At 32.4% G+C, this 57,671-nt stretch carries 62 protein-coding genes and 1 pseudogene (2 of these 63 cut by a window edge); 19 read left to right on the top strand and 44 right to left on the bottom strand.

Translation table 11 applies throughout. The annotated features are described in order from the left end of the window. The 5 genes in view from mnhD2 to KA824_RS09570 are tightly spaced (at most 23 nt apart) and all read right to left on the bottom strand, a layout consistent with a single transcriptional unit that may run on beyond the window. Nucleotides 1-1,501, bottom strand: partial view of a Na+/H+ antiporter Mnh2 subunit D gene (gene mnhD2, locus KA824_RS09550; RefSeq protein ID WP_107386494.1) — the 5' portion only. Its footprint begins 2 nt before the window's first position; 1,501 of the gene's 1,503 nt are visible here — the first part of the coding sequence; its start codon is at nt 1,499-1,501; the stop codon is cut by the window's left edge — 1 of its three bases falls inside, at nt 1. Continuing rightward, entirely contained in the window at nt 1,491-1,838 is a 348-nt protein-coding gene (gene mnhC2 / locus KA824_RS09555) for a Na+/H+ antiporter Mnh2 subunit C (protein ID WP_019468411.1), read from the bottom strand. The genes mnhD2 and mnhC2 overlap by 11 nt, the downstream gene beginning before the upstream one ends. After that, nucleotides 1,835-2,260: a Na+/H+ antiporter Mnh2 subunit B gene (mnhB2, locus tag KA824_RS09560; RefSeq protein ID WP_107384665.1), complete on the bottom strand. Its 426-nt coding sequence runs from the start codon at nt 2,258-2,260 to the stop codon at nt 1,835-1,837. The genes mnhC2 and mnhB2 overlap by 4 nt, the downstream gene beginning before the upstream one ends. Next, the gene (locus KA824_RS09565) at nt 2,247-4,643 is read right to left on the bottom strand and encodes a DUF4040 family protein (protein ID WP_181187672.1); all 2,397 of its coding nucleotides are present in this window, start codon (nt 4,641-4,643) and stop codon (nt 2,247-2,249) included. The genes mnhB2 and KA824_RS09565 overlap by 14 nt, the downstream gene beginning before the upstream one ends. A 23-nt stretch (nt 4,644-4,666) precedes the next feature. Continuing rightward, nucleotides 4,667-5,218, bottom strand: coding sequence for a tyrosine-type recombinase/integrase (locus KA824_RS09570; RefSeq protein WP_107386496.1), 552 nt, complete (start codon nt 5,216-5,218; stop codon nt 4,667-4,669). A 146-nt stretch (nt 5,219-5,364) separates the two neighbouring features. Here KA824_RS09570 and sroA point away from each other — a divergent pair, with 146 nt between their 5' ends. Both sroA and KA824_RS09580 read left to right on the top strand, forming a co-directional pair. Beyond that, a complete protein-coding gene (gene sroA / locus KA824_RS09575; protein WP_019468415.1) occupies nt 5,365-5,571 on the top strand; it encodes a sigS mRNA-stabilizing protein SroA in 207 nt (68 codons plus the stop codon). A gap of 14 nt (nt 5,572-5,585) precedes the next feature. Continuing rightward, nucleotides 5,586-5,804, top strand: coding sequence for a DUF2922 domain-containing protein (locus KA824_RS09580; RefSeq protein ID WP_019468416.1), 219 nt, complete (start codon nt 5,586-5,588; stop codon nt 5,802-5,804). A gap of 194 nt (nt 5,805-5,998) precedes the next feature. Here KA824_RS09580 and KA824_RS09585 read toward each other — a convergent pair whose 3' ends face one another. Then, nucleotides 5,999-6,247 carry a hypothetical protein gene (locus KA824_RS09585; RefSeq protein WP_107384662.1) on the bottom strand — a complete coding sequence of 83 codons (249 nt, stop codon included), beginning with the start codon at nt 6,245-6,247 and terminating at the stop codon, nt 5,999-6,001. Between the two features lie 249 nt (nt 6,248-6,496). Between KA824_RS09585 and KA824_RS09590 the strand changes: the two genes are divergently transcribed. From KA824_RS09590 to sarA, 3 genes are all read left to right on the top strand, one after another. Next, on the top strand, nt 6,497-7,426 hold the full coding sequence (locus KA824_RS09590) for a DMT family transporter (protein ID WP_181187671.1): 930 nt from the start codon (nt 6,497-6,499) through the stop codon (nt 7,424-7,426). 206 nt (nt 7,427-7,632) lie between these two features. Then, nucleotides 7,633-8,556: an efflux RND transporter periplasmic adaptor subunit gene (locus KA824_RS09595; protein WP_107504942.1), complete on the top strand. Its 924-nt coding sequence runs from the start codon at nt 7,633-7,635 to the stop codon at nt 8,554-8,556. 362 nt (nt 8,557-8,918) lie between these two features. Beyond that, a complete protein-coding gene (sarA, locus tag KA824_RS09600) occupies nt 8,919-9,293 on the top strand; it encodes a global transcriptional regulator SarA (protein ID WP_019468421.1) in 375 nt (124 codons plus the stop codon). A gap of 220 nt (nt 9,294-9,513) precedes the next feature. Here sarA and KA824_RS09605 read toward each other — a convergent pair whose 3' ends face one another. The 16 genes from KA824_RS09605 to KA824_RS09680 all read right to left on the bottom strand — a co-directional run bounded on the left by KA824_RS09605 (nt 9,514) and on the right by KA824_RS09680 (nt 25,235). Beyond that, on the bottom strand, nt 9,514-10,311 hold the full coding sequence (locus KA824_RS09605; protein WP_181187670.1) for an alpha/beta fold hydrolase: 798 nt from the start codon (nt 10,309-10,311) through the stop codon (nt 9,514-9,516). 218 nt (nt 10,312-10,529) lie between these two features. Beyond that, complete coding sequence (locus KA824_RS09610) at nt 10,530-11,240, bottom strand: hypothetical protein (protein ID WP_019468423.1); 711 nt, start codon at nt 11,238-11,240, stop codon at nt 10,530-10,532. A gap of 140 nt (nt 11,241-11,380) precedes the next feature. Further along, nucleotides 11,381-11,887: an SA0570 family protein gene (locus KA824_RS09615; RefSeq protein WP_181187669.1), complete on the bottom strand. Its 507-nt coding sequence runs from the start codon at nt 11,885-11,887 to the stop codon at nt 11,381-11,383. 148 nt (nt 11,888-12,035) lie between these two features. After that, nucleotides 12,036-12,833 carry an alpha/beta fold hydrolase gene (locus KA824_RS09620; RefSeq protein ID WP_181187668.1) on the bottom strand — a complete coding sequence of 266 codons (798 nt, stop codon included), beginning with the start codon at nt 12,831-12,833 and terminating at the stop codon, nt 12,036-12,038. A 3-nt stretch (nt 12,834-12,836) separates the two neighbouring features. Beyond that, nucleotides 12,837-13,535, bottom strand: coding sequence for an HAD family hydrolase (locus KA824_RS09625; protein ID WP_107386216.1), 699 nt, complete (start codon nt 13,533-13,535; stop codon nt 12,837-12,839). Between the two features lie 102 nt (nt 13,536-13,637). Next, on the bottom strand, nt 13,638-14,588 hold the full coding sequence (locus KA824_RS09630; RefSeq protein WP_181187667.1) for a FecCD family ABC transporter permease: 951 nt from the start codon (nt 14,586-14,588) through the stop codon (nt 13,638-13,640). Between the two features lie 224 nt (nt 14,589-14,812). Then, complete coding sequence (locus KA824_RS09635; protein ID WP_107383656.1) at nt 14,813-15,694, bottom strand: ABC transporter substrate-binding protein; 882 nt, start codon at nt 15,692-15,694, stop codon at nt 14,813-14,815. 76 nt (nt 15,695-15,770) lie between these two features. Continuing rightward, on the bottom strand, nt 15,771-16,406 hold the full coding sequence (locus KA824_RS09640) for an endonuclease III domain-containing protein (RefSeq protein ID WP_107383655.1): 636 nt from the start codon (nt 16,404-16,406) through the stop codon (nt 15,771-15,773). A gap of 153 nt (nt 16,407-16,559) precedes the next feature. Then, nucleotides 16,560-18,227, bottom strand: a complete 1,668-nt coding sequence (argS, locus tag KA824_RS09645) for an arginine--tRNA ligase (protein ID WP_181187666.1) — start codon at nt 18,225-18,227, stop codon at nt 16,560-16,562. Continuing rightward, nucleotides 18,228-18,641 carry a YwiB family protein gene (locus tag KA824_RS09650; RefSeq protein WP_019468431.1) on the bottom strand — a complete coding sequence of 138 codons (414 nt, stop codon included), beginning with the start codon at nt 18,639-18,641 and terminating at the stop codon, nt 18,228-18,230. It abuts the gene before it with no gap. Between the two features lie 300 nt (nt 18,642-18,941). Next, nucleotides 18,942-19,454, bottom strand: coding sequence for a YwhD family protein (locus KA824_RS09655; RefSeq protein ID WP_107386218.1), 513 nt, complete (start codon nt 19,452-19,454; stop codon nt 18,942-18,944). Between the two features lie 125 nt (nt 19,455-19,579). Beyond that, nucleotides 19,580-20,896, bottom strand: a complete 1,317-nt coding sequence (locus KA824_RS09660; protein WP_181187665.1) for an HD domain-containing protein — start codon at nt 20,894-20,896, stop codon at nt 19,580-19,582. A gap of 17 nt (nt 20,897-20,913) precedes the next feature. Further along, the gene (locus KA824_RS09665) at nt 20,914-21,393 is read right to left on the bottom strand and encodes a GNAT family N-acetyltransferase (RefSeq protein ID WP_107383651.1); all 480 of its coding nucleotides are present in this window, start codon (nt 21,391-21,393) and stop codon (nt 20,914-20,916) included. A gap of 125 nt (nt 21,394-21,518) precedes the next feature. Continuing rightward, on the bottom strand, nt 21,519-22,061 hold the full coding sequence (locus tag KA824_RS09670; protein ID WP_181187664.1) for a flavodoxin family protein: 543 nt from the start codon (nt 22,059-22,061) through the stop codon (nt 21,519-21,521). Between the two features lie 651 nt (nt 22,062-22,712). Continuing rightward, nucleotides 22,713-23,648 carry an aldo/keto reductase gene (locus KA824_RS09675; RefSeq protein WP_181187663.1) on the bottom strand — a complete coding sequence of 312 codons (936 nt, stop codon included), beginning with the start codon at nt 23,646-23,648 and terminating at the stop codon, nt 22,713-22,715. 606 nt (nt 23,649-24,254) lie between these two features. Next, a complete protein-coding gene (locus KA824_RS09680) occupies nt 24,255-25,235 on the bottom strand; it encodes a ketoacyl-ACP synthase III (RefSeq protein WP_107383648.1) in 981 nt (326 codons plus the stop codon). Nucleotides 25,236-25,510: 275 nt separating this feature from the next. On the opposite strand from KA824_RS09680, the gene KA824_RS09685 reads away from it, so the two are divergent. From KA824_RS09685 to KA824_RS09695, 3 genes are read left to right on the top strand one after another with little or no spacing between them, the layout of a single operon-like run. Then, on the top strand, nt 25,511-27,106 hold the full coding sequence (locus tag KA824_RS09685) for a xylulokinase (RefSeq protein ID WP_181187662.1): 1,596 nt from the start codon (nt 25,511-25,513) through the stop codon (nt 27,104-27,106). Nucleotides 27,107-27,155: 49 nt separating this feature from the next. Continuing rightward, nucleotides 27,156-28,403, top strand: coding sequence for an MFS transporter (locus tag KA824_RS09690; RefSeq protein ID WP_107383646.1), 1,248 nt, complete (start codon nt 27,156-27,158; stop codon nt 28,401-28,403). Nucleotides 28,404-28,422: 19 nt separating this feature from the next. Next, nucleotides 28,423-29,205 (top strand): glucose 1-dehydrogenase, encoded by a 783-nt coding sequence (locus tag KA824_RS09695; RefSeq protein WP_181187661.1) that lies wholly within the window; start codon nt 28,423-28,425, stop codon nt 29,203-29,205. A 171-nt stretch (nt 29,206-29,376) separates the two neighbouring features. Here the strand turns inward: KA824_RS09695 and KA824_RS09700 are convergent, their stop codons facing one another. From KA824_RS09700 to pta, 6 genes are all read right to left on the bottom strand, one after another. Then, nucleotides 29,377-29,715: a YuzB family protein gene (locus KA824_RS09700; RefSeq protein ID WP_119535736.1), complete on the bottom strand. Its 339-nt coding sequence runs from the start codon at nt 29,713-29,715 to the stop codon at nt 29,377-29,379. A gap of 438 nt (nt 29,716-30,153) precedes the next feature. Beyond that, nucleotides 30,154-31,230 carry a phosphomevalonate kinase gene (locus KA824_RS09705; RefSeq protein ID WP_107383643.1) on the bottom strand — a complete coding sequence of 359 codons (1,077 nt, stop codon included), beginning with the start codon at nt 31,228-31,230 and terminating at the stop codon, nt 30,154-30,156. 12 nt (nt 31,231-31,242) lie between these two features. Further along, the gene (mvaD, locus tag KA824_RS09710) at nt 31,243-32,226 is read right to left on the bottom strand and encodes a diphosphomevalonate decarboxylase (RefSeq protein ID WP_107383642.1); all 984 of its coding nucleotides are present in this window, start codon (nt 32,224-32,226) and stop codon (nt 31,243-31,245) included. A 4-nt stretch (nt 32,227-32,230) separates the two neighbouring features. Then, a complete protein-coding gene (mvk, locus tag KA824_RS09715; RefSeq protein WP_107383641.1) occupies nt 32,231-33,154 on the bottom strand; it encodes a mevalonate kinase in 924 nt (307 codons plus the stop codon). Between the two features lie 544 nt (nt 33,155-33,698). Continuing rightward, nucleotides 33,699-34,538 carry a lipoate--protein ligase family protein gene (locus KA824_RS09720; RefSeq protein ID WP_107383640.1) on the bottom strand — a complete coding sequence of 280 codons (840 nt, stop codon included), beginning with the start codon at nt 34,536-34,538 and terminating at the stop codon, nt 33,699-33,701. Further along, complete coding sequence (pta, locus tag KA824_RS09725) at nt 34,538-35,524, bottom strand: phosphate acetyltransferase (protein WP_181187660.1); 987 nt, start codon at nt 35,522-35,524, stop codon at nt 34,538-34,540. Before pta ends, KA824_RS09720 begins: the two co-directional genes overlap by 1 nt. A gap of 172 nt (nt 35,525-35,696) precedes the next feature. On the opposite strand from pta, the gene hemQ reads away from it, so the two are divergent. The 3 genes from hemQ to KA824_RS09740 all read left to right on the top strand — a co-directional run bounded on the left by hemQ (nt 35,697) and on the right by KA824_RS09740 (nt 38,417). After that, entirely contained in the window at nt 35,697-36,446 is a 750-nt protein-coding gene (gene hemQ, locus KA824_RS09730) for a hydrogen peroxide-dependent heme synthase (protein WP_107383639.1), read from the top strand. A 739-nt stretch (nt 36,447-37,185) separates the two neighbouring features. Continuing rightward, the gene (locus KA824_RS09735) at nt 37,186-37,953 is read left to right on the top strand and encodes a threonine/serine exporter family protein (RefSeq protein WP_394862813.1); all 768 of its coding nucleotides are present in this window, start codon (nt 37,186-37,188) and stop codon (nt 37,951-37,953) included. Between the two features lie 11 nt (nt 37,954-37,964). Further along, nucleotides 37,965-38,417, top strand: a complete 453-nt coding sequence (locus KA824_RS09740) for a threonine/serine exporter family protein (protein WP_107383637.1) — start codon at nt 37,965-37,967, stop codon at nt 38,415-38,417. Between the two features lie 202 nt (nt 38,418-38,619). On the opposite strand, the gene KA824_RS09745 is transcribed toward KA824_RS09740, so the two are convergent. From KA824_RS09745 to KA824_RS09760, 4 genes are all read right to left on the bottom strand, one after another. Beyond that, nucleotides 38,620-40,110, bottom strand: coding sequence for an APC family permease (locus tag KA824_RS09745; protein WP_107383636.1), 1,491 nt, complete (start codon nt 40,108-40,110; stop codon nt 38,620-38,622). A 63-nt stretch (nt 40,111-40,173) separates the two neighbouring features. Then, nucleotides 40,174-40,536 (bottom strand): DUF423 domain-containing protein, encoded by a 363-nt coding sequence (locus KA824_RS09750; RefSeq protein WP_181187659.1) that lies wholly within the window; start codon nt 40,534-40,536, stop codon nt 40,174-40,176. Between the two features lie 24 nt (nt 40,537-40,560). Further along, on the bottom strand, nt 40,561-40,932 hold the full coding sequence (locus KA824_RS09755) for a DUF5327 family protein (RefSeq protein WP_107386431.1): 372 nt from the start codon (nt 40,930-40,932) through the stop codon (nt 40,561-40,563). A 5-nt stretch (nt 40,933-40,937) separates the two neighbouring features. Beyond that, nucleotides 40,938-41,594 carry a uracil-DNA glycosylase gene (locus KA824_RS09760; RefSeq protein WP_107386430.1) on the bottom strand — a complete coding sequence of 219 codons (657 nt, stop codon included), beginning with the start codon at nt 41,592-41,594 and terminating at the stop codon, nt 40,938-40,940. A 255-nt stretch (nt 41,595-41,849) separates the two neighbouring features. On the opposite strand from KA824_RS09760, the gene thiD reads away from it, so the two are divergent. Then, nucleotides 41,850-42,680 carry a bifunctional hydroxymethylpyrimidine kinase/phosphomethylpyrimidine kinase gene (gene thiD / locus KA824_RS09765; protein WP_119537813.1) on the top strand — a complete coding sequence of 277 codons (831 nt, stop codon included), beginning with the start codon at nt 41,850-41,852 and terminating at the stop codon, nt 42,678-42,680. 279 nt (nt 42,681-42,959) lie between these two features. Beyond that, nucleotides 42,960-43,130 (top strand): C1q-binding complement inhibitor VraX, encoded by a 171-nt coding sequence (gene vraX, locus KA824_RS09770; protein ID WP_157947957.1) that lies wholly within the window; start codon nt 42,960-42,962, stop codon nt 43,128-43,130. A 247-nt stretch (nt 43,131-43,377) separates the two neighbouring features. Here the strand turns inward: vraX and KA824_RS09775 are convergent, their stop codons facing one another. From KA824_RS09775 to nagB, 9 genes and pseudogenes are all read right to left on the bottom strand, one after another. Beyond that, nucleotides 43,378-43,818 (bottom strand): ASCH domain-containing protein, encoded by a 441-nt coding sequence (locus tag KA824_RS09775; RefSeq protein WP_181187658.1) that lies wholly within the window; start codon nt 43,816-43,818, stop codon nt 43,378-43,380. A gap of 309 nt (nt 43,819-44,127) precedes the next feature. Further along, nucleotides 44,128-45,539 (bottom strand): annotated as a pseudogene (locus tag KA824_RS09780) (MFS transporter). Between the two features lie 190 nt (nt 45,540-45,729). Further along, nucleotides 45,730-45,993, bottom strand: a complete 264-nt coding sequence (locus KA824_RS09785; RefSeq protein ID WP_107386426.1) for a hypothetical protein — start codon at nt 45,991-45,993, stop codon at nt 45,730-45,732. Between the two features lies 1 nt (nt 45,994). Next, nucleotides 45,995-46,357, bottom strand: coding sequence for a hypothetical protein (locus KA824_RS09790; protein WP_181187657.1), 363 nt, complete (start codon nt 46,355-46,357; stop codon nt 45,995-45,997). Further along, a complete protein-coding gene (locus KA824_RS09795) occupies nt 46,329-47,471 on the bottom strand; it encodes a thiolase family protein (protein ID WP_181187656.1) in 1,143 nt (380 codons plus the stop codon). Before KA824_RS09795 ends, KA824_RS09790 begins: the two co-directional genes overlap by 29 nt. Further along, on the bottom strand, nt 47,472-48,830 hold the full coding sequence (locus KA824_RS09800) for an AMP-binding protein (RefSeq protein ID WP_181187655.1): 1,359 nt from the start codon (nt 48,828-48,830) through the stop codon (nt 47,472-47,474). A gap of 625 nt (nt 48,831-49,455) precedes the next feature. After that, complete coding sequence (gene hxlB, locus KA824_RS09805) at nt 49,456-50,004, bottom strand: 6-phospho-3-hexuloisomerase (RefSeq protein WP_107386570.1); 549 nt, start codon at nt 50,002-50,004, stop codon at nt 49,456-49,458. Between the two features lies 1 nt (nt 50,005). Beyond that, nucleotides 50,006-50,638 carry a 3-hexulose-6-phosphate synthase gene (gene hxlA / locus KA824_RS09810; protein WP_107386569.1) on the bottom strand — a complete coding sequence of 211 codons (633 nt, stop codon included), beginning with the start codon at nt 50,636-50,638 and terminating at the stop codon, nt 50,006-50,008. A 115-nt stretch (nt 50,639-50,753) separates the two neighbouring features. Then, complete coding sequence (gene nagB, locus KA824_RS09815; protein ID WP_107504836.1) at nt 50,754-51,482, bottom strand: glucosamine-6-phosphate deaminase; 729 nt, start codon at nt 51,480-51,482, stop codon at nt 50,754-50,756. Nucleotides 51,483-51,840: 358 nt separating this feature from the next. Here nagB and KA824_RS09820 point away from each other — a divergent pair, with 358 nt between their 5' ends. The 5 genes from KA824_RS09820 to KA824_RS09840 all read left to right on the top strand — a co-directional run bounded on the left by KA824_RS09820 (nt 51,841) and on the right by KA824_RS09840 (nt 55,339). Continuing rightward, nucleotides 51,841-52,200: a YojF family protein gene (locus KA824_RS09820; protein WP_107386567.1), complete on the top strand. Its 360-nt coding sequence runs from the start codon at nt 51,841-51,843 to the stop codon at nt 52,198-52,200. A 12-nt stretch (nt 52,201-52,212) separates the two neighbouring features. Continuing rightward, nucleotides 52,213-52,878, top strand: a complete 666-nt coding sequence (gene bshB2 / locus KA824_RS09825; protein WP_019468220.1) for a bacillithiol biosynthesis deacetylase BshB2 — start codon at nt 52,213-52,215, stop codon at nt 52,876-52,878. A 14-nt stretch (nt 52,879-52,892) separates the two neighbouring features. Then, nucleotides 52,893-53,771: a GTP cyclohydrolase FolE2 gene (gene folE2 / locus KA824_RS09830; protein WP_107386566.1), complete on the top strand. Its 879-nt coding sequence runs from the start codon at nt 52,893-52,895 to the stop codon at nt 53,769-53,771. A gap of 492 nt (nt 53,772-54,263) precedes the next feature. Beyond that, nucleotides 54,264-54,971, top strand: a complete 708-nt coding sequence (locus tag KA824_RS09835; RefSeq protein ID WP_133171196.1) for a helix-turn-helix transcriptional regulator — start codon at nt 54,264-54,266, stop codon at nt 54,969-54,971. 29 nt (nt 54,972-55,000) lie between these two features. Further along, nucleotides 55,001-55,339 (top strand): transcriptional regulator, SarA/Rot family, encoded by a 339-nt coding sequence (locus KA824_RS09840; RefSeq protein WP_107385811.1) that lies wholly within the window; start codon nt 55,001-55,003, stop codon nt 55,337-55,339. Nucleotides 55,340-55,475: 136 nt separating this feature from the next. On the opposite strand, the gene KA824_RS09845 is transcribed toward KA824_RS09840, so the two are convergent. The 3 genes from KA824_RS09845 to tadA all read right to left on the bottom strand — a co-directional run bounded on the left by KA824_RS09845 (nt 55,476) and on the right by tadA (nt 57,523). Then, complete coding sequence (locus tag KA824_RS09845; protein WP_103211207.1) at nt 55,476-56,042, bottom strand: NADPH-dependent FMN reductase; 567 nt, start codon at nt 56,040-56,042, stop codon at nt 55,476-55,478. A gap of 18 nt (nt 56,043-56,060) precedes the next feature. Next, the gene (locus KA824_RS09850; RefSeq protein WP_107384015.1) at nt 56,061-56,933 is read right to left on the bottom strand and encodes a Cof-type HAD-IIB family hydrolase; all 873 of its coding nucleotides are present in this window, start codon (nt 56,931-56,933) and stop codon (nt 56,061-56,063) included. A gap of 80 nt (nt 56,934-57,013) precedes the next feature. Then, on the bottom strand, nt 57,014-57,523 hold the full coding sequence (tadA, locus tag KA824_RS09855) for a tRNA adenosine(34) deaminase TadA (RefSeq protein ID WP_107385813.1): 510 nt from the start codon (nt 57,521-57,523) through the stop codon (nt 57,014-57,016). Nucleotides 57,524-57,587: 64 nt separating this feature from the next. Here tadA and KA824_RS09860 point away from each other — a divergent pair, with 64 nt between their 5' ends. Next, nucleotides 57,588-57,671 carry the start of a deoxynucleoside kinase gene (locus KA824_RS09860; protein ID WP_107385814.1) on the top strand. Its footprint extends 534 nt past the window's final position, so only the first 84 of its 618 coding nucleotides appear in the window; the start codon lies at nt 57,588-57,590; its stop codon lies beyond the right edge, outside the window.

Here is a 57,671-nt window from a genome sequence, read left to right on the forward strand (position 1 = left end):
ATTTCTCCTCCTTCACTAAATGAGGATTGACCATTTTTTCATATAATCCATCATCCATATTTAAATGGGTAGCATTATCAGTTACTTTGAAAATCAATGGTGCCGCTAGTCCCATACCGATAATTGCTGCTACAAGAATGCCGATTAAGCCTTTACGATATCTAGGAATTGGTTTGAAGTCTATATGTTCACCTTTATCAGAATTACCTAAATACATTGTGAAGAAAATTCTAAACAAGCTAAACATACCAATTAGACTAGTTAAAATCATCAAAGTTAAACCAATATAATTACCATTTTCAACAGCACCTTTAAAAATAAACACTTTTCCAGGGAAACCACTAAATGGTGGCACACCACCAATTGCTAAAATCATTACCACAAATGCTACACCAAAGAATGGTTCTCTTTTAGCTAAACCATATAAATTTTTATATTGTCGATAACCAGTAATATATACTAAGCTACCAATGATAAAGAATAGCAATGTTTTCACAACAATATCATTTGTCAGATAAAAAATAGCACCATTGACACCTGAAATTGTATTTGATCCTAGACCTAAAATTATAAAACCAATAGAAAGAATAACTTGATATGCTGCTATTTTTTTAATATCTCGATAAGCTAAGACGCCAAATGCACCAATTAACATTGTTATACAAGATAAGACAACCAATAGTGGATGTGTAATACCACTATAATTATCAAATAACAGTGTGAAGAAACGAATCAAGGCATAAGCGCCTACTTTTGTCATTAATGCTGCAAATAATGCTGCTAACTCAGTGTTTAAAACAGCATATGCTTTCGGAAGCCACATGAATAATACAAGCGCAGCTTTGGCACCAAATGCAATTAAAAACACCATTGAAATAATTACTACTGAACTTTCTCCTTGCATCTCAGTTAGTCTTTGCGCTACTAAAGCAAAGTTTAAGGTACCAGTAAGTTTGTATAATAAACCGATGCCTAATAATAACAACCAAGAACCTAAAATATTAAGTACAACGTAAATAATAGCTGCACGTAACTGTTCAACTGATTGTCCTAACGTAATTAACACAAACGACGCAAGCAACATTACCTCAAACATGACATATATATTAAATAAATCTGCAGTTAAAAACGAACCAATAACGCCTACTGTTAAAAACAGAATAAAACTCGGTAAGTAATAACGAATTGCTCTTTTTTCTCTGCTACCAAAACCATATGCCATAATTAACGTAACGACAAAACTCGATGTCGTGACCATGAGTAAACTCAATGAATCACCAACAAATTGAATTCCATAAGGTGCTTTCCAGCCACCAAAATCTAAAGCGATTGGCTTATGTTGCATAACATAAATCAATAACAATAAAGATATGATTGTCGTAATAGACATTGTGCCAATTGAAAAAATTCTTGATAATCTGCTATGTGTACGGATAAATACCAGTACAAGCGCACAAATTGCTGGCAGAAGTAATGGCAGAATTAACAAATTACTCATCATTATCGTCATCACCTCTTAACACATCAATTTCATCTTCTTTAGTAACTCGATATGTTCTATATACGAGCACAAGTAAAAACGCGGTCATGGCAAAACCTATCACAATAGCAGTCAATACAATAGCTTGCAACAATGGATCTACGAAATTTTTACTACCTTCACCAATAAGTGGTTCTACCATATTCTTACCATAGCGACCCATGCTCATGATAATTAAATTTCCTGCGTGTGTATAAATTGAAATACCTATGACGATACGGATTAAATTGACTGATAATATCATATACGTTCCTATAAATATTAAGAAGCCAATCACCATTAACAATATCAAATTCATGAGCGACCACCACTTATTGATAGCATAACTGTTACTACAACGCCTACGACCGCTAAAACAATGCCAGCTTCAAAAAGCGTAACAGTTGTTAAATGTACTTCACCTAATATCGGTAATTGAACGTATGCATCTGTTTGGTAAAGGAACGGTTTACCGAAGAACATTGGTATGACAGCAGTAGCAAATGATACTAAAGATCCGGTGATCATTAATATTCTAAAATCAAGTGGTAAAGCGACTAATACTTGTTTAACGTCGAAGGCCAAGAACATAAGTAAAAATGCAGAACTGAATACAAGTCCACCGATAAATCCACCGCCAGGATTATTATGTCCTGCTAAAAATAAGTAGAACCCGAATGTTAACAATATAAATACAACAATTTTAGTAATTGTTCGTAAGACTACATCATTCTCTTTCATCTTGACCCCTCCGTTCTTTAAAGTTAAGTAATGTATAGATACCCAAACCAGCGATGATTAATACCATACCTTCAAATAAGGTATCCATAGCACGAAAATCACCAAGAATAGCATTTACAATATTTTTACCGCCTGCAAGTTTATATGCATCGTGATAAAAAGTTGAAATCGTTGGCATAGTTTGACCCTGTTGAGCAATGAAAACAAGTGTAACTACAGTAATCGCCATCATTAATGAAACAATAATCTTAACAGCTTCTCGTTTCTTATGAACTTTTGAACGTGGTACGTTTGGTAAGCGTGAAAAACTTACAATAAACAATATTGTAGTTATTGTTTCTACCACTAATTGCGTCAGCGCTAAGTCTGGTGCTTTCATTAAAATGAAGAATATCGTTACACAATAACCAATAATACCGTTTAATATTACCATAGTTAAACGTTGACGAATAAACGTTAAAGCAATACCTAGAATAAATACAACAATTAACGTGATGATTTCTAATGGGCCAAATTCACTGACATGTATCTGTTTAACGTCGGGAAATCCAGCTTGGATGATCCCATAAACAACTACTATGATGAAAACCGCTAACGTTAATATAATATAATGATTCAAACGGTTATTCATCAATGTACGAATACTATAACCTGAATAATTTTCAAACTGTTTATATGAGTCTAAATAAACATCTGTTATAGATTTGACTCTAATTTTTTCGGATTGTTTTTTCCAATCAATTTTAAGCGCTGCTATAAAACCTACAACAATCACAATGAAACTTAACAACAGCGGTAAATTAAATCCATGCCATTGTGATATATGCGGTGCAATATTATCTACTTTTTCTCCAATTGTGATACTTCGTAATGCCGGTAAAATAATATGATGTCCAAATATATTTGGCACAAAAAACACAATAGGCAACAAAATCATCATAATTGCAGAAGGTAGTGTAAATAAAAATGGTTCATGAGGACTTTGTACTGGTGAATCATTATGTTTAAAGTATCCCCAGAAAACTTCCTTAATCATGTAAACTGCATAAATAAGCGTGAAAATACTAGCAACAACACCTATCACTGCAATAGTGATTGTTAAAATGATATTAAATTGAGGTAATTGGTATGAACTTACCAAACCATCAAAAAACATTTCTTTACTTAAGAAACCATTAAGAAATGGGATACCAGCCATAGATAAAGCTGAAAGTAACATAACTACATGTGTGATTGGCAGTACTTTTCTTAATCCAGACAATTTACGTATATCCCTCGTACCTGTTTCATGATCAATGATACCAACGCCCATAAACAAAGCACCTTTAAATAACGCATGATTCATCAAATGGAAAAGACCTGCGAAGAGAATAAGGCTGTAAACTTTAGATAGTTCACCAGTAGTATGTTGTGCAAAGCCTCCACCGAGACCGACCATAGAAACAATCATACCTAGTTGACTGATTGTAGAATAAGCTAAGATACCTTTTAAATCATATTGTCGAGTGGCATTAACCGCCCCAAAAATCATTGTTATCAATCCAACAAAAGTGACACAATAAATATAAAAATCACTTAGCCCTAAAACAGGCGTAAATCTAAATAGTAAAAATATACCTGCTTTTACCATTGTGGCAGAGTGTAAATAAGCACTCACGGGTGTCGGTGCTTCCATGGCTTTTGGTAACCAAATATGGAAAGGAAATTGCGCTGATTTAGTAAATGCACCTAAAAGCAACAAGATAATAATTGGTATAAACAACTGACTATCAGCTATTTTGTCACTTTGCGCAATGATCGATGTAATAGAATTTGTACCCGTAACAATATAAATCATGATAAAACCTGTTAATAGTGCAAGACCACCAAAAACTGTGATCATAAACGATTGGATAGCACCAAATTGACTTGCACCTTTACTGTACCAGTAAGCAATAAGTAAGAAAGATGATACACTCGTCAATTCCCAGAATACATACATCAAAATTGTATTATTTGCTGTAACAATACCAAGCATACTGAACATAAATAACAATAAGTATATATAAAAACGCGGTAAATGATCATGTTCTTTTGATAAGTATTGTGTAGCATAATAAAACACCGCTAGTCCAATGAGCGATATTAACAAACTAAAAAATAAACTTAATCCATCTAGTCTAAAATCTATATTTATATCCAATAATGTGAGCCAAGGGATTTTAATTGATACAAATTGCCCCTTCATTACTTGTGGCAATTGCCATAGAAAGTAAACAGAAGAAATGATTGGAGCGATTAAAGCGATTGGCCCAGCAAATTTATGAAATTTTCGTTTCGTCATTGTGAGCAAAAGTACCATCATAATTAAAATGATCGCACTCAGTAAATAAACTAAACTCATCCTATACCCCCTTTAACTATAATTTACAAATTTAAAGCTATCGTTGTTTTGCTAGATTTTGTAGAAATACCTATAAACTTCATTGTTTCAAAGGTTGTTTGATGTCCTAAGTACTTTTGAATAATCGATATTGAAATACCTGATTGATAAGCATGATAGGCAAATGTTTTACGCAACGTCGTCAAACCAATATGTAACATTCCTAAATCTTCTGCAGCAAGATGAATAATGCGATAAGCTTGCTGTCGCGATAGACCTTTTAATGTCCTATTAGACTGAAATAACAACTCATCATTCTTCAATTGTTGTTCTGATATATATGTCATTAATTCATTTCTCAAAGTTTCTGGTAATCTAATCTGAATTTTAGGTGCATGCGTCTCTATCCAATAGTGTTTTATATCATCGTCCTCTATTTTCACATCACTTACATTTAAATTTAATAATGAGGAAAGCTTCACACCAGTATGTATAGCAAACTTAAACAACAGATAATCACGCATGGATTTGGCTTTTAAAACCTCATACATCGCTTTTATCTCATTAGTATTCCTAATAGGGTCTACTTGATTCATAAATTCACCTCTGAATTAATTAATGTTGCATATTTAATGATATATCATGTTTTTGTCACATGAAAGTATTTTGTCTAATTTTTTCAAATTTTTTTGACCCATTTGAAATTTAATAACGATATATATAGTGAAAGGAGGTTAAGCAAATGAACCAAATCAGTCACTTAGCCGTCACTATGTCACGAATAACATATGACAAAGATGGAAAAGCTACACAATTTAAACGTCACTTTGCAAATCTGAATACCCAAGCAACAACTGATCAAATTAAAAGTTTCAAATCTATCATCGAACAAATCACTGGAGAAAAATTTGAAACAGTGGAAATCATTAAAACTGAAACAGTTAATTAAGGAGGTTAAATATTATGAGTCAAACTTTAGAACTTATATTCAATGATGCTGTTAACAAAGACATTAAATTACAATTACCCAAAATAGAGCACTTCATCAATGAAAGTACAGTAAAAGACGGAATGAACAAATTAGTTGCTCTAGATATCTTACGTCCTAAGGCGGGGATTCCTACTACAGTGCGTGCAGCACAAATCATAGATAAATCTACAAAATTAATTTTTGAAAGTTAAATCAATAAAATTTTAAACACATATATCATTTTTCTAGTGTATTTGTATAGTCACCGAAAGCTGAAGTAAACAAATTATATAAACAATCGTAGCAGCCTGATGCACTTAAGCATTAGGCTGCTACCTTGTTTTAAATAAAAAAAGTGACAAAACAACGAATCAAATTGCATTCGCTTTTTATCACATATACGATATTATTTATGATATTTTTTGTTTCTAATCGGTCTTAATCTAACTGTATCACCGAAAAAAATCTTACTTTTTCCTAATTTTTTACACATTGCATATTGTCCAAAAACTTCTGTCACTTGAGCAAGATTTTTATATGATTTCCTAGGATTTAATACTTCAATAAATTGTTCTTTTTGAATTCCTTCATTACTTCCTGCACCTATAAAAAAAGTTTCTTCATCTAATAAGCGTACGATTGAAAGTTGTTTCAATGTAAATTGTCACCACTTCTATATATTTTTAAACCACCAAAAATTCATCTTACTAATTTTTATAGGTCTTGATTTTCAATTTAAATCTAATAATTTCCCTTTAATTATAACATCAACATAATTATTTTATTATATTTCATTAGTTGTGTACATTATTTTATACTTTCCTCTTTTATAAATAGAAACGAGCATAGGAAAATCCACTCCTTTCCTATATAATATAATTATCTCTGAAGAAAGCGTGATTTAATGATTTTTTTATATTTAGTAGGAATTGTTGCTGGGATGGTTGTTCCTTTTCAAACTTCGATAAATTCAAGATTAAGTCTTTATACGAAGTCTTCATTCTATGCATCTACAATTTCTTTTGCTACTGGAACTACCTTTTTAATCTTAATCAATTTAATTACCAATCCACATGTTTTTACTACTGATTTCTATAGTAATCAATCATTGAGTTACCTATGGTTTGTCGGCGGTATATTAGGTGTTATTTTTCTTACGGGGAATTTATTATTACTGCCGAGATTAGGTGCATCTTTAACCGTCGTAATGACAGTTGCTGGCCAAATTATTATGGGCGTTACAATTGATACTTTTGGTTGGTTTGGCGCGGATGTAGAGCCTTTTACTATGTTTAAAGTATTGGGTATTCTCTTTTTAATGCTTGGCATTATACTTATGAATTATGTACGTAGCAATCCCAAAGATAAAAACATGAATGCTCAAGTATATATTTGGTTGATCATCGGTTTTGTATTCGGCTTTTGTCCACCAATACAAACTGCGATTAATAGCGCATTAGGACAACAGTTACATTCATCAATTTTAGCGTCTTTAATTTCATTTACGATTGGTACCATAGCATTATTCATTCTAACTTTAATCTTCAGTAGAACACTTAAGATGAAGGCTTATGATCAGCAAAAAGGCAAATTAAAACCAATTTATTTCATTGGTGGCATACTTGGAGTGATTTTTGTCACTACAAATATTATATTGATGCCACACCTAGGTGCTGCTTTAACTACAATTATTGTGATGTTAGGTCAGATGTTAATGGGCATAATTATTGATCACTTTGGATTATTAGGTACTTATGTTAATAAAATTACGAAGCGAAAAATCGTTGGTATCGTCGCTATGATGATTGGCATCGTACTTTTAAGATTGTTTTAAGTAATGATAGCCTAGAATGCAAAATACAATTTAAATTTATTCAAAAAAATTATGTCCTCCTACCTCACTAATAATAACAGTCCTGGGGTTTGTTTTAATGATAAGAAGCTAAGACAATTAATATGTCTTAGCTTCTTTTTTTCTGTGGCACAGTAGTTATAAAAGCAGTATAATCAGTACAATAATACATCTAGAGGTGACAAATTTTGAAACGTATCTTTATCATATTAACCACGTTACTAACCCTTTTTAGCACAATCGCCCTATCCTTATGGTTTTATTTAAAAACACATAGTAATAACTTTGAAGAGCACATCGAAACAGTTAAAATTTCTTATAAAAAATCACCATTCTTTATAGGAAGACAAGAGCCTTCTCAGTTAGTATCGATCAATTATGATACTTCTCAAGGTGCTATCCACGACTGGTTCGTACAAACCGAAACAAAAGTAACACAAAACCAACCACTTTTTGAGTATTATAATCCTCACATTGAACAACGCATCGCTCAAAAACAAAAGTTATTAGCTCAACTTATTAAAACTAATAAATCTACTTCAGCTGAACTTATTAACTTAAAAACTGAAATTTCCCACTTACAATCTAAACTACGTACTACAATTTTCTCACCCATTTCCGGTACCGTCATCATAAACCCCTCGCATATGCTTTCACAAAACCTACCCTTAATCCAAATCTATGATCCTAAGCCTGTCATAAGAGCAGAGATATCTGAGAAAGAAAAAAACGACTTACATATCAAGGACAAAGTAAAGATAAGTAGTGATATTACAAATAATAGTTTTGGTAAGATTACGCATATATCTAAACTTCCAATCAATCAAACAAATTTATCTAAACCATCTAAATATTTGCTTGAAATTTCACCAAACTCTGATCACATTTTTGGTGAACATGTAAAAATCGAAAAACCAACTACTCTGATAGAAATACCACGTACTGCAATAGATAATGGACAATTTGTTTATTTACTAAGAAATAAAAAATTTATTAAAAAGGTTATTAAATCAGAAAAATCGGGTAATAAAAAAACTATGCTTATCATTGAAGGTTTAAAACCTGGAGATATCATAGCTAGAAATGTTGACACTGTGCGGTCCAAAAATTAGATGTGCACAGTATAAATACAATAAATCTTTAAAATATAATTTGTTTTTTACAGTTTTTATCAAATAGTGGTAAATTGTAAATTTAGAGCAATTATTATAATTAAATGATTGGTGTTTAAATAATTGAATTAATAAATTTAAACATTACCATACCGTTTAATCAGTTTTATGTTTACTTGCTATTTTAATTTAGTTATAATAAACTAAATAATGCTAGTTTTAATATATTTTACCCAAATATATCAGAGCTGTAAATTATGATAAAAACTTTGTATTCAACTTTGAATTAAGACAAATTATTATACAAAAACATTTTTAATATGTATATTAGATTGGGCATATAAATTAGGGAGGAATTAAAAATGGCTATCACCAAAATAAATGACTGTTTTGAACTATTAGCAATGGTAACGTACGCTGATAAATTAAAAAGTATTATCAAAAAAGAGTTTTCAGTAAGTTTCGAAGAATTCGCTGTATTAACATATATTAGTGAACATGAAAGCGAAGAATATTATCTAAAAGATATTATCAATCATTTAAATTATAAACAACCGCAAGTTGTTAAAGCGGTTAAAAACTTATCTCAAGAAGATTATTTTGATAAAAAGCGTAATGAACATGATGAAAGAACAGTTTTAATATTAGTTGATTCTAAACAACGTAAAAAAATCAATGAATTATTATCACGTGTTAACAAGCGTATTCAAGAAGCAAATGATGAAAAAGAAGTATAACTAACTTTAGCTTCCCACATAAAATATCTATCAACATAAAAAACCACTTCGCCGAATTAATTTGGTGAAGTGGTTTTATATATATACCGAAAAAATTTTAATGTTTTATCTTACCTCGCTTTTGCATCTTTTATGTTTTTGAATGTATTCGTTCTTTTCATACTTAACATTTAGCATTTGAAATCAAAAATAAACATCACATATTTTAACAATTTTATCCTTATGAGTATTCATTTGTTTTTATAAACGCTAAAAAAACGTCTAAAAAGTGGTTTGGTTCTTCAATATGAGGTGCGTGTCCTGATTGGTTAAAATCAACTATTTCTAAATTATGAAATACCTGATTGTATTCGCGCTTCATTTCTTTAGTAATTAATGGATCATAATTACCATTTACAATTAGTGTAGGAATGCTAGTTTGTTCAAGTACAATGTTTTGATTATATACAGGAAATTCCATTAATGCTCTTGTAGCTATCGCACTTTCTTCAGCTGATTGTCTATTATAAATCAACTGTGATTGAAACCATTTTTTAGCTTTTTCTTGGTCTTTATACATATAAGGTAATAATAAAATCAGAGATTCAGATTTATCAAATCCTTCTATTTCGTCGTCATGTTCAATCATTAATTTGTTTAACTCCAATACACTATCAATAAGATTACATGCGATTAAAGTTAATGACTCAACCATATATTCATATTTATCAACAAAATGTTTAGCAATAAGTCCGCCCATATCATGACCAATTAAATGCGCTTTTTCAATATTTAACTTTTTCATTAATAATTTCAAATCTTCTACGTGGTCTTTTAAATGATACGCGTTAGGTTTTGAGGACTTACCATGTCCTCTAACGTCATAAGTAATGACATCATAATTATGTTTTAATTCATCTTTTAATCTACATAGGGAAGCTAGATTGCCATCTAAACCATGAATTAAAATTATAGGAAAGCCTAGACCCTCACGGATGTATGCCAATTTAGTGTTACAACTAATTTCTACTTTTTCCATTGTGGGCCACCTCCTTATATGGTTTATATACCCTCGATTTATGATGCATATGCTCAATTTTAAATATTTAACTGTAACATTTCTTTTTACTATGACCTTATAGTATTGGGCTTTAAAGATAAAAATACCCAACCTACACTTAATGTTTTTGCACATTAAATGTAAGTTGAGTATATGCAACTTATTGTGTTACAACACCACCAAGTAATTAAGAAACTTTAATTTCTTGAAGATATTCTAATTGTGTAATAAATTATGACAATTAATAATAATACCCAAATAACAATAGATGCAATTTGTGTAATCACTGGATTGCTAACCATCGCATCGATTGTTTTTTGGCAAAATAATAAGCCAATTCCGGTAAATTCTAATCTTTTAAAGTAGACACCTGAAATACTAAATATAATACCTACAAAAAAGATAAATTGATGCGCATATAATGATACAGCAACGATACCTAAATTAAACCCAAAAGCGTGCGCAAATACCAAGATAAGCGCTGCTGCTGCAACACTGAGCCCTATCACTCTTTCAAATTTATTACTATAGAGATAATTTTTCCAATCAATCCTCAAATAAATGAAGATTGAAATAGGTAAAATAATTAAACAATAAAAAATGGATAAGCCCGTCGCTGCTTGGAACGGCACATACTGCTTATCATACAAGTAAGATAATAAAATAAAATTGATAATAAAAAATACAATTGGATTTAATTGTAATGTAAATAAATTGCGTTGAATCGTTAAAATTATTTCAGCTGGTGATTTCTTTCTGTATTCTATATAATCCAAATCTTGTGCTTCTGATTTCTTTAACTCTTTTTTCAATTTTCCTTTAATATCATCTATAAGATTGGGAGAAAGACCTTTATGAGTGAAATAATCATTGATATTTTCTATTAATACTTTGTCATTGACTCTCATGATAGGCTCCTTTTTTGTTAAATAAGTATTTTATTTATTAATAAAATTAGACTTTCACTTATTGTAACAATAAAATAACCGACAAGTATATAGCTTTAAACTTGTCGGTTATTATTCATTTTAATAATTACAAGTGAAGATTATTTACCAATATCAATGCGATAAAGTTTAATATTTTTATCACTAGGTGATGGAGAACTAAATTGATAAGATACTTGATTGTCTTGAACATATCCAAAGTTGCCTGTTACTTTATTATAATGTTCACGAGCAACTGCTTCGCTGCTTACAGCATTTTTCACTTCTTTATATGATGGTCCATTTGTATCGTTGTAACTCATTGATACACGTATGATTTTACCATTATTTTTCTTACCATCTGCAGTTACCACAAGGACACCATTATCTTTTTTAAATTCATAATAATGTTCTGAGCCATCAGGTTTATATGAATAAACTGGTTTTTTATTATTTTTTAATACTGATTGAATAGAACTTCCTAATTTCGCACCTTCTAATGATTGATCACCATGTTGCAATTCATTAACACTTTGGATAGAGTTCCCTGATGCTGCTTCAACACTTCCTGCAGAAATACCAGAAAATGCCAAACCTGTAACTAAAACTGCTGCACATATTTTTTTCATAAGCACTCTCTCCTTTATATTTAACTTACCTTCATTGTGCTTATTCACATTGTACTATAAATATTACTAAAATAACAGTGATGTTACAAAATGATTACAAAGTAGTGTGGTGTTGTAATATATCAAGAAATCTATCAATCCGTTAAAATTAAGATGCTACTTGAAGATGTTGTTCTATAAATCTGCTCACATCGTTGATAAATTTATCTTTTTCTTCTACAAACGGATATAATCCAGATTCTTCGAAAACTCCAAATTGGGTATTTCCGATATAATCCGCAACTTCTTTTGCTTCAAATATTGTTGTTCTTTCGCCATGTTGTCCAACAATAATTAATGTGGGTAAATCTAATGATTTTAAATAATGCATAACATTATTATCAATAAATGATTGTTTTACCGCTTCAATTTCTGATTTCGTAGACAAGCTGTTCGTATTTTCAACTTGTTTTAAGAATTTTTTTGCTTTTCTTTTAGAATAATATAATTGTTTATCAAGGAATTTTTGTTGTGTTTCATCATCCCAATTTCTAATTTTATCCGAATTTTTTCTATATAAACGCTCTTCAGGCGTGATGTCATTCAATAGTGTAGGATTCACCATCGTTAATGATGACACTGTTTCTGGATATTGTGTTGCAAATAATGCAGCAATTGAACCACCTAATTCGTGAGCTATGATAGAACATTCATGAATGTATAGATAATCTAATAATTCCTTAATGTCTTTTGCATATGTTCTGAAATTGATTTCATTCGGTTTATCGGAATAGCCATGACCTCTTAAATCGATAAGTACTACCTGATAATCTTTATTAAATTTAGTTTCTAAATCATTAAACACTGTAAAGTTATCAAAAGCAGTATGAATCATGACAATTGCTTTACCTTCGCCACTCGTCTTGTAATTTAATGCGATACCATCACTTGTTGTAAATAGGTTCATCCTTTATCTCCCTTTCTTATTAATTGATAAAATGGAAAGTAGTTCTTCCGTAGTTTTAATCGTAAAATCTACTTCTTCTGGTAAAGGTGTTAAATCATTTTCATTATCTTCGTTAAACCAAATGCTAATCATACCCATTGCTCTTGCAGGTGCTACATCATTGAGTGGATCATCACCAACATAAATTGTTTCTTCAGGTTTAGTTCCTAATTGTGACAGCATATCTTCAAAAATTTTAGGGTGTGGTTTGCGGTAGCCTACAGTTTCAGATGTAGATAAGTAATTGATACTATCTTCAATGCCTAGTGCGTGCAGTCGGAATTGCTTGATTTTCGACTTACCATTTGCAATAACACCAGTCAAGTAACCATTTTCGGTTAATTTTTCTAAAGTATACTGTGTATCATAATATGGGAATACATATCTGTAAAAATGCATTTCAAAATCACTAAACAAATCTTTCCAAGTTAGGCGGTCTACGTGAAAATCTTTAATGAGCGCCTTATATAATTCAGGTTTGTCATGATCTTCATCATCATCTAATGCTATAAACTTACGTTTGAAGTCTTCCAATTGTATGCGTACAAAATAGTCATGAAATCTTTCAAACTGTTCTTCTATAAATTTTTCTCTAGATTTTTTTCTATCTAATAATGTTCCTTCTAAATCAAACACAATTGCTTTTACTTGAGTTAAATCCATAATCATAACCTCTTCAATCTTAGGTTTACCTTTTACTTAACCTTAATTAATAAATATCATTATATAGTATAAACCGTTTCAAGACGATAGGGATTTTTAAGTTTATTCTATGCTCCGTGGTTGAGTAATCATGAGGTAAAATAATACCGGTATGCCTAATAATGCTAAGATAATACTAGCTGGAATTTCAAAGGGGCTTAATAATATACTACCTAACCAATCTGACATTACCATTACTATACCACCAATCAACATATTTAGTACCATTTGTTGTCCAAGATCGAAATGCTGACCCTGACGACGTACAAGTTGAGGAATAATCATGCCTATAAAGCCAATTATTCCCACATATGCAACAATAACTGCGGTAATCAATGATGCAATCAATAACACGCCATATGTTAAAAGTTGTACATTTAAACCTAGAGATGTGCCTTTCAAATAGCCTAGCTGTAATATCTTAATTTTTGATATTACACTACATAAAATAATGATACCAATTAATAACGTAATGCCTATATAGATTACCTCGTTATACTCTGCAGATGAAAAACCGCCAAACATATAATTCACAATATTATTCATCTTCTGTTGATTAAAAATAATCAATACATAAAGAAATGCGTTAAACAGCGCACCTATCATAATTCCAGATAAGATGAGCGTTCTTATCGGATAACCTTTAGACATAGCAGTAGTGAGTGAAATCACTGTGATTAATGTTATAACACTAAAAATGACAGAAAAGACCGGTAACCATAAAAATGATAACCCTAATACGACCGCTATACCAGACCCAAAAGTTGCCCCACTTGCTAAGCCCAATGTAAAACTATCAGCTAAAGGATTATTTAATAATGTTTGAAACATATGACCTGCTAATGTTAAACCTATCCCAGCTAATAATGCTTGTAGTGTTCTAGGCACTCTAACTTGAAATAAAATGGATTGTGACAATGTTTCGTTAATATTTCCGATATTCCAAAGCATGCTTAGCAACATACTGATAGTGAGTATGACGATACAAATAATGAGTGCTTTATTATATTTCATGTCTTTGCCACGCTTTCAATAAAATCGTTCAGAAATTATGAATTAGAAAAATAATTATCGTTCATTACTAAAATGGTATATATTTTTAAGATAAAAGTAAATATTGCATTACAAATTATTCATAAAAAAACGTCAATTCTATATAATTTCTATAGTAATTGACGTTGAATTGTTAGCCAAAAATATTTAGAACTTAGGCTAATCTATCTCTGTATTTTAACGTATTATTGTTCATAAATAGCTTCTTTCAATTTTTTCAACCCATCATCGATACGGGGACCTGGTCTTGATATTTCATCACCATTAACAGCTTTAACTTTATTATGCTGTACAGCTTTAATTTGACTAAAACCACCGCGTTTGCGAATCATTTTTTGATATTCAGACGATGAAATGCCCATTGTCGATATCATCAAATCTGGATTTTGCTTAATAATATCTTCTTTACTGACTTTTTGCCAACCGTTTAAATTAGAAAAACTATTTTCTGCTTTTAATTGTGTCAACATATCATCAAAAAATGTTTGTTTTCCTGCAGTGTATATTTCAGGTTCAGATGAAATTTCCATGAAAACTTTTTGCCCTTTTGCATCATCGGGCACTGAATTTTTTACACGTTCGATATTTTGTTTTGTTTCTTTAACAAGTTTTTTAGATGCTTTTTCTTTATGCGTAACCTTACCAATTTGCATAAATGATTCATACATTTCATCAATAGATTGTGCATCTTTCACATAAACCACTTTCACACCGTTATCTTTTAATCCTTTAAGTACTTTATCATTCGTCGCTTTTTGAGATTCATGTGCCAAGATTAAATCTGGTTTGGCTTTCATCAATGATTCCTTATTAAGTTTCATCGCATCAAATTGTTTTTTATCTTTCACTTCTTTAGGGTAATCATCTACGGTTGAAACACCTATCACATCATCACCCAAACCGAGTTCATATAATATTTCAGTATTACTTGGCATTAGAGAAATAATACGTTTATAAGTGTGACCTTCAGATTGACTATCATGCTTCTGGTCTGACTTAGTGCCACAAGCACTTAAGATTACTATAAAAACAAGCAACAGACATAACAATTTAGTTCTTTTTTTCATACCTTAATCTCCTAATAGTTGTTTTATTCTATATTACCAAACTCTTATCTCAATCGTTAAGTCTATTTTATGAAATTTATTTTTCAAAATAAGTATCTAAAAATGTATATTTCTTTTCATTTTTCCCATTAAAGTAATTTTTTCCAAAGTTATCTAATAATGCATGAAATTCGTTAGCATCTGTATTCGTAAAAGTTTCAGGCAGTTGAATATGCTGTTTCAATTTTTCATAACTTTCTGTATTTGCATAACCTAATTTTTTATAAATCCTTCTAGTATAACTATCTGGAATAAAAGCGACTTCTTCAAAAATATATACTAATAAAACATCTGCCGTTTCACTACCAATACCCTTAACCTCTAATAAAGCATTACGCAACTGATGTTGATAATATGATCTTACAGCTTGATAATCAAAATCAAAACATTCCAGCCAAGCAAGTATATTCAAAATCGTTCGAGCTTTATTTTTATAAAACCCACTAGATTTTATAATCGTTTGTAAAGATTCTAACTTCAAATTTAAAATCTGCTCAGGATCAAATTCAGTCTTCACTTTTAATTGTTCGAGCGCATAAGCTGCATTTCTCCAATTGGTATTTTGTACTAAAATCGCCCCTAATATCACTTCGATTTTCGACTCAGCAGGCCACCAATGTTGCGAACCCATATGTGAAAATAATATTTTATATAACGACTGAGTATCTAACATGTAAGCACTACCCTCCCATTGGTCACAATGAAATAACAAATATCAAAAAAGAGCAAGTAAGATTTGGTGATAGTACTGATGAAATCACATCAAACTATGATTAACAAACCTAAACTTGCTCCTAAATAAACGTTTACTTTAATTAAATAATGATTACATCGACTCTGGCGCTGTTACGCCAACAAGGTTCAATGCATTATGTAGCGTAATTCTCACTCCATCAATTAATGCAATTAACGCTTTTGTTTTTTCTAAATCATCTGTTAAGACTTTTTCATCGTTGTAAAATTTATGGAAATGCGCCGCCAAATCTTGAATATAGTTTGTCATTCTATGTGGTGCTCTGTGTGCTGCAGCATTTTCAATCGTTGATTCAAATTCTGCAATTTTTTTCATGAGTTCAATCGCTTTGCCGTTTGTGATAAACGAATAATCTGCATCAGTTGAAGGTTCAACACCTTTTTCTTTAGCTTGTTTTAATATTGAACAAATACGTGCGTGTGCATATTGCGCATAATATACCGGATTATCTTGCGATTCTTGTTTTGCTAATTCCATGTCAAAATCAAAATGGGTATCAGGACTACGCATCGTTAAGAAATAACGCGCAGCATCCACGCCTACTTCATCCATGATTTCACGTAAAGTAATTGCATTTCCGGTACGTTTACTCATTTTTACTTCTTGGCCATCTTGCATTAAACGGACCATTTGCATAATTTGAATTTCAAGGCGTTCACTATCAACACCAAATGTTGCCATCGATGCTTTCAAACGCTGTATATAACCATGATGATCTGCACCAAATAAGTTTATTAATATATCATTACCACGTTCAATTTTATCAAAATGGTAAGCAATATCTGGTAAAAAGTAAGTATAATTGCCATCTTTTTTAATTAATACGCGGTCTTTATCGTCTGAGAAATCAGTGGTACGTAACCATGTTGCACCGTCTTCTTCATAAGTATAACCAAGTTCAGTCATTTTATTAAGTACTTGTTTGATTTCACCTGATTCATAAAGTGTTGTTTCGCTAAACCAACTATCATAGTGTGTATTAAAATCATCTAAGTCTTTTCTTAGTTTTTGCATTTCGTAATCAACACCAAGTTGTCTAAATGTTTTAATACGTTCTTCTTCGTCTAAATCTTTTATCTCAGGTTGTTTCTCTGCCAAATCTTTACCAATATTAATGATGTCTTTTCCATGATAACCACCCTCTGGCATTTCAAAAGAATTATCACCAAGCGCTTCAAAATAACGCGCCTCTATTGAACGTGCTAAATTAGTAATTTGATTACCCGCATCATTAATATAATATTCTCTTGTTACATTATAACCAGCTGCTTCTAATATATTAGCCAACGTGTCGCCAACTGCCGCATTACGCGCATGGCCTATATGTAAATCCCCCGTAGGATTAGCAGATACATATTCTAATAAAATGTTTTCACCATTTTTTTCTGCTTTATGGCCAAATTGATTGCCTTTATTTATTGCTTCAGTAATAATCGCAGTCAAATAAGCACTATCTAAATAAAAATTGATAAAACCAGGCCCTGCAATATCAACTTTTTCAACTTGTGCAGCCGTTGTATCCAAATTATCAACAATTGCTGTTGCGATTTCGCGTGGATTACGTTTCGCTATTTTTGTTAAAACCATTGCTATATTTGTTGAATAATCACCATTTTTATTATCTTTTGGTATTTCAATTTTAATTTCAGGCATTTCGTTCATATCAGCAAGTTGTGCTTGTTGAATACTTTTCTTAATTTCTTCAACTAACGTTTGCTTGACTTGTTCGATTATGTTCATTTACGGCATCTCCTTGTAAGTAATTTCATATTGATAAGACCCCATCTTCTCTTCATCTTGAATTAAATCATAATGCACTTTCAATTTTCCACCGTTATCATTTACAAAATGTAAAATAGAATGTGTATAAACGGTAAGCGGTATGCGCCCGCCACTAATTTCATACAAAGTAATCGTATCCTCGCCCTCTACAAAATGAAGGTTTAACTTAATGTCACCATTGCGGATAATCTTTACTCCTGAAGTTTCAATTTTTACCGTCACGTTAACTGTTGCTCCGTCTATCTCTTCTTGATAACGAATAAAATCAGCTTTACGCTTTTGCCAAGATCCTGTAGTAGACAATGAGAATTTTTCTTTGTTATCGAATTGCTTAACAACTTGTTTCGTTTGGATTTCAACATTGTTTTCCAATGTAAGTTTCACCCTAATCTTTAAAATAATACAAACCATTATAGCATACTTGAAATATGCAAAACAGTTGCTAAAATTAATTTAAATACATTATCTATATTTTTATAGTTAATATTACAACACATTCACTTTATTCTAAAATCACACATAATAAAAGAGTAGAAAACAAAATCAAAATTTCAATTTGATTTCGTATTTCTACTCTTTTCAATTCACACAAATATCAAACTGTGTATTATAAGACCATTAAAACACCTTAAATCCACTTCATATCGTATAATCATTAAAAACTAAATGTTGTTACTCCGTCTCCAAAGATTCGCGTAATGAAGCGTCAGAGTTATTCCACATATCTATATCATGTGATTTAAGAAACGCTGCTAATATTTTTTTATTGTGGTCGCCAATTTGGTCAATTTCAATATAATGTTTCATTGATTTATCCATCATATTCACATGTTCTGGCATGCTTTTGTAACCTCTGCGAATACTTCTATTTACTAATAAATAGCAAGCTGTCAATCCAGCATAAAACGGTCCATTTTCGCCACGTTCTGTCGTAACCCAACACAACCAATATTCTTTTGCTTCTTCACCTTCAACGGTCTCTTTATCTTTAATCCATTTGACACCTTTTTCAACACTGGAACGTGCATGCATACCTGCAATATCAATAAATGCCTCTTCATTTGCAACATCGATAAACACAGGAGCTACGTTATCTAAACTTATAGAGCCAATATTGGTACCTTTGTGCCCATCCAGTGGATCATTTTTAATAATATTAAATTTAAATCCATTATTTTCAGCCATCAGTGTCCACCTCCATATTAAAACAAGTAGTTATGTAATCGTTATTTTCTCATCATACATAAGTTGTCTATATTAAAATTTTGCCATATTTAACAATACGATAAAAGTAATCAATTTTTAATTGTTTAATTCAATTCATCTAATATACTATTAATAGCATTTCTAACTTGGTCATCTTCTATATCAGAAATAAATTCTTTTGGATAATATAATTTATAATCTTGTCTATTAATGCCTGTAATACTATGAATAACTAAGGATTGACTACTGATTTCTCTTATTTTACCATTACGTCTCAACAAATGAATCGGCTGTCTGTCTGATCCTGGACGATCATAATCATAAGGCAAGTCTGAAAATGATTCGCTTACAAAGTAATAATTCGGATCTATACCTGCTTGTATAAACAAATCGGTTAATTCTGTAATTGTAATGATAGAACCATCAAATGGCATATATTTAAACAAATCACGATTAATAAATCTGCGTGACAAATCACTCAATATAGCATCATCTTCATTAATCCATGCTTTTAAGTAATAAACTACAACCGCTTCATCTAAATCTACATATTGTTCAATCGTCATAGACTCTTCAAAGAAAGGAATAAAATCAGCAGGATATTTTTTAAATGTGTAGCCTTCATTATAAAGTTGCTTTGCTCGTTTCAAACAATTGTTAAGCAACACTTCTCCACCCCGACTAACTGGATGGAAGTATACTTGCCAATACATTTGATAACGGCTCATAATGAAGTTTTCTACTGCATGCATACCACTTTCCTTAATAAGCACTTCATCTTTTGAAGGTCTCATTAATCTCAAAATACGTTCCATGTCAAATTGTCCATAACTAACACCTGTAAAATAAGCATCACGTTGCAAATAATCCATTCTATCAGCATCTATTTGTGAAGAAATCATAGATATGACCAATTTATTTTCATGTGTTTTATTAATAACATCAGCTACTTGTTGCGGGAAATCTTCAGAAACACGTCGTAATACACTGTTTACTTCTGTCGGACCAGTAATGATTTTTTGCGTAAACTGCTCATGATCTGTATTAAAAATCTTCTCAAAGCTATGTGAAAATGGTCCATGACCTAAATCGTGTAATAATGCAGCACATAATGCAAGTGGACGATCATCATTATTCCATGCTTCACGACCGTCAAATGAATCATCAATTAATCTTCGAACAATCTCATATACACCTAAAGAATGTCCGAATCTACTGTGTTCAGCGGTATGAAATGATAAGTATAATGTACCCAATTGCTTTATACGTCGTAAACGCTGAAATTCCTTCGTTTTAATCAAGTCCCAAATCACTTGGTCTCTTACATGAATATACCTATGAATGGGGTCTTTAAATACTTTTTCTTCAGGTAACTTTTGTGTAGCATAAGTTGTAAAAGTCAATGTCGTCCTCCTATTCATACCTTGTTAATGTGCAATTATTTTAAAGTTTTTCGCATCAATGCCAAATCCATTTCTTCCCCATACATCACATGCATATATGAACGCACACGTTCAAACCCTTTTTGTTCATAAAAAGATACAGCTTCATCATTCTTATTATCAACTTCTAAAAATACTTCATTATATTCATCTTGGAAATACGCCAAGCCTTCTTTCAGTAAATCAGAACCATACCCATGATGTTGCCATGAGGGTCTTACATAATGGGCTGATAAGAATAATTCAGTGCCATATATAAAATTAGCGAAACCAATAATCTGATCATCTTCTTCAATGACTAAGAATAATTGTTCTTCTAATCTTTTAAGTAAATGTTGTTCATTATATGAAGCAGCTAATAATTCATTTACAGTTTTAGCTGCATAGATATTTAAATAAGTATTATACCAAGCTTTTGTTGCTACATCTCTGATGCCTACAACATCCTCTGGCGCTGCTTTTCTAACTTTGTGCATGTTGGTTCCCCCTATTTATAGTAGGTAATAATACTCTTATTATAACATAATTTTAGTGTTCCAAATACTTAATCTATTCAAATGAAAATAGCTTGGACAATAGATAACAATTGCCCAAACTATCTCTAAACATTATTTAATGTATCTTGCCATTCTTGTACGCGGTTTAATGCGTATGAGTCTTTATCAATATCTCCTGGTTTTTCAGCAGTTCCAATTATATAACCAGATAGCGTAGCACCTAAAAATTCTAAGCTATATTTCATTTGGGTGATACATGGTTTGGCTTTTACTTTTGGAAAATCTCCACCGACAATAATGAGTCGAAAATCTTTCTCAGCCATTTTCGCTTTGAAATCTTTATAATTAGGATCCATTAAAGTTTCAGACCAATGATCAATGAAAGCTTTCAAAGAAGCAGACAAACTATACCAATAAACAGGTGATGCAAAGATAATTGTATCACTGGCTAACACTTGGTCTATAATTTTTTTATAATCATCTTCATAAGCATCTATTGTTGTCCCATCATGCCTTACATCTCTCACTGGATTCAATTGATACTGTGTTAAGTCAAACCATTTGTAGTCGTGTCCTGATAAAGCCATTTTAGTCAATCGAGCAGTATTCCCTTCCGGACGACTGCCCCCGAACAAAACTGTAATCATAATAATCTCCTTTTAATCCTTTTCATATATTAAAATATTTCATTAGAGACATCTTAATAATCTTACACAAAAGTTCATAAATATAACATGCGTTTACAATATTATATTATAGCATTAAATGATTTGCAGGAAAATTTATAAATTTATATATTTCAATTTAAATTTTAAAACTTTATAAAATGGGAGTAGGATAGCAATCTAATTTTCTTAAAAAGATTTCGTCATCCCACTCCCGACAAGGATGACTAGAATTGAAAACGCATAAAGACATTACCTGAACTAGCTCATGCACAAGTCCCACTAACTCAATAAATTGTGAAGTGATTCAAGGGTTACCTGAGCTAGCTCATGCATAAGTCCCACTAACTCAATAAATTGTGAAGTGATTCAAGGGTTACCTGAGCTAGCTCATGCACAAGTCCCACTAACTCAATAAATTGTGAAGTGATTTAAGGATTACCTGAGCTAGCTCATGCATAAGTCCCACTAACCCAATAAATTGTGAAGTGATTCAAGGATTACCTGAGCTAGCTCATGCATAAGTCCCACTAACCCAATAAATTGTGAAGTGGGACTAAAATTTTCAATTAAGTCATCTACTGACAATTTGAAACAGTCTGGACATCATTGATTCGTCCTAGACACATTGTATTATTTTCTAGGAAATAATTCGTTTATTTTTTCAATTTCTTCTTTAGTTAAATTAACCTCTAACGTCGTTAAATTATCCACGACTTGATGTGGTTGTTTTGCACCAGGTATCACGACATCCAATGAAGGCTGGGTTAAATAGAATGAAAGTACAATATGTGCAACATCTACATTATGATTATCTGCAATATCTCTTAACTCATCAATTTTCGCTAAATTTTCTTTGAATTTTTCCCCTTGAAATTCTGGATTCTTAGCACGAATATCATCAAATTGTGTATTTTCAGTATACTTACCGGCTAAAAGACCTGATACTAAAGGAAAATATGGAATAAATGTAATTTGATTTTCTTTTGTATATTCAAACACATCTTCATTTTCACGATTTAGCAAATTATATTCCATTTGTACAACATCAACATAGCCATCTTTATTCGCTTCTTTTAGTTGATCTAATGTAAAGTTAGAAACGCCGATAGCTTTAATCTTGCCTTCATCTTTTAAATCTTTTAATGCGGCAACTGCTTGATCTTTAGGCGTAGTGTCGTCTGGAAAATGAATATAATACAAATCAATATAATCTACTTGAAGACGTTTTAAACTTTTTTCTACCTGATCTTTAAGAAATTCTGGGTCATTAGACATTTTCACATTACCATCTTCATCAAAATAATGTGCACCCTTTGTGGCAATAGCAAACTCGTCTCTAGCAAATTCTTTAACCGCTTCTCCAACCAATTCTTCAGAACGTTCTGGACCGTAGATATATGCTGTATCTAACAATGTAATACCATTTCTCACTGCAGTACGAACTGTTTCTTTACCTTTTTCTTCATCTAAATCATTATAAAAATTATGTCCACCAACAGCGTTTGTACCTAAAGCAATCGGTGATACTGTTACATTTGATTTTCCTAATTGAACTTTTTCCGTCAAAACAATCCAACTCCTTATATTTTAATTTTGAAATATTTATAGAATCTCTGGCTCAAAGTGTTTTTGTATACATTTGTTTGAAAGAGAGTAAGACCGTACAATCAACAAACGTATGAACTGCTGAATACTATAATATATCTCTACCCTTTTTCATTCAGTTTAATAACGTGGTTATCACATAGTATAAATGTACATAACCTAAATATTCAGATTCACTTCATAAGTCAGCGTGACGATTTATTGTGTTAACTAGTGACTCTAAATCATTTATCGTCTTGTAATTCAGTTATTTCAAATATCGCTAACATGACTCATTCTAAACATATATGATTTAACACGTCGTGGTGAAATAACTACATTAAGTTGTTGAATAACTTTTGAACCTCTACTCAAAATTTAGCATGTTTTCGATGAAACCTTGAAGTAAAATGCTTGAAAATTAAGTTGCAAAAATTTAAGCATTATTGAGATTGGACAGAAAGCTAATTTTATTAAAAAGATTTCATCGCTTCCCTAATAAGAATGATTACAATTGAAAAAAGCAGGATGCAATGTATGTACATCCTACTTTTGAATCATTGTTTATTTGATTGTTGTGATACATTTTTAAAGTGTCCATTTAATTAATGTAGACGCATATGACAATCCACCACCAAACCCAACTAATAACATGAGATCACCTTTTTTGAGTTGATGTGCTTGAACGGCTAAGTCAATCGATAACGGTATCGTTGCCGATGACGTATTACCATAATATTTAAGACTCATTAACGCCTTATCTTTTGATAGATTTGCCTTTTCACATATTGATTCTATCATTCTGGCATTGGCACTGTGTGGTGCAAACCAATCTATATCTTCTTTTTTATAATTCGTATCACGCATTGTATCATCAATAATATTTGGGACATTGCCGACAGCCCATTTATATACCCCACGGCCATTTTGTACAATATGGCCAGGATTTTGTAAATCTTCGCCAAACATTGTATGAGAAAGTTCCGAACAATATAAATGATGTCCTTTGTCGCCATCCGAGCCAGCACTACTAGATATAAAGCTCGTTTCATCTTCACTGTATTCTACTAAAAATACTCCTGCACCATCTCCAAACAATATACACGTATTGCGGTCTGTGTAATCTGTAATTCGTGATAATGTTTCTGCGCCAATGACTAACACTTTTTTATTTTGGCCAGAAGTAATTAGACCATTAGCGATATTCAAGCCATAGGCAAAACCTGCACAAGCTGCATTAATATCAATAGCCCCTGCATTTTTTAATCCTAATTTCGCTTGCACATAAGATGCGACACTAGGTGTTTTATAGTCTGGTGTCAACGTAGCATTGATGATCATATCAACATCATTTAATTCCACTTGATATTTCTCTTGTAAATCCAACACTGCTTTATAACTGATATCACTCGTATATTCATCTTCAGCTACGATTCTTCTTTCAACAATCCCAGTTCTTTGTTGGATCCATGCATCAGAAGTATCAACAATCTTCTCGAAATCCTGATTATCCATTATTTTCTCTGGTACATAAGCACCTTGCGCAGTAATTTTTGCAAATGAATTCATATCATAACTCCTTTTATCAATCTGTAACCTTGAAATTTCAAAATCCTATTTTAATCATACTCATCTTACAACGAATGATAACACAATCAATCCAACACCTATATAAACTATAATAACTTCCAAAGTAAAATTAATATAAATAACATTTTAAATAATCATTTATAATTTATCATATGAACTAAAAATATAATAATCTTTAATTGACTTTTCATAATTTTTGAATTATTATTCATTTCTGTTAGCGTTTACATTATTTAAAATAAAGGAGCAACAAAATGGAAAGTGATGATATCAAGCACTTGGTTGAATCTGGTCAACTATCTGTAGGCATTGAATTAGGCTCTACGCGGATAAAAACAATTGCTATCGCACCTAATTGTGAAACAATTGCAACAGGTTCTTTTGAATGGGAGAACAAATATGAAAATGGCTATTGGACTTATTCCATTAATGATGTATGGGTAGGCATCCAAAAAAGTTATTCTGAAATGTCACAATCAATTAAAGACAACTATCATACTCAACTTAAATCCTTAGCTTCTCTAGGCATTAGTGGTATGATGCATGGTTACTTAGCTTTTGATGACAACGATGATTTGTTAGTACCTTTCAGAACTTGGCGTAATAACAATGCGAACAAAGCTGCACAACAATTACGCGAAGATTTTAAAGTTAATATACCAGAACGTTGGAGCATCGCTCAGCTATTCCAATCAGCAATAGATGGCGAAGCGCATGTCAAACAAGTTAGTTATCTAACTACCCTTGCTGGATATGTTCATTGGTATTTAACAGACAAAAAGGTATTAGGTATAGGAGATGCATCTGGCATGTTCCCAATTGATAGCGAACGTAAGTATTTTCGCCAAGATTTATTAAAACGCTTTAATTCATTATTTCAAAAATTAGGTTATACACAAGACATTAGCGATATGTTACCAAATGTTATTGTAGCTGGACAAATTGCCGGTTATTTAACAGAAACAGGCGCTAAACTCATCGATCCAAATGGTAAATTGGAGTCAGGATGTCCAATGTGTGCACCAGAATCAGATGCTGCCACAGGCATGGTAGCAACCAATAGTGTAGCACCAAAAACAGGAAATATTTCAGCCGGAACTAGCATATTTTCAATGATTGTACTAGAAAAACCGATTGTCAATGTATATCCCGAAGTTGATATTGTAACAACACCTGATGGTTATGATGTTGCAATGATACATGCTAATAACTGTACATCTGATATCAATGCTTGGATTCATTTGTTTGAGGAAGTTTTTCAACTCATGAATGTAAAGTATGATAAAAATGAACTTTTCACTAAGTTATTTGAAAGCGCTTTTAGCGGAGATGAAGACTTAGGGAAACTATTATCCTATGGCTATATTTCTGGAGAATTCATAACAGATGTCAATCAAGGTTATCCGATGTTTCTACGTCATGTTGATAGTGCATTTAATATTGAAAACTTTATGAAGACACATATTTTCAGTGCCTTTAGCACTTTGAAAATTGGCATAGATTTATTAAAAGAAAAAGAGAATATTCAAATTGATAGCATGTTAGGGCATGGTGGTATTTTTAAAACAGACAAAATCGCACAATCCTTCTTAGCTGCAGCATTAGAATCGCCAGTAAGTGTTATGAAGACTGCTAGTGAAGGAGGCGCATGGGGTATCGCAATATTATCCCGTTATTTATTAGAAAACCAATATACAAATTTGGCCAATTACTTAAACGTTAAAGCTTTTGATAACACTGATCAAATCACTTTAAATCCCAAACCACAGGATATTGAAAGTTTTAGAAATTATATTCAAAGATTTAAAGCATTATTACCTCTCCAAAGACAGATAGATGAATATATTTAAACACGATTAACATTTTAGAAATCATATTTAAAGATTAGGAGAGATTTTTGTGAATACACTAAGTACAGATAACTCTAAGCAATTTTTAGGCTTACCGATAACTTTAATTTGGGGTTATATCGCAGTTGCTATTTTCATGACTGGCGATGGTATTGAACAAGCTTTTTTATCAAAATATATTGTTAGTATTGGATTTGAATCGCAGCAAGCATCTGCAGTCTTAACACTTTACGGTCTTATTGTTGCAGTTGCATCTTGGCTTTCTGGTATTTTAGCTGAAATATTTAGTCCGAGAAAAATAATGGCGCTTGCGTTTATCATTTGGATTGTTTTTCATGTAGGATTTTTAACTTTAGGACTAGAGCAACATAGTTATCCGATGATGTTAATTATGTATGGTATTAGAGGGTTTGCCTATCCGATGTTTATCTATAGCTTTGTCGTCTGGATTACATATTCAGCTCCAAAACATCGCCTAGCTTCAGCTATGGGTTGGTTCTGGGCAATGTATTCCGTAGGTATCGGGTTTTTAGGAACCTATCTACCTAGTTTTACAATACCTTGGATTGGATTTATGGGGACATTATGGTCATCCATAATATTCATTTTAATCGGTGGTTTAATGGCTATGTTCTTAGTTAAAGATAGGAAAGGTTCTGAGAAAGAAACTGATAAACTAACACCAAAAGAGATATTGTTTGAATTCGCTAAAGGTATAACAATTTTAAAAAACCCACAAGTTGCTATTGCTTGTGTGGTTAGAATCATTAACCAATTAGCATTGTTTGGACTTGTAGTCATCATGCCAATCGTATTCACTGATACTGTAGGATTCACTACATCAGAATGGTTGAGAATTTGGGGCTTAATGTATATCGTAACCATATTCACTAACCTATTTTGGGGTGTGGTTGGAGATAAAATTGGATGGGTACGCCAAGTTCGTTGGTTTGGTTGTATAGGAATGGTGATTTCTACATTAGCATTTTACTATTTACCAATATGGACTGGCCCCAACATTTGGGTTGCCGGTGCAGTGGCGATTGTATTCGGTTTTGCTGTCGCTGCATTTGTCCCGATGTCAGCCATTTTCCCTATTTTAGAACCAAATCATAAAGGCGCCGCCGTTTCTATTCATAACTTATCCGCTGGCTTAAGTAACTTTGTTGGTCCAGCAATCGCAACCTTAACAGTACCAATAGGAGGCCCTGTACTAACTATTTGGACTTATGCAATCATTTATTTTATAGGATTTATACTGACTTTCTTTATGAAAGTTAACCAACCAAATCATTAAAAAGGACAGGTGTTTGAACATGACAAATATATTAGAACAATTCAAATTAGATGGAAAAGTAGCAATTGTAACAGGAGGTGCTATGGGTTTAGGCAAAGCTATGGCTACCGCATTGGCTCAAGCTGGTGCTAATATCGTTATTGCAGATATTAATGAAGAGATAGCTGATAATACCGCTAAAGAAATTAGTGAAACTGAAAATATAGAAGCGATTGCACTAAAAGTGGATGTCACAAATCCAGATGCTGTAAATCAAATGGTTGAAGAAGTTACAAAACAATTTAATAAAATTGATATTTTAGTTAATAACGCTGGCATGACAATTAACGCAAAAGCTGAAGAAATGTCATTTGAAGATTGGAATAAAGTCATTAATTTAAATCTAAATGGCATTTTCTTAGTTGCCCAATCTGTTGGTCGCGTAATGATTAAACAAGGATATGGCTCTATCATTAATACATCCTCTATGTCAGGACTAATTGCTAATAAACCACAAGAACAATGTTCGTATAATGCTTCCAAAGCAGGTGTCATTATGTTGACGAAAAGTTTAGCTATGGAATGGTCAAAATATAATATTAAAGTCAATACAATAGCTCCAGGTTATATGAAAACAGAACTTACGAAACCATTCTTTGATCAAGGTGGAGAAATGATTGAAGACTGGATGGGATTCACACCTATGAGTAGACCAGGCACACCAAATGAACTCGGTGGCATCGTTGTATATCTTGCTTCAGACGCTTCTTCATTTGCCCAAGGTAGTGTCTTCACAATCGATGGTGGTTATACAGCACTTTAAAAATTAATAACATATATGATCCTGATTTCAATAAAATCAAAAAACACTTTTGTTCAATACTCATATTTAATGGTGAAATGAACAAAAGTGTTTTTTTATTCAGTAGTACAAAAAAAGATTGAACTACATCGCGCAGTTCAATCATTTCATATGTGACAATTTGAGTGTCTATCATTTGCTTTTCTTCTTAGCTAATTTTTCTTTCAGCTTACGATCTTGTTCTTCTTTACGTCTTTTACGTTCCTCATTGCGTTTTCTAAGACGCTCTTCCTCTTCCGGATCCCTTGGTTTTTGCAATTGTTTTTCAATTTTTTCCATAAGCTCATCTTCAGACAAGGCTGCTAATGGGCGATTATTAACAAATGCAAAAGTTTTACGTCGACCAGGTCCACAATACGATTGACAACCAATTTCTATTTCTGCCTTAGGATCTAATTTTGTTAGTTTTTTCTCCAAAGATTTACAATTAACGCCCTGACAATCATCGCAGATTAAAAATTTATTTTGCAAAATTAATCACCCTCACCTTTCCATTCATAAATGATTAACACATTTTTTATTATTCTATGTAAAATATGCGCTTAATTGCCTATCCAAAGCCACATTAATACGTTTATAATGATAAATACAACTCTAATTATTTTACTCTATTTAGGCATTTTTTCAAGTTCTTCCTCAAAAGTATATAACATGGTCATGAAAGCATATAATTAAACGTTTATGATACTTACTTTTGCTATATGCTTTTCTGTCATTTATTATAAAAATCAAACCAAAAGAGGCTGGACAAATTAATTGTCACAGCCGTTGCACTTCTCAATTTATTGATTTAGTAAGTCTTGTACATGAGATTCAGCTCAGTAAAGCATCAACTCTAACCATCCATGTCCGTTAAGACAACGTAACCATTTAAAAATTGGGTTTCTGTCTTATCCCTTTCCTTCAAGCTTATTGCCCATGATAAATACTAAACTCTAACGGTTTCACTTCATTTTCTAACCATTCTTTATAAATTGATTGTTTATCTACTTCATTATTAATAATTGTGATACCGCAATCGCCGCCACCTGCACCTGATGTTTTAGCAGCACCACCATATTTTTCAGCTACAGAGCATAACACTTTCAAATGTGCAGTTTCAATATCGATTGTAGCCTCATTATCCATAGATTGAATAATTTCACGATTCATACGAATCATTTGCTGTACACCTTTGATATGATTGGTTTTAAAGGCATGAATCAATTTCTCTACACAAGCATGAGAACGTTCTAAAAATTTTCCGTAAAACGTAGGATCGGATTTCAAACGTTTTACTTCACTAACTAAATGATGCGAAGACGCAGGTGATCCTGTCCATCCAATTAAAACCTCCATATTTTCTGGTGGTTGTAGTGGTTCAATATGTAAACCTGGCCAGTTTTTATTTAATACTTCATTAACAGATGTATCTTCAATTTGCTGTGATACCCACTCATGATCAAATGTACTATAAGCAAGCCAGCCTGTGTATACACTGACAGCGATATCCCCACAAGAACTCAAACTTTGTAATTTCATATTTGCAATCACTGCAAGTTTATAAATATAAAGATTTGATAAATGCATTTCATAAAATTCATTTAAAGCTTTTACTACAGATACTAGTACCGCTGCACTTGAACCCAAACCGTATTTATGACCATTAGCATCATCTAAATTACTATCTATCGTTAAATTAAAATGTTTTAAGTCAATGTGATTGCTGCTCACAAATTGCTCAAAAACTTCTATAGCTGTGATAACGTATTTTAATTGTTTTGCTGCATGTAAATCAGATACGACTATCTTATCTTCTTCTCTTTGAAAGGTAACTGGCTCATGATGTAACGTTTTTGAATGGATTGTACCTTCTGGAGCATTAGAATCCTCAATTGAAGCTGTTACAAATCTATTAACAGCTATTAATACAGATTTATATCCAGGTTCAGTAACAGCATATTCACCTGCAATATAGAGCTTACCTGGCGCTTTTACTTGAATCATGTTATCTCTTCCTTACTCAATAATTTCAACACCTGTACGTGTAATATCACTTGCAATAATTTGATCATCATTAAATGATTTTTGTAGTGCATCAATAACTGCCTGTTGATTTTTCTTTTCTACTAAAATTTTAACATTGGGCCCTGCATCCATTGTAAAATAACAAGGATAACCAGCTTCACGACATTGATGTACAATATCCATAGCTAAATAACTATCTTCTACCATGTATGTAAAAGGAGGCTGTGAACCTAAATTTGTTGCATGCATCCTCAAACCATTCTCTTCGATAACTTCTCCTAAATACTTAAAATCTTTGTCATCAATCGCATGTTTAACTGACGCTATGTCTTCATCTACGTGATCTAACCAGTATTGGTAAAAACGAGATGTATCACGCGTATGTGACATACCGGCACGACTGGAAACTTTTTTTGTTTTATTATTGATTACTACAAATATCATAGATAAATCATCTTCCCAGTGATCTGCATCAATCGGGAAACTGTATGATGTTGTATCATCATAACCTTTTTCCCACTCTACAAAACCTCCATAAATACTTCTAGAGGCTGATCCTGATCCTCTTCGGGCAAGTCTAGATAATTCTTTACCCGTTAAACCAAGTTTTAAAGCTTCATTACATGCTGCTGCTAACGCGGCATAAGCACTTGCTGATGAGGCTAAACCTGCAGCTGTTGGTACGAAATTATCACTTTCGATGTGTGCGTACATAGATGTTTTACCCAGATCTCTAACAATATCCATAAAACGACGTATTTTAATTGCTTCAGAATCATCTACTGTTTGTCCATTTAAAATCAATATATCTTTCGTATATTGTTCAGAAAAAGTTACCTTAGTCTCTGTATAAAAACGATCTAATGTTACCGACAAGCTATTATTCATCGGAATAATATAGGCTTCATCAGCTTTCCCCCAATATTTAATCAGTGCAATATTTGTATGTGCACGTGCTTTGCCACTACTAACCACCTTACTAACCTCCTAAATATTCAATCCAAGTATGATGTGCACCCAATGATTGCGCACTTTCCACAATTTTTTCAGCCGTTTCTAAAGTAGAAGCGAGAACGATCATACTTCCGCCTCTACCTCCTCCAGTTAATTTACCAGCAATCGCGCCTTGTTTTTCACTAACTTCTAACAACTGTTCAATTTTTTCATGACTAACAGTGAGTGTTCTTAAATTCTCTTGGCACAAATTAAAGACAGTAGCAAGTTGTTCAAAGTTATGGTGTTCTATAGAATCTCGAGCTTCATGTACCAATTTGCCGATATGTTCGACAAAGCTAAGATACCCGCTATCTGCTTTACATAAATTATGTACATCTTCTACTGCTTGTTTCGTTGAACCACGAATACCAGTGTCTATTACAACCATATATCCATTTAAGTCTAATGGTTTCAAGGTAGTAACTTCACCTTTTTGAAACCAAACTGGCTTGTTAGATACTATGGTTTGTGTATCTATGCCACTTGGTTTGCCGTGCGCTATACGTTCTGCCCAATTTGCTTCCTCTATCAATACTGCATCTGTTAAAGGTTTATTTATATAATCAAAACTCGCACGTACAAATGCAACTGCCATTGCTGCACTAGATCCTAAACCTCTCGATGGTGGCAAGTTCGTATCTATAGAAACTTTTATGGGTGTTTCAATATCATATTTATCAATAAATCTCGTTATTACTGATTTTAAGTGTTCTGGTGCGTAAGCCAATTCACCGTCATAAACTTCACTTTTGATATAGGAAGATTCAGTCACATTTAAAGATTCAATTAATGCACTCACTCTTCCTGTCGTAAATGGAATCGCAATTGCAGGCTCTCCAAATGTCACCGCGTGCTCACCTATTAAAATCACCTTGCCATTCGCTTCCCCATAACCTTGTTGTGCCATATTTTCAATCACCTTTAGTATTTTCTTTAAATTTAAATAATATATGCTTTGCACCGCGATTTTTTTGTTAATCTTAATTTCATTCCTAGTTATCTTAACATTTCCCAGGAAATTCTGTGTTTAATAGTATTTAGCTAGCGTATTCATATCTTTTCATTTTTAATCAAGAAGAAATTACGTGCATTTTTTACACAACTCAATCAATTTTACACAAATCAAATTATATTATCTCACAAATTTCATATATTGACATACGACTCGAGCCATAGTTTTTTTAAAATTTGTATCAAAATTGAACAAAATGAGCAAAAAGTTAATACCTGCTACTAATTATAAACAATACTTTTTTATTATAAAACGCGATGAACTATTATTCAAAAACTTCACTTTATTTTATTAATTTATTTTTGATTTTTAACGTATACTTTCACTATATTACTTATTTAATTACTATAATTCAACAAATAATAGTAATATCTTCCATTATGTAATTATAAATAAAAAGACTAAAAACGAATACAATGTATCGTTTCTAGTCTTTGTCTCATTCGTCCATTTTTTGATTAACTTTAGCATTGCGTTCAATCATCTTGTCAAAATAACCTTCATATCGCTGCCACTCATCATCCGTAATATCATCCATTGTCAAATTAGCGCCTAAATCTTTTAACGCATATAACAACTGGAACATCACGTCTTGAACTGTTATCGTTCTGCCTAATAATTGCGATAAAGACGCCATACATTGAGGATCAATATCAGGGTATTCAAATTTAGTACTTTCACCTTGTAATGCGCGTTCATAAAATGCTCTCATTAATGCAGCACGTTCACTGCCATCTCCTTCAACGCATAGATATACTTGGACAGCTATGCCACCTCGAACACGTCTTTGTGAAATACCGGCAAATTTCTTCCCGTTAATACTTAAATCAAATTTCCCTGGACAATATGATTGTTCAATCTCATAGGTCTCAATTTCAACATCATCATCTTCAAACATTTTTGCCACTAATAAGTACATGACTGAAAATGCTTCATCAATCGTAATGTCATGTTTGCCTTTAAAAATAAGTGATATATTGAGTACACCTTGGTCTAGTACGACACCTAGACCACCTGAGTTTCTCACAATCGCATTATACCCTCGTTCTTCGGTTAAATAGCGAATACCATCTTGCAAATGCGGTAACCTTGAGTCATGGATACCCAAAATGATTGTATGTTGGTGTATCCAAGTACGTACCACACTACTTGATAAGTCTTTTCCGACACTTTCTGACAAAGTATCATCAAATGCAAATGACTGCATCGGTGCTAATCCAGAAGAATGGTCTACATAACGCCAAGTGGCACTATTAAAATACTTACTTGCTAGATCCATTATTGTAATGTTTGCGCAGCAGTGATGATTGATAAATTATACACGTCTTCTATTGAGCAACCACGAGATAAATCATTTACTGGTGAATTAAGACCTTGTAATACTGGGCCTACTGCATCATAACCACCAAGACGTTGCGCAATTTTGTATCCAATATTACCTGCTTCTAAACTTGGGAAAATAAATACATTTGCATCGCCTTGAATTTGTGCATCTGGTGCCTTTTTCTTAGCAACTTCCGGTACAATTGCAGCATCAAATTGGAATTCTCCATCAATAACTACATCTTTAAGTTGATCAGTTTCAACTTTTTCTTGTGCTAACGCTACAGCGTTCGAAACTTTTTCAACATCATCTGATTTTGCAGAACCTTTTGTTGAGAAACTTAACATTGCTACACGTGGTGACATGCCAAAACTTTGTGCAGATTTTGCACTTTCTACTGCAATCTCAGCTAAATCTTGTGCTTCTAATGTAGGGTTAATTGCACAATCACCAAAGATATATTGTTCTTCACCTTTAATCATAAAGAATATACCTGATGTTTTAGTTACACCTGGTTTTGTTTTAATAATTTGTAGTGCCGGACGAACTGTATCACCTGTAGAATGTGCAGCACCACTTACTAAACCTTCAGCCTTACCAATATATACTAGCATCGTACCAAAGTAATTTACGTCTTTTAACATTTCTTGAGCTTGGGCTTCAGTTGCTTTCCCTTTACGACGTTCAACAAAAGCTGTCACTAACTCTTGTTTCAACTCACTCGTTTCAGGATCGATAATTTCTAAGTTCGAAATATCTAAACCTTTGTCTTTAGCTAACGCATTAACATTTGTTTCATTACCTAATAATACCGGTGTTACATAATCCGTACTTTGTAATTGTGTTGCCGCAGTTAATACGCGTTCATCTTCTCCTTCAGGTAAAACAATTTTCACATTTTTTCCTGACAATTTCTCTTGTAATACATCTAATAAAGACATATGGGCCTCCTCAAATTTTTAATACTATTATTTTTTCCATTACTATTATACGTCATTTTTTTATAGAATTCCATGTCACCAATTTGTAATCATTTACTTATGTTTTATAGTTACCTTTATGATAGAATTTTCAGTGTAGATATAGAATTATTTCATAAAGGAGCGATTCAATATGCCACAAGCGCCAGAAACTTTAGATGGTTGGTATAGTTTACATTTATTATATGCTATAGATTGGGCTAGTTTACGTCTAGTCCCAGAAAACGAACGTCAAACGTTAGTTGAAGAGTTACAAGCATTTTTAGATAAACACGAAGAAGCGCGTACTAACCATGTAGGCGATCATGCATTTTATAATATCACTGGTCAAAAAGCAGATATTCTTTTATGGGCATTGCGTCCTGAATTAAAAGATTTAAATGCTTTTGAAAATGAATTCAATAAATTGAGAATCACAGACTTTTTAATTCCGACATATTCATTTGTTTCTATTATTGAATTAGGCAATTATTTAGCAGGAAAATCCGACGAAGATCCTTACGAAAATCCACATATCAAACCAAGATTGTACCCAGAATTACCACAATCCGAATATATTTGTTTCTATCCTATGGACAAACGTCGTAATGAAACTTATAACTGGTACATGTTATCACTAGAAGACCGACAAGAACTTATGTACAATCACGGTAAAATCGGTCGTCAATATGCTGGTAAAATCAAACAATTTATCACAGGTTCTATGGGCTTTGATGATTTCGAATGGGGTGTTACTCTATTTGCAGATGATCCACTTCAATTCAAAAAAATTGTTTCTGAAATGAGATTTGACGAAACGACAGCACGTTACGGTGATTTTGGTAGTTTCTATGTAGGTAACATTATTACAAAAGATAGTTTACCAACACTTTTTGAAATATAAATATCGTTATATTCTTTCCTCACACCCCTTCATTTAAAATGGAGGGGTGTTTATATATATCATTTTTTATTTTTCATCCATATATAAGTAGCATTGTGCCTCAAATCTAAGTTTTCCAATCATACAGCAATTTTGTTTTTCATGTTTAATACAATTACAATAGCTATATAATTCAATAACTACGTTTAAATTTGAAAAATGAGCTTCTGAAGACAAATGTTCCGATAATACGCATGCATCAGTCGCTCTAACTTTCTACTTCGTTTCACTTGGTTCGCCTGCGCTTCGCATGCATAAGTCGCTCTAACTTTCTACTTCGTTTCGCTTGGTTCGCCTGCGCTTCGCATGCATAAGTCGCTCTAACTTTCTACTTCGTAGAAAGAAGAGCGACTAAAAGGCACACTTGTTTTATTCCAAGTGTGCCTGTCTGAATGTAGTGTGTTTGGGAGAACTTTAATCACTACTTAATTTAAGGGTTAACTGTTAAACATTGTCGCTACTCAATATTTTGTAACAGTCAACTAATACTATTTTAACCTATTTGAAATATTTGAAACATATTTGCATTACTAAAGTTGTATAAAACTCAATTTTTTAAAATACAATATCCTTTTTTTTACCCAACATATTATTTGAATAAAATGTTACAATAAAAAATATTAACTTACTAAATATATCCCATGAAAATACAGTTACGAATGGTTTAGTTAAATAAAATATAATTGGTGATTAGATGACAATAAATGTTCAATACTCAGAAAATTATGAAGAAAAAATAGCAAAAGATGTCATAATTCTAGCTGGCAGAATTTTACTTGAATCTGGGGCAGAAGGGTCTCGTGTAGAAGATACAATGACTCGTATTGCTTTCACATTAGGTTATACAGAAAGTAATAGTTTTGTTACGAATACAGTCATTAATTTTATGTTACATAATGAATCTTATCCAAGAATTTATAGAATAAGAACAAGAGACACCAATCTACATCGTATATCAAGAACCAACCGTGTTTCTAGACAACTTTCTGATGGCACGCTCTCAGTTGAAGATGCATATCAAGAATTACAAAAAATATATCATGAACAAAGCATTAATCACGATCTATTTTTTAAATTTATTGCCGCTGCGATTATCTCTATTAGTTTTCTATATTTACAAGGTGGTTACTTAGTTGATGTATTCACTGCACTCGTTGCAGGCGCTTTAGGTTATCTCGTTGTAGAACTTTTAAATAGAAATTTACACACTAAATTTATTCCTGAATTTATGGGTGCACTCGTTATTGGTGCAGTGGCAGTATTGGGCAATACGCTTATACAGGGTGGTTCTATTTCCACAATTATTATTTCAGCAGTGATGCCAATTGTACCAGGTGTTTTAATCACGAATGCTATTCAAGATTTATTCAGTGGCCACATGTTAATGTTTACAACTAAATCATTAGAAGCATTAGTAACTGCCTTTGGCATCGGGGCAGGTGTCGGTACAATACTTATTATTTCTTAGGAGCAATGCTTATGTTTTGGATTTTAAATTTAATATTTAGTTATACCGCTTCACTATTCTTCGGTATTATATTTGATGTTCCAAAATATTTATATAATGCTGTTGGAATTGTTGGTGCGTGTGGTTGGATGGTCTATACATTATTTTATGATGGTTTCCAACTTCACACCATTTATTCAAGCTTCTTTGGAAGTTTAGCATTGGGTTTACTTAGTCATATAATGGCTCGCTTTAAAAAAGAACCAGTTATTCTATTTATGGTGCCAGGTATTATACCTTTGGTACCTGGAGGTTTAGCCTTTGACGCTACGAAAAATCTTATTTTGTTAGACTTTAGTAAAGCGATTAACACGATGCTAGAAGTAACGCTAATTGCAGGCGCAATCGCTTTAGGTTTATTATTTGCTGATCAAATATCTAAACTCATCGTTTCCGGTACAAAATTTAGCAAAAAGCACATTTAATAATTGAACATAAAAAATCTGAGGCTCATTAAAGACCTCAGATTTTTTGTATAAGACATGATAATTTTATTTTAAAAACTCCTATCAATATGCAGTTAAAATCCGTTGCTATTGATAGGAGTTTTTTCATACTCAAAATATTGTAAGAATTCCATATCTAATTATTTATATGTTTATCTCATAAATAATTAACGACTGTCATCTATTTATGCGTTTCGTTCGGCACTTTATTTTCATTAATAAGGTTCACGACTTCATCTTCCGAACGATTTAATATCAATTTACTTAATTTATCATTATCCATTTGTTTTAATTTAGGATAACGAATTACGAAAAAGACTAATCCTATAATTAACCAACCAAACAATGCAATATATGATGGCGTTGATAATCCAGCTGGTGAAGCAGGAATTAATAATAGTAATAAGAAAACAAACGATACTATTGTACCTATAATCGCAAATGTTTTATATACCGGACCGTATGTGTTACTTGTTTTGTCATAACTAAATAAACGAGCTGCTGATAAACATGTAATAAAGTATGCTATCGAAACACCCGTAGATGACATATCAACAATCCATGTCAATGCCGTACGACCTAACCAAGGTGCAATCAATGTGATAGCTACAAGGAATATGATTGCTACATACGGTGTTTTATATTTATTGTGCAATTTACTAAATACTGAAGGCATAATACCTGAGCGTCCCATTGAGAACAATAGACGACTTGAACTCATTAAAAATCCGTTTAAACCAGTAAATATGCCCATGATAATAGCAATCGCTAAAATTGCCAAACCTATATATCCAAATGCACCACTTGTAACAGCACCTGTTAACCATAATTGACCGTTTAAATCAGTCTCTGAACTGCTTAGCCAACCTGTATACAAAATCATTAGCACATACGTAAATGCTGCTGCTAATAAACTATATACAATAAGTTTAAACGTTTTATTTGGAGCAAAATCAAATTCTTCTGCAGTTTGTGGAATGTTGTCAAAACCTACATAAGCCCACGGTGCTACTGCAACTATCATTACAATTGATGTAAGCCAACCTTTTTCTTTGTTCGCTAATGGTTGTAAATTTTCTAATGAGAAATTACTACCAAAGAACGAACCGAAAAATAGCAATAAGATTGTAATGACCATTGCCACACAGAAATAAAATTGTAGCGAGCCTGAAACACTCGTACCTTTAATAGCTATAAACATAAATACAATCAATAACAATGATGCAATTAATATTTCAGTAATATAAACATCCCATCCTGCGATGGTATATAGTTTACCTGTTTCTAAAACATCAGGTAATAAAAATTTAATTAATAAACTAAATGCAGTTGCGTTTAAAGCCACTACACATATATAACCAAAAGTTAAAAACCAAGATGAGAAAAAACTTACGTATCTGCCAAAACCTAAAAAGCTAAACGCGAAAGCCCCGCCAGAAACTGGGAACCGTTCAACAAGCGCGCCGTAGCTTACCGCAATTAAAATCATTAACAATGCGCCAATTACAATACCAATAGCTGCTGGAATAGGTCCAGATTGACCAATCCAATCACCTGGTAAAATAAATGCGCCCCAACCGATACACGAACCATAGGCAATTGCCCAAACAAATTTCTCAGATAAGTTTTGTTTTAAATCTCCTCTATCTACTTTCCTATCATTTTTTCCCATAAATAAAATTCACCTCATGAGATGTATTATACCCATAAGATGAATTCTATAACAATTATAAAATTATAATTTAATCGTACCAATCACTAACATTAACCAACCTATAATAAATAAAATACCTCCGATTGGTGTAATTGCACCAAGTATACGAATTTGTGTTAATGCTAAGATATAAAGCGAACCACTGAAAAATACAATGCCTAAGAATAAAAGCCATCCTGCCCAATTCACATTAATTGACGTTGTATCGCTTATAATTCCAATTAATAGTAACCCAAGCCCGTGATACATTTGATAAGTGGTTGCTTTTTCCCATACAGATAAATATTTATCCGATAACTTACCTTCCAGACCATGTGCGCCAAATGCGCCAGTACCTACAGCCATTAAAGCATTTAAAGCACCGAGAATAATAAATAATTTCATAAAAATAAACCTCTCTTTCTTAAATTAAAAATCAAAAATCGAATCTCCATTACCAATTTCATCGTCTGTTACTAATTTATTAGAATTTAGCGAAGTATTAGTATTTGTATATTTTGCCGAAGAAGCAGGTATTTTCCCTCCCATTGCTTGAATTTCTTCAGGAGAGATACCTTGTTTCTCACTAGCTGTAGTGTGTTTTACATTTTGTGATGATTTGAATGAGGTAGACACTGAATACGTATTATCTTTAAAATGCTGTTTATCATTTGAACTATTTACTAATGACGTTAGTGTATGAATGGCATAAATATGCTTTTCAAACTCTGCATCATTCTTAGCTTCATCTGCTTGAACTAATTCTTGTTCAATAAGTTGAATAATTTTCTCTTTTTCCATTTATTTTATAACCCACTTTCACACCAATTTATAGGTTCAATACCATTTTTTTGTAAATATGCATTTGTTAAGGAATACGGTTTTGAACCAAAGAACCCGCGATATGCAGATAATGGACTTGGATGTGGTGATTTAATAACGTGATGTTTAGATGTGTCAATCAGTTTCATTTTTTGTTGTGCGGGTTTACCCCACAAAATAAATACAACATTACTCAAATTTTCGGAAACTGTTTTAATCACTTCATCAGTAAAAGTTTCCCACCCTATATCTCTGTGAGAATGAGCTTCTCCTTGTCGTACTGTCAAAACAGTATTTAACAATAAAACACCTTCTCTTGCCCAATCTTGTAAATGTGGTGATTTTCTTACACAACCGATATCGTCTTCAAGTTCTTTATACATATTTCTTAATGAAGGCGGAAACTTAGCATTCGGTTGCACAGAAAATGCTAAACCATGTGCTTGATTTGGTCCATGATAAGGATCTTGTCCCAAGATAACAACTTTCACTTTTTCAAAAGGTGTTAAATCAAAAGCTTGATAAATGTTTTCCCTATCTGGATAGATTACCTTTGTCGTATATTCATTTTCTAAAAAATTATGCATTTCAGTAAAATCATGCTCCGTAGTTATTTTATGAAAAACATCAGACCATTCCATACACGTTCACCTCGATTAATATAGTAACATAAAGCGCTACTTTCTCGCTTGAGAGATTTAGTAGTGTTAGCTTAATCATAAACACAATTATAATGAATATATTTAATTTCATTTTAATATGTATCAGTAATAGAATCAAAACGATATAATGATTTATTCATTATTGTAACCTTATTACATTGTAAACGTCATTATTTAGAATAGTCGACAAACGTGGTATGATATATACAAAAGAATATATAGGAGTGAAAATTCATGGCATTGAAAAAAACATTAACCATTGCCGGTTCAGATACAAGTGCTGGTGCAGGCATGCAGGCAGACTTAAAAACATTCCAAGAGTTAGGAACATACGGCATTGTTGCATTAACATCTATTGTAACAATGGATAAAGCATCTTGGTCTCATGATGTTACACCAATTCCATTCGATGTATTTGAAAAACAATTAGAAACAGCAATATCAATCGGTCCAGATGCAGTGAAAACAGGCATGCTAGGGACACAAGAAATTATTAAACGTGCCGGCGAAGCATACGTAGAATCAGGTGCGAATTACTTTGTGGTTGATCCAGTAATGGTATGTAAAGGAGAAAACGAAGTTTTAAATCCTGGCAATACTGATGCAATGATTGAATATTTGTTACCAAAAGCTACAGTCGTAACACCAAATTTATTTGAAGCTGGTCAACTTGCAAACCTCGGCACTTTAAAATCAATAGACGATATGAAAAAAGCAGCTGAAATTATTCACCAACAAGGTGCTAAGCACGTTATTATTAAAGGCGGTAAAGCATTAGATCAAGATAAATCTTATGACTTATACTATGATGGAAATAACTTCTACCAATTAACTACTGACATGTTCCAGCAAAGTTATAATCACGGTGCTGGTTGTACATTTGCTGCAGCAACGACTGCATATTTAGCAAATGGTAAATCTCCAAAAGAAGCCGTAATTGCTGCCAAAGCATTTGTTGCATCTGCAATTAAAAATGGCTGGAAAATGAACGACTTCGTTGGTCCTGTAGATCACGGTGCTTACAATCGTATTGAACATATAGATGTTGAAGTAACTGAAGTATAAATCATAAAAAAAGAAATCTGAAACATATTCATAACGAATAATGCTTCAGATTTCTTTTTTATTATATAATATTGTATTGATTAACAATCCTTAACTCAAACCTTATGCGTCTATTTTGAGCAAATAAAACATCTCCATATTTAATTAATAACTTCAAATTTTTCAAACTCAAAATATATCAGACATTAGTCTGATTCAAATTTGATACTACAGGCCCATGTTATTTTCTAGCATATCTATTATTATAATAAGTGTAGAGAGACAAGGAGGTATGACATCATGATTATCTACGAACAATCTTTTGAGAATGGTAACCCAATCTATGAAATTATCACCAAGACATTCAAAACGATTTCTGTTAAATGCGATGAAAATTTCAGCAAGAATGAATTATATACGTTACTCTCTCTACTTGAAAGTGATGTCGATAACTTAAATCTAAGTTATTAGCCACACTTCAATACATCGATGAAAAAACAGAAACGTAAGTTCCAAGACTAAAATTAGAAGAAACAGAACAAAGAATTCCCCTTTAGAAATATGTTCCATGTATATGTAACTGTCCCATTATATATACATGGTGTAACACATCCCTTATAAACACTCACCCTAAGTGGTACATAGTTAGGCAAAGATTGTCCCCTTTGTTTGCTTGGAGAGCACACTCGAAGCACCCCTAACTTATGTACCACTTTACTTATTTATATAAAACTTTAAATTCTTCACACACTACAATAATCGATTCGTTAAATGCCAATCCTAGAGATGTATAATAAGGTTCAAAGAAATCAATATGTGCTTTACGCCAGTAAGCGAGTGACTTATCGCCTTCACCTTCTAAATAAGCGTGATGTTCAGTGACCGCATTAAACGGTGTTTGATAGACGCGTGTTGTTTCTATCACACATTGTGGCTCCCCTTTTTTATTTAAAATCACGCTCACATCTCCCACTTGAGGTAGTGGTTCACGATCTACTTGATAAGTTTCATAACCACTTGTCGTAGCCGTTTTTTCACCTTGTTTCACTAGATCTGCTAATTCATCCTCATCTACACCAAACGACCATGCTTCATATGTTTTCCTCTTATAAGATGGGCACAATTGTACAAATTTTTCCCAATATTGTTCTACTGTCATCGTTCTTCCTCCAAACTATGTATTTTGTTTTTTCTTCTTAAACATAACATAAATAAATTGTATGACTTCTTGCTTTCGCGTGTTATTCTTCTAAAAAAACGAGATCATTAACGAAAATGAAAATATCAACACTATTGTAAATCATATATAATTACTTGTTATAATAATAAAATTCACGAAAAAACTAGGCACCCATTCCCCCATTTCACAGGGAATGAATAACCTAGTTTTTAAATTACTATTGTTAAATATTAGTATCGATAAGTATTCATACATTTTATTTTAATAGTGATTTGTATGCCATACCGTTTATACGCGTTTATCGTCTGCCCACCATAAAGCTTTATCAGGATTTTTTGTATAATATTCATATTCTTCATCACTTTGAACATTTGGATATGAACCTTTCAGTGATTTACCTGCTGTACTTACATGTAACAATGAAATAACAATAATTCCTATGACACTCATTGCTGCTAAGTAATAAGCCGGTGAAAGTGGATCTCCTGTTTTAGCAACTAATGTAGATGCAATTAACGGTGTTGTGCCACCAAATAATGATACTGACACATTGAATGTTACTGCTAATGTTCTATAACGGATATGTGTATAAAACATCGTTGGTAACGAACCTGGCATCGTCGCTTCATAAGTAGATAAGAAAAATCCTAACGTAAATATACCCACAACTATTAAAACCAACGAGCCTGATTGGAATAACGCAAATGCCACTGTACTAAAGATAGCTGTACCACAAAGCCCTATTAAAAGACTTTTTTCTCTCCGATACGATCTGCAACTCTACCAAACATTAATGCCAATGGAATCATTACTGCCATGACAATCGTTATAAGTACAGAAACCGTTGTGCTATCTAATTTAATTATTTGTTGTAAATAAGATGGCATATATGAAGTCACCATATAATTCGTACAATTAAAGAATGCTACAGCTACAAAACATACAATAATATCTTTGTAATAATATCGAACAATTGTGAAAAAGCCGATGTTATCTCGTTTTGGTTGTGTAGCTATTTCATTTTCAAACACTGGTGATTCCTCTAATTTTCTTCTTAAATAAAAACCAAATATGCCTAAGAATAGACCCAAAATAAATGGTATTCTCCATCCCCATGTAGCCATTTGTTCCTCATTTAAAAAGAAAAATAGTAAGCCGCTGATTACTGATGCAGCGATATAACCTGATAATGTACCAATTTCCAAACCTGAACCTAGACCATTTCTAGATTTATCTGGTGAGGATTCAGCAACATAAACCATCGCGCCTGCATACTCTCCACCGGTTGAAAAACCTTGAAGTACTCTACCTAATAATAGTAAAATTGGCGCCCATACACCTATTTGATCGTATGTAGGTAATAAACCAATTAACAAAGTAGAAAATGCCATCATGATAATGGTTGTCGTTAAAACGACTTTCCTTCCAAATTTATCACCAATAATACCAAAAATAATGCCACCTACTGGTCTTAATAAAAATGCAATTGCAAATGTTGCAAATGTAAATATCGTTTTCAGCTGGTCATTTTCTACCGAACTAAAAAAGTTTTGCCCTAATATAACTGCTAAATAAGAATAAAGCCCAAAGTCGAACCATTCCATTGCATTACCAATACCGGTTGCAAATACAGTTTTTTTCGCAGTCCTAGGGTTCACCTTATTGATATTACGTTTATCAAAATCTTGTTCATAATCCACGATTTAAGTCACTCCCTTAACATGTTTACTTATTATACTGAGTTCGGAGTGTATGTCAAACTGATTCAAATTTTTTAGTTTTCGTTTTTTAATTTTTATACAAAAAATGTATTTAATTTTAAATATGAAGAAACTCATTTTTCTTTTAAATTCATTATCTAATTACGGACAATTTTCATTGATTACCAACCTATTTTTTCAAAATAGTAACTTTAACTTTATTGTGATTATTTTTCACAACTAATTTATGTTTACTTTCAAGATCAAATTGAAGAAATTCATATATATCAACTGGTTCAACATAATTAATTTTATAACTTTTCCAATTCAATTCATTGTATATCAATGCAAGTTGCACAATCATTTGTCCCGGTACAATCTGACGATGCAAAGGATTTTCATCTTTGACAAGACGCAAATATTGCTCTACATCGTTGGGTAATATCTGTATCATTTTACACCTTCTCTAAAAACGTTTGCATAATATATATACAATTAGTCCTATTTTTATTTATTTTCATTTCAAAGCTATATTTAATAAATTGACGAATTTTTTTCTGTTCAATCAATGTTAATTGTACTTGATATATAACATCAATTTTTAATGGATGATATTGTTCAATTTCTGTTGACTTTAATAGTAAATTACTAGAAATAAAAGGTTTGAACAATTCAAATTCAGGCCATAGACTCGCACAATAAAGCGGAGAAACATCAGTGCTATTCGATTGTTCAAACAATTGATTATAAGCTTCTACATCATTTTTATGGAATACCATTTCTTGTTGTTCATGTCCACCTTTCAAATAATGTGGCATTGCCCATACCTCCTCCAATACCCATGGTTGCGATTGTTCTATACTTATGCTCCATATAAAACAACCTTGTAACAAGTGCAGCACCACTTGCACCATAAGGGTGTCCAGTAGCTATAGCGCCACCGTAAATATTTAATTTCTCTGCTGGTATGTTTAATGCTTGTTGACTTGCTAAAACTTGAGATGCAAATGCTTCATTTAACTCTACAGCATCGACATCATTTAAAGACAGTTGCTGTTTTGCTAATACCTTTTCAATAGCAGGCACAGGACCAATGCCAAGTATATTAGGATCTACACCTACGGTTACTTGATCAATGAATGATAATCCACTTTGTATGCCATATGCTTGAGCAACTGATTTTTCCATGACAAGTAGTAATACAGCACCATCATTTTTCATACAACAATTGCCAGCAGTGATGCTTCCATTTGGTAATAATGGCTTTAATCGGCCTAACGTTTGTTGCGTTAATTTAGTTTTAATACTTTCATCTTGTTCAAATATTTCTCCCTTAATCGTCAATGGCGTTATTTCTTGGGTAATATTATGATGTTGATAAGCATCAAGCGTTTTTTGATGGCTGTGCCATGCGAATTCATCTTGGTCAAATCTTGATATACCATATCTTTCAGCAACATTTTCAGCTGCTTGTATCATAGATGGATCTTGGTCATCAGGTGCAAACGAGGCTCTTTCATAAAATTCTGGTAAATGCGTATCATATACAGATTGCGGTCGTTTAATTTTCCACGGTGCTCTACTTGTACTTTCCACACCACCCGCGATATATATTGATCCAGCACCTGCTTGTATCATGCGACAAGCTTGGTTTACAGCTTCTAACCCTGAGCCGCATTGACGATCAATCGTCACACCTGGCACTTGTTGATTAAATCCAGCTTCTAAAAATGCTTTACGTGCAATATTACCACCATTTCCTACAACATTACCTAAAATTACGTCATCTATATTACTAACTATTGCTGCATAGTTATGTTTAAAATAATTGAATAATGGTTGTAATAATAATTCAGGTTCTAAATGGCGTAATTTCCCACCATATTTACCAAATGCAGTTCGTTTTGCTGCTACAATTACCGCTTCATTCATTTATAATTCTCCTTTTAAATAGCATTGCTTCATACGTTCTCGCGCAATTTTTCCACTCGAGGTATAGATCATATGTTTTACTTTAACTAATTTCGATGGTATTTGATAACGCGCTACATGATGTTTCATTATCGTTCTAAAATAGTTATAACTAACTATACGATCACTTGTATAAAGTAATATGGCAATTTCTCCAAATCTAGAATGTTTTTTACTGATAACGACTACTTCATTGAATAAATCAATATATTTTGCATTCTGTTCAATTTCGAAAGGATAAACATTACGTCCACCAATAATCATGCGGTCATGTTTTCTACCATGTAAAAATAAATGTCCCTGCGCATCACATGAAGCAAAATCCCCTGTTTCAATCCACCTATCCTTGCAGATATCTTCATCAACATAACCACTAAATGACATATCACTTCGTATTTTTAATAAACCTATCCCTGATTCGTCTGACTGTTCAATATTTACGTGCACGTTGTGAAACAATTTACCAACAGATTCTGGTGGCGCACTATTATTGAAGTTATAACTAATAAAGCTAGCCTCTGACGTCCCGAAGAATTCAATCAAATCACTTTCGGGAAAACATTGTTGAATACGTTGACGAACGTGTAAGGCAAGTTTATCTCCAGTACTTAAAATATAATGCTTTCCTTCTATTAAAATTCGAGTTGAAACGCATGCTTGTATCATTGTTGGCACCATAAAGCACGCTGTGTTTACTTTATGGTGTTGGATTGTTTGCATTAACCGCTTTGCTTCAAAATATTGCTGTCCTATAAATGTTCTACCTGTATACAAAGCATAAATGCATGCATATAATGACAAAGAATGTGACATCGGACCTGGAGCAACGATTGTATTTATGGTCCTGTCAAATAATTGATCATTTTTTGAAAAAGACTTAATCCAAGATAATGCACCTCTATAATATGCTTTAGGTAACCCTGTTGTTCCAGATGTAAAAGCGATATGCAGCAAATCCCCATCGTTCTTGAATTTATCCTTTTTGACCACATTATGTATACTTAAATCATCTTCTTCTATTAGATATTGAACACCATATTTTTCGACTAATTTAAAGGTTTGCGCGCTCGACCATCTATCATCGAAAATACACGGTACACATTCATTTTTTAACAATGCTAAATATAAAATCATTGTCTTTTGTGGATGTCGTGTTACCACTCCTACAAAACTATGTTTAGGTATATTGGAAAACAAGCCGCTTTTAATGTTCAATTCTTTGATTAATTCACTATAAGTTAAATCTTGTTTATCAAAGCTCAAAGCAACTAGATGCGGTTGTTGTTTTGCGTGATTTTCTATTTCTTCTAAAATTTTCAAATTCCAGCCCCCTTTGTTAACTTTTATACAAAATATATTAACATTTAAAGTATAAAATAATGTAATGAAAACATTTGGTTTCTAATACCATAAACATCCCATATTTTTAACTTAAATTGAGCAATTTTGAATTCCAATTCCTAAAAAAACAAAAAAATGAGCGATTCGTGGTAAATCGTCCCATTTTTAATATGATTTAATATATTTATTATTAAACAAATTTGTATACTGAATATTTTTATTTTGATTAATAATATCGTTAGTATTTACATTGATATACTTTAAATTTCATCACTATTGATACAAAATTTTAGTATAAATTCACTTTTCATAAGAATCCAGCAGTATTTATTCCACTTAAACCACTACTTCATTCCATTAAAACTTATCATCTATTCGACAAACGGACATAAATTGCTTACAATAGTCAGAAATTTACAAGTGAGCAACAACAACTCGAATTTTGTAAATCATACGCCCTGATAAACATGCACGGCTAAAATCACAAAATTTCAACCGTAAAAAAGAGAGCTAATCCATTTGGAATTAGCTCTCTTTTTATGAGAATGAGATGCATTTTTTAACATATAACATACTCAACGACAATATATTTTACTGTAATACACTATTCTAAATTAGCATGATTACTTTGCATCGTTTCTTCATCGACTTTAAGTTCGTTCATTAAATCTAATACTAGACTATCTAAAAAGACTTGCGCTGCTTGTTCAAACAAACTACCTAAAGGTTGTGCGGATCCTTCTGCATCATATTTTGTACCTGCAGGAAGTTCTATAACCGTATTAGCCAATGCACCAATTGCCGAATTCGGATTCGTTGATAATAACACGACTTCTGCATCGACAGATTTTGCTTTTTCAACTAATAATCTCAAATGTTCCGTTGAACCTGAACCTGAAATGACAATAAATAAATCATCTTCAGTAATTGAAGGTGTTGTTGATTCACCAACAACATAAGCAAATTTTCCAAGTTGATTTAAACGCATAGCAAAACTATTTGCTACAAATCCAGAACGTCCTTTACCCGCTACAAAAACATGATTTGCTTTAGTCACTTGTGATAAAAAAGCTTGTGTTTCACTATCTTTAACATGAGATAACGTATGATCTAACTCGTCTAAAATCAAACGATAATTTGTAATTTCACTCATCTTATCTACCTTCAATCGCGTCTCTACATTGTTTTGCTGCTTCAACTGGATCATCCGCGTTAGCAATACCACCGCCAACTACAACTAAATCAGGTTCCTCAGCTACGACTTCTTTAATTGTATCTGGTTTAATACCACCAATTACAGCAACTTTAGATTGGTTAATTACTGATTTAACTTGTCTTAAACTTTCTAATGGAGATTCACCTTCTGCTTGTAAATCATAACCAGTATGAACAGCGATATAATCTGCACCTAATTCGTCTAATTCTTTAGCACGTTTTTGTAAGTCTTGTACTGCAATCATATCTACAAGTAATTCTTTATTATTTTTATGTGCTTCGTCTACTGCAGCTTTAATAGAAGCATCTTCTGCGACACCTAAAATTGTTACTACATCTGCACCAAATTTAACAGCTTGGCTTACTTCATAATCTGCTGCATCCATAATTTTTAAATCTGCAAGTACTTTCACACCATCTATATTATTATCTAAATGTTGTACAGCCGGTAAACCTTCATTTATCACAATAGGTGTACCAATCTCTACAATATCAACATAGTCTTTAACTTTATTTGCAAGTTCTGCCGCTTCCTCTTTATTTAATAAATCAATTGCTAGTTGTAATTCCAAAATGATCATCCCTTCTTGATTTAATGATAGGCATGGAAATCATGACCTAACTTACTTTATTTAAAAACTTACGCATAAACTATTTACCCTTACAATGATGATTTAAACTGAGAGATTATAAGCGTGGTGCTGCAGCGTCATCAACGTAAATTTCGACATCTGGATGTGCGAGCAATATCGTAGCTGGCACTTGTTTATTTACTTCATGCTTAGCTAATTGTTCAATTGCCGCTCTCTTTTTCTCTCCAAATGCTAACAAAATGATTCTTTTCGCTTTTAAAATTGAAGCCAAACCCATAGACACAGCTTGTTTAGGTACTTCACTTTCATTGTCAAAATAACGACTATTGGCATTGATTGTACTAGCTGTTAAATCTACAACTTGAGTTGTGCTATTCATATCAGTACCTGGCTCATTAAAGCCGATATGACCATTTTCACCTATACCTAATATTTGTATATCCAGTGGCCCTTTTTGATTGATTAAATCTTCGTATCTTTTCGTTTCTGCCATTAAGTCATCTGCAGCTCCATCTGGAATGTGTATTAAAGATTTCGTGAAATGTGGATAACGATTAAATAGAATATCATTCATATATCGATGATAACTTTGTTCATGTGTCGCTGATAAGCCGACATATTCATCCAAGTTAAATGTTTCTATTTCAGATACATCTAGTTGATTCTTTTGCAGTAAACTAACTAGAAATTCATAAACTTCGACCATTGTCCCACCAGTAGCTAGCCCTAACTTACTATGTGGTTGTTGACTCATTTGTTTAAACAATTCACATGCAACATAAAATGAAGCATATTCACTAGAACCTAAATTTGTAACTTTCATATTATTGCCCTCCCCAATATGTTGAATTTGTTATTTGTTATAAACAAAATTTGATGATACTTCTATTATATGTTCTTTTGATATTTTTTACAGAAAATAGATATTTAATAAATTGCAAATATTATATAAAATGACTAAAGGTGTAATGAGCAGACTAATACATTTTCATCGCTGTTTTTAGTAAAATAAATAGATAATCAAATTTTATGTATAAATCTAAGTTGAAATTCACTTTTCAGGTAGAAAATGTTTCAAAGTCAGTTTACACTAAAGATTAGACTAATTATTTTTATTAACACTTGTATAGTACAATTTATTTCATAAAAGTATAGGGTTTTGGAATCAAGGAGGCAAAAGTTTGGAACCAATAATAGATGAAAAAGTACAAACATTACTTTCTTCATATGAAGATAAACCCGTGTATTTACATGTAGAGACAACGAATGGTGCATATGCTGCACATTTTGATCAACGTGTATTTAACGCGGGCACTTTTTTAAGAAATATTCAAGTCACTTTTGAGCATGCACAGCTTAAAGGTGGCAATAAAGATCCATATCGCGTAGGTTTGAAACTCAAAGATGGCGGTTGGGTCTATGTTCAAGGTTTAACACACTACGAAATAAATGAACATGGTGAGTTTCTATTAGCTGGTTTTAATTATGAAGGTCAATTAGCAGCTGCTTTAGAAATAAGCACTCAATCATTTAAAGCATAAGGAGGATAAATCATGACAGAGGAAAGCCATGTATTAGTTATATTTCCACATCCAGATGATGAATCATTCTCATCTGCAGGTACATTGGCGCGTTATATAGATAATGGTGTACCAGTCACATACGCTTGTTTAACATTAGGTCAAATGGGACGTAATTTAGGCAATCCACCATTTGCCACTCGTGAATCTTTGCCGGACATTCGTGAAAAAGAATTAGAAGCTGCGATGGCAGCCATTGGTATAACTGATTTGCGCAAAATGGGATTGCGTGATAAAACTGTAGAATTTGAACCTCACGACGAAATGGATGAGATGGTGCAATCATTAATTGATGAATTAAACCCATCCGTCATCATATCGTTCTATCCTCAATTTGCAGTACACCCAGACCATGAAGCTACAGCAGAAGCAGTTGTGAGAACTGTGGGACGCATGAAACCATCAGAAAGACCCCGTCTACAACTTGTTGCATTTAGCAATGACGCGCCTGAAAAATTAGGTGAACCTGACATTCTAAATGAGATCAGTGATTATAAAGAGGTAAAACTTCGCGCTTTTGAAGCACACGCATCTCAAACGGGACCATTCTTGAAACAACTTGCTACACCTGATGTTTCTGGAGAAGCGCAAAGCTTTTTAGAAGTTGAACCTTATTGGACTTATAACTTTGAATCTTAAGTGGAGGCAATATCATGACAGAATTTGATTTATCAACTCGAGAAGGTCGATGGAAGCATTTTGGTTCAGTTGATCCAATCGAAGGTACAAAACCAACCGTTAAAGAAGAAATGACAGATTTGCAAAGCACGAATAAAAACTACTTATTTGAAATTGAAGAAGTAGGCATTAAAAATCTTGTATACCCTGTATTAGTAGATCGTTTCCAAACAGCTGGAAACTTCAGTTTTTCAACTAGCCTTAATCAAGATGAAAAAGGTATAAACATGAGCCGCATTCTAGAAAGTGTTGAAAAACACTACGATAATGGCATTGAATTAGATTTTGATTCTTTATATCGACTTTTGCGTAGCTTACAAGAGCGCATGGAACAAAATGCTGCTGGTGTTGATGTTTCAGCTAAATGGTTCTTTGACCGTCACAGTCCGATCACGAATATTAAAGCAGTAGGTCATGCAGATGTGACATACGGTATGGCGATAGACAAAGAAAGTATTACACGCAAAGAAATTACACTACAAGCTGCAGTTACAACATTGTGCCCTTGTTCAAAGGAAATTAGTGAGTATTCGGCACATAACCAGCGCGGTATCATTACAGTTAAAGCTATTTTGAACAACGAAGCTATTTTAACAGACGATTACAAAGAAAAAATCTTAGATGCAATGGAAGCCAATGCAAGTTCTATACTTTATCCTATATTAAAACGACCAGATGAAAAAAGTGTCACGGAACGCGCTTATGAAAATCCGAGGTTTGTTGAAGATTTGATTCGCCTTATCGCAGCAGATTTAGTTGATTTTGATTGGATTGAAGGCTTTGATATTGAATGCAGAAACGAAGAATCTATTCACCAACATGATGCTTTTGCAAAAATAAAATATAGAAAATAGCACGCATAGCTACAAATCAATATAGCAAGTCATCAAAAATTAGGCTACTGAATTTCTAAATGATAATAGAAGTTTAGCAGCCTATTATTTTTGATTCTAACTTTGTTTTATTTTCAAAAAATTTTCCCAACAATTAAACTTTCTATAGTTACTAAATAATGTTATTTTTCTCCAAATTCATTACTTAAATTTGTAATAGTAAAATTTTAATGGTTCATTTAAAAATACCACCACTAAATATCCCCATCTGCAACTAATTATAAAATAATGTATATTAACTGTTAAATTTTATTAATGTTCTATATACAATTTTCATATTAAAATAATGACAGTAGTAGTTTATAATTAATTTTTATTTTGATGTAAGTGGTGAAATCAATAAAATGGATTATACTTTAAAAACATATCATGCGAAGCAATGTCCCTATAAGTCAATTAAGCAGACCACATTTTCTGCATGTTTTTTTAATAACACAAGGAGAATTTATGGTTTTGAAAAACACTACTTTCCACCATTTTAAAGTAGGTGACGTATTTCATGTCCATGACTATGAATCCATTACACAAATCTCTTTTAACGGTAGTTTAATTTGTCTTTCACTAAATAATTTTTACTATTATCAATACTTTCAGAAACTAAATTTTGACGCTATTGAACATATATCGATTAAAAAAGAGAGACGCGTCCAATTTTTAGATATAGTTGATGCGATTCAACATCAATCTATAAGTAACTTAAACGAAGCCATTAAGCATTTGATTAAAAATATTCAATATTCTGAGTATCATAACTCGCAAAGTTCCGAAATACAATGCAGTTATAAAACAGCTTTAATTAAAGATGTGGTTCAATATGTAAACACACATTTAACTACTAAAATAACTTGCAAACAAATCGCTAATTATTTTTTTGTAAATAATAGCTTTCTATCAAGAGAATTTTCAACATTGATGAACTGTAAATTATCTCAATATATTACGTCATCTAAAATTCATGCTTCCGTATGTGATTTGCTTAACGGTGATCATTTAAATATCGTACAACAACGTTACGGTTTTCGTACTCAAAATGAATATTGCTATCTTTTCAACAATGTTATTGGTTGCCATCCTTCCGATATTCACCCCCATACAAAAAGTCGGTCAGAAATTCAACATTTAAAATTCGATTTTTATCAACAATTTCAATCTAACGCATAAAAGTAAAATATTAAAAGTGTGGTGACAACATGAATACTATTATTTATGAAGAAAAAAGAGGATTGATTAATAAAGTGGTGAAACAAAACTTGAATCTTACTATTTCCGAAGTAATCATTTTGGATAAATTACTCTATCTCAATAAAAATAAAATAAATGCTATTGAATTGAAAAAGTTATTACAAGTCCAAAATTCACCTGTTTCATCACAAATCAATCATTTTATCGAACTTAATCTTTTAAAAAAGTCTCGAGATCAAACTGATGAAAGATGTATTTATTTGCATGATATCAAGTTAGCAGAAATTAAACAGCTGATTGAACAATATCATTTAATTGTTGATTCAATACTTCACAGTAGTGCTTAATTCATTACCAACAACATAAGAGCGCATATAAAATCAAATTAACGTTTGATTTTATATGCGCTCCAAAAACCTTTAGATTATGTACATCGTAAGATACAACTTCTATTGTAATCTTTTAATCAAAAATAACTTCACATTATTTCAAATGTTCATACGGACTATTTTTTACAAACGAAATAATTTGATCTACAAATAATCTCGAACGTAATTGAAACTCCTCATTATCCAAATAATAAGTACCATCATCCAATTTATTATAATCTGTATCATGTGTCGCAATCTGCGTTGGTACTGCGATACCGAGTAATGAACGTACAATCAAACGTAAATGAGACAATGGTTCAGAACTTACAATACCACCACTGTTGCCGATTAACCCCACTGGTTTCATTTTAAAATCATCCATCGTTAAATGATCTAATGCATTTTTTAAAATACCGGAATATGAACCATGGTAGTTTGGTGTTCCTAATACAAAGAAATCTGCATTTCGCGCTTTAGTTTGTAATAATGTTAAATTATTTTTATATACTTCACTTGGCGAAGATACGCCAGAAACATCCAATTGATGAATTGGATGTTCTGCTAAATCAAAGATTTCTACCTCAAAATATTGGTCTTCAAAATGACCTTTTAAATAATGGGCTAAGGCATTTGTATGCGAGCCCATTTTAGCACTCCCTATTATGATTAATCCTTTCATCTACACTTTCACCTCATGCTATGATTTGTTATTTTCTCTAAGTAGTTTCATTATCGCTTTACCCACACCGCTTTGTTCATTAGAATCTGTTTCATATTTTGCGATTGCTTTAACTTCTGGTGCCGCATTTTCCATAGCGACTGAATAGCCAACGCGTTCCAACATTGAAACATCATTCATATTATCACCGATTGCCATAACATTTTTCATATCAATATTTAGGCGCTCTGCAATCGTGTTTAAAGCAATACCTTTTTGTGCATCTGAATGCGTAATTTCTATATTTCCGCGTGATGAAGAAGAAACTGCCAAACTTTCTGATTTTGCTAATGTTTCACTAACTCGATCAATTTTTTCTAAATCACTATCAAAAGCTAATATTTTCATTACAATTTCACCAGGTGTATCTTGAATTTTGTCATAATTATCAACTACTTTTAACGTACCGTTATCAATACGTTTTTGAATACCACTTTTTATTTTTTCCACATCTGCTTCTTGTCCAGCACGTTGCGCAATATCAATATAAATCTCTAAGTCCCGTAATGGATTTTCAGTATAGATGCCTAAGTTCGTATACACTTGATAGAAAATATTTTCTTTATTTAATTCTTCTGTAATTCGATTTATGAGTTCTCTATTTAAATTTGAAGTGCTCATAATATTAAATGATTCATCTCTTACTTCTGCACCGTTCAAACAAATATATGGCACTTTTAAATCTGTTTGGTTGATTGGTGCATTCGCCTCATAAAATGCACGTCCTGTAGCAATTACTACTGTGATGCCTTGTGATTGTGCATATTTGATAGCTTGGATATTGTCTTCTGATATTTCATGTGCAGCGTTCAATAACGTACCATCCATATCTGTTGCAATTAAATTTATCATTGGCTTACCTCGTTTCTACTTTATCTCAATAACACCTATTTAATGACACATTTATCATTCGCCATAATTTTGTAACACATTCATATTTTACCAAAAGTTTCACTATTTGTATTATCCTCTGTTCGTATGATTTTCTTCTTTTGTCTAATGTCTTTAAAAAATGTCTTCAATAAATGGCTACATTCCTCTGCTAATACGCCTGTAGTAACTTTTGCGCGATGGTTAAATCTCGATTCTTGCAAGAGATTCATCAAGCTACCTGCACAACCACCTTTTAAGTCTTGTGCCCCATAAATCACTTCGGGAATACGACTCATGACGATTGCGCCGGAACACATCACACAAGGCTCTAAAGTAACATAAAGTTTGCAGGATGCTAACCTCCAACTATTAAGCTGTTTGGCAGCCTTTTGAATCGCAATATGTTCAGCGTGTGCAGTAGGATCTTGGGTGGATTCTCGTAAATTGTGCGCCCGTGAAATGACTTCATTATCTTTCACGACAATGGCGCCTATTGGTACTTCTCCAATAGCACCAGCTTTTCGTGCTTCTTCTAGCGCAATTTCCATATAAAATTGGTCAGTATACATGTGTCTATCACCTCACATATGGTACAATATTTATTGTCTATTTTAACATTGGAGCGGTAAAAACATGAAAAAACAATTTATTGCTGTTGAAGGACCGATTGGTGTCGGTAAATCTTCACTAGCACATAAGCTTAGTCAAACTTTTAAT

Origin of the sequence: Staphylococcus sp. GDY8P198P, from assembly GCF_017891615.1 — a bacterium.
In the GTDB taxonomy this organism is placed as follows: Bacteria; Bacillota; Bacilli; order Staphylococcales; family Staphylococcaceae; genus Staphylococcus; species Staphylococcus cohnii.

Bases quoted from the DNA above. Each gene is read 5' to 3' on its own strand.
- mnhC2 (WP_019468411.1), bottom strand. From the start codon at position 1,838: ATGAATTTGATATTGTTAATGGTGATTGGCTTCTTAATATTTATAGGA.
- mnhB2 (WP_107384665.1), bottom strand. From the start codon at position 2,260: ATGAAAGAGAATGATGTAGTCTTACGAACAATTACTAAAATTGTTGTA.
- KA824_RS09565 (WP_181187672.1), bottom strand. From the start codon at position 4,643: ATGAGTTTAGTTTATTTACTGAGTGCGATCATTTTAATTATGATGGTA.
- KA824_RS09570 (WP_107386496.1), bottom strand. From the start codon at position 5,218: ATGAATCAAGTAGACCCTATTAGGAATACTAATGAGATAAAAGCGATG.
- sroA (WP_019468415.1), top strand. From the start codon at position 5,365: ATGAACCAAATCAGTCACTTAGCCGTCACTATGTCACGAATAACATAT.
- KA824_RS09580 (WP_019468416.1), top strand. From the start codon at position 5,586: ATGAGTCAAACTTTAGAACTTATATTCAATGATGCTGTTAACAAAGAC.
- KA824_RS09590 (WP_181187671.1), top strand. From the start codon at position 6,497: ATGATTTTTTTATATTTAGTAGGAATTGTTGCTGGGATGGTTGTTCCT.
- sarA (WP_019468421.1), top strand. From the start codon at position 8,919: ATGGCTATCACCAAAATAAATGACTGTTTTGAACTATTAGCAATGGTA.
- KA824_RS09605 (WP_181187670.1), bottom strand. From the start codon at position 10,311: ATGGAAAAAGTAGAAATTAGTTGTAACACTAAATTGGCATACATCCGT.
- KA824_RS09610 (WP_019468423.1), bottom strand. From the start codon at position 11,240: ATGAGAGTCAATGACAAAGTATTAATAGAAAATATCAATGATTATTTC.
- KA824_RS09615 (WP_181187669.1), bottom strand. From the start codon at position 11,887: ATGAAAAAAATATGTGCAGCAGTTTTAGTTACAGGTTTGGCATTTTCT.
- KA824_RS09620 (WP_181187668.1), bottom strand. From the start codon at position 12,833: ATGAACCTATTTACAACAAGTGATGGTATCGCATTAAATTACAAGACG.
- KA824_RS09625 (WP_107386216.1), bottom strand. From the start codon at position 13,535: ATGGATTTAACTCAAGTAAAAGCAATTGTGTTTGATTTAGAAGGAACA.
- KA824_RS09630 (WP_181187667.1), bottom strand. From the start codon at position 14,588: ATGAAATATAATAAAGCACTCATTATTTGTATCGTCATACTCACTATC.
- KA824_RS09635 (WP_107383656.1), bottom strand. From the start codon at position 15,694: ATGAAAAAAAGAACTAAATTGTTATGTCTGTTGCTTGTTTTTATAGTA.
- KA824_RS09640 (WP_107383655.1), bottom strand. From the start codon at position 16,406: ATGTTAGATACTCAGTCGTTATATAAAATATTATTTTCACATATGGGT.
- argS (WP_181187666.1), bottom strand. From the start codon at position 18,227: ATGAACATAATCGAACAAGTCAAGCAAACGTTAGTTGAAGAAATTAAG.
- KA824_RS09655 (WP_107386218.1), bottom strand. From the start codon at position 19,454: ATGGCTGAAAATAATGGATTTAAATTTAATATTATTAAAAATGATCCA.
- KA824_RS09660 (WP_181187665.1), bottom strand. From the start codon at position 20,896: ATGAATAGGAGGACGACATTGACTTTTACAACTTATGCTACACAAAAG.
- KA824_RS09665 (WP_107383651.1), bottom strand. From the start codon at position 21,393: ATGCACAAAGTTAGAAAAGCAGCGCCAGAGGATGTTGTAGGCATCAGA.
- KA824_RS09670 (WP_181187664.1), bottom strand. From the start codon at position 22,061: ATGATTACAGTTTTGTTCGGGGGCAGTCGTCCGGAAGGGAATACTGCT.
- KA824_RS09680 (WP_107383648.1), bottom strand. From the start codon at position 25,235: ATGAATTCATTTGCAAAAATTACTGCGCAAGGTGCTTATGTACCAGAG.
- KA824_RS09685 (WP_181187662.1), top strand. From the start codon at position 25,511: ATGGAAAGTGATGATATCAAGCACTTGGTTGAATCTGGTCAACTATCT.
- KA824_RS09695 (WP_181187661.1), top strand. From the start codon at position 28,423: ATGACAAATATATTAGAACAATTCAAATTAGATGGAAAAGTAGCAATT.
- KA824_RS09705 (WP_107383643.1), bottom strand. From the start codon at position 31,230: ATGATTCAAGTAAAAGCGCCAGGTAAGCTCTATATTGCAGGTGAATAT.
- mvk (WP_107383641.1), bottom strand. From the start codon at position 33,154: ATGGCACAACAAGGTTATGGGGAAGCGAATGGCAAGGTGATTTTAATA.
- KA824_RS09720 (WP_107383640.1), bottom strand. From the start codon at position 34,538: ATGGATCTAGCAAGTAAGTATTTTAATAGTGCCACTTGGCGTTATGTA.
- pta (WP_181187660.1), bottom strand. From the start codon at position 35,524: ATGTCTTTATTAGATGTATTACAAGAGAAATTGTCAGGAAAAAATGTG.
- hemQ (WP_107383639.1), top strand. From the start codon at position 35,697: ATGCCACAAGCGCCAGAAACTTTAGATGGTTGGTATAGTTTACATTTA.
- KA824_RS09740 (WP_107383637.1), top strand. From the start codon at position 37,965: ATGTTTTGGATTTTAAATTTAATATTTAGTTATACCGCTTCACTATTC.
- KA824_RS09745 (WP_107383636.1), bottom strand. From the start codon at position 40,110: ATGGGAAAAAATGATAGGAAAGTAGATAGAGGAGATTTAAAACAAAAC.
- KA824_RS09750 (WP_181187659.1), bottom strand. From the start codon at position 40,536: ATGAAATTATTTATTATTCTCGGTGCTTTAAATGCTTTAATGGCTGTA.
- KA824_RS09755 (WP_107386431.1), bottom strand. From the start codon at position 40,932: ATGGAAAAAGAGAAAATTATTCAACTTATTGAACAAGAATTAGTTCAA.
- KA824_RS09760 (WP_107386430.1), bottom strand. From the start codon at position 41,594: ATGGAATGGTCTGATGTTTTTCATAAAATAACTACGGAGCATGATTTT.
- thiD (WP_119537813.1), top strand. From the start codon at position 41,850: ATGGCATTGAAAAAAACATTAACCATTGCCGGTTCAGATACAAGTGCT.
- vraX (WP_157947957.1), top strand. From the start codon at position 42,960: ATGATTATCTACGAACAATCTTTTGAGAATGGTAACCCAATCTATGAA.
- KA824_RS09775 (WP_181187658.1), bottom strand. From the start codon at position 43,818: ATGACAGTAGAACAATATTGGGAAAAATTTGTACAATTGTGCCCATCT.
- KA824_RS09785 (WP_107386426.1), bottom strand. From the start codon at position 45,993: ATGATACAGATATTACCCAACGATGTAGAGCAATATTTGCGTCTTGTC.
- KA824_RS09790 (WP_181187657.1), bottom strand. From the start codon at position 46,357: ATGCCACATTATTTGAAAGGTGGACATGAACAACAAGAAATGGTATTC.
- KA824_RS09795 (WP_181187656.1), bottom strand. From the start codon at position 47,471: ATGAATGAAGCGGTAATTGTAGCAGCAAAACGAACTGCATTTGGTAAA.
- hxlB (WP_107386570.1), bottom strand. From the start codon at position 50,004: ATGAGTGAAATTACAAATTATCGTTTGATTTTAGACGAGTTAGATCAT.
- nagB (WP_107504836.1), bottom strand. From the start codon at position 51,482: ATGAAAGTTACAAATTTAGGTTCTAGTGAATATGCTTCATTTTATGTT.
- bshB2 (WP_019468220.1), top strand. From the start codon at position 52,213: ATGACAGAGGAAAGCCATGTATTAGTTATATTTCCACATCCAGATGAT.
- folE2 (WP_107386566.1), top strand. From the start codon at position 52,893: ATGACAGAATTTGATTTATCAACTCGAGAAGGTCGATGGAAGCATTTT.
- KA824_RS09840 (WP_107385811.1), top strand. From the start codon at position 55,001: ATGAATACTATTATTTATGAAGAAAAAAGAGGATTGATTAATAAAGTG.
- KA824_RS09845 (WP_103211207.1), bottom strand. From the start codon at position 56,042: ATGAAAGGATTAATCATAATAGGGAGTGCTAAAATGGGCTCGCATACA.
- KA824_RS09850 (WP_107384015.1), bottom strand. From the start codon at position 56,933: ATGATAAATTTAATTGCAACAGATATGGATGGTACGTTATTGAACGCT.
- tadA (WP_107385813.1), bottom strand. From the start codon at position 57,523: ATGTATACTGACCAATTTTATATGGAAATTGCGCTAGAAGAAGCACGA.